Source organism: Salinibacterium sp. NK8237, assembly GCF_015864955.1.
In the GTDB taxonomy this organism is placed as follows: domain Bacteria; phylum Actinomycetota; class Actinomycetes; order Actinomycetales; family Microbacteriaceae; genus Rhodoglobus.
In genome coordinates, this window is sequence record NZ_JADYWE010000001.1 from 282,618 (window position 1) to 340,288 (window position 57,671).

At 59.6% G+C, this 57,671-nt stretch carries 50 protein-coding genes and 1 tRNA gene (2 of these 51 cut by a window edge); 4 read left to right on the forward strand and 47 right to left on the reverse strand.

Features of this window, described 5'->3' with window-relative positions:
- The 9 genes from secG to uvrA all read right to left on the reverse strand — a co-directional run.
- Positions 1-130 carry the 5' portion of a preprotein translocase subunit SecG gene (gene secG / locus I6E56_RS01445; protein ID WP_197135549.1) on the reverse strand. It extends 119 nt beyond the left edge of the window, so the window shows 130 of its 249 coding nt (coding positions 1-130); its start codon is at positions 128-130; its stop codon lies off the left edge, out of view.
- Positions 131-176: 46 nt separating this feature from the next.
- Positions 177-974 (reverse strand): triose-phosphate isomerase, encoded by a 798-nt coding sequence (gene tpiA / locus I6E56_RS01450; RefSeq protein WP_197135550.1) that lies wholly within the window; start codon positions 972-974, stop codon positions 177-179.
- The gene (gene pgk, locus I6E56_RS01455; RefSeq protein ID WP_197135551.1) at positions 962-2,179 is read right to left on the reverse strand and encodes a phosphoglycerate kinase; all 1,218 of its coding nucleotides are present in this window, start codon (positions 2,177-2,179) and stop codon (positions 962-964) included. The genes tpiA and pgk overlap by 13 nt, the downstream gene beginning before the upstream one ends.
- A gap of 12 nt (positions 2,180-2,191) precedes the next feature.
- Complete coding sequence (gene gap, locus I6E56_RS01460; RefSeq protein ID WP_197135552.1) at positions 2,192-3,199, reverse strand: type I glyceraldehyde-3-phosphate dehydrogenase; 1,008 nt, start codon at positions 3,197-3,199, stop codon at positions 2,192-2,194.
- A gap of 108 nt (positions 3,200-3,307) precedes the next feature.
- Positions 3,308-3,934 carry a superoxide dismutase gene (locus tag I6E56_RS01465; protein ID WP_197135553.1) on the reverse strand — a complete coding sequence of 209 codons (627 nt, stop codon included), beginning with the start codon at positions 3,932-3,934 and terminating at the stop codon, positions 3,308-3,310.
- A gap of 110 nt (positions 3,935-4,044) precedes the next feature.
- On the reverse strand, positions 4,045-5,025 hold the full coding sequence (whiA, locus tag I6E56_RS01470) for a DNA-binding protein WhiA (RefSeq protein ID WP_197105653.1): 981 nt from the start codon (positions 5,023-5,025) through the stop codon (positions 4,045-4,047).
- A 45-nt stretch (positions 5,026-5,070) separates the two neighbouring features.
- Positions 5,071-5,946, reverse strand: coding sequence for an RNase adapter RapZ (gene rapZ / locus I6E56_RS01475; protein ID WP_197124682.1), 876 nt, complete (start codon positions 5,944-5,946; stop codon positions 5,071-5,073).
- Positions 5,947-5,967: 21 nt separating this feature from the next.
- Complete coding sequence (gene uvrC, locus I6E56_RS01480; RefSeq protein WP_197135554.1) at positions 5,968-7,917, reverse strand: excinuclease ABC subunit UvrC; 1,950 nt, start codon at positions 7,915-7,917, stop codon at positions 5,968-5,970.
- 17 nt (positions 7,918-7,934) lie between these two features.
- A complete protein-coding gene (uvrA, locus tag I6E56_RS01485; RefSeq protein WP_197135555.1) occupies positions 7,935-10,808 on the reverse strand; it encodes an excinuclease ABC subunit UvrA in 2,874 nt (957 codons plus the stop codon).
- A gap of 80 nt (positions 10,809-10,888) precedes the next feature.
- Between uvrA and I6E56_RS01490 the strand changes: the two genes are divergently transcribed.
- Positions 10,889-12,034, forward strand: a complete 1,146-nt coding sequence (locus tag I6E56_RS01490) for a glycosyltransferase (protein WP_197135556.1) — start codon at positions 10,889-10,891, stop codon at positions 12,032-12,034.
- On the opposite strand, the gene uvrB is transcribed toward I6E56_RS01490, so the two are convergent.
- Both uvrB and coaE read right to left on the reverse strand, forming a co-directional pair.
- Positions 11,988-14,060: an excinuclease ABC subunit UvrB gene (gene uvrB, locus I6E56_RS01495; protein WP_197135557.1), complete on the reverse strand. Its 2,073-nt coding sequence runs from the start codon at positions 14,058-14,060 to the stop codon at positions 11,988-11,990. The two genes, I6E56_RS01490 and uvrB, sit on opposite strands and share 47 nt — an antisense overlap.
- Positions 14,061-14,120: 60 nt before the next feature.
- On the reverse strand, positions 14,121-14,738 hold the full coding sequence (gene coaE / locus I6E56_RS01500; protein ID WP_197135558.1) for a dephospho-CoA kinase: 618 nt from the start codon (positions 14,736-14,738) through the stop codon (positions 14,121-14,123).
- Between the two features lie 39 nt (positions 14,739-14,777).
- Between coaE and I6E56_RS01505 the strand changes: the two genes are divergently transcribed.
- Positions 14,778-15,368, forward strand: coding sequence for a DUF4126 domain-containing protein (locus I6E56_RS01505; RefSeq protein WP_197135559.1), 591 nt, complete (start codon positions 14,778-14,780; stop codon positions 15,366-15,368).
- Positions 15,369-15,536: 168 nt separating this feature from the next.
- Here I6E56_RS01505 and rpsA read toward each other — a convergent pair whose 3' ends face one another.
- The 4 genes from rpsA to polA form a co-directional block, all read right to left on the reverse strand.
- On the reverse strand, positions 15,537-17,003 hold the full coding sequence (rpsA, locus tag I6E56_RS01510; RefSeq protein ID WP_197135560.1) for a 30S ribosomal protein S1: 1,467 nt from the start codon (positions 17,001-17,003) through the stop codon (positions 15,537-15,539).
- A gap of 224 nt (positions 17,004-17,227) precedes the next feature.
- Positions 17,228-18,940, reverse strand: coding sequence for a DUF885 domain-containing protein (locus I6E56_RS01515; protein ID WP_197135561.1), 1,713 nt, complete (start codon positions 18,938-18,940; stop codon positions 17,228-17,230).
- A 68-nt stretch (positions 18,941-19,008) separates the two neighbouring features.
- On the reverse strand, positions 19,009-19,278 hold the full coding sequence (locus tag I6E56_RS01520; RefSeq protein ID WP_197135562.1) for an HPr family phosphocarrier protein: 270 nt from the start codon (positions 19,276-19,278) through the stop codon (positions 19,009-19,011).
- 50 nt (positions 19,279-19,328) lie between these two features.
- Entirely contained in the window at positions 19,329-22,001 is a 2,673-nt protein-coding gene (gene polA / locus I6E56_RS01525; protein WP_307842717.1) for a DNA polymerase I, read from the reverse strand.
- A 60-nt stretch (positions 22,002-22,061) separates the two neighbouring features.
- On the opposite strand from polA, the gene I6E56_RS01530 reads away from it, so the two are divergent.
- Entirely contained in the window at positions 22,062-22,493 is a 432-nt protein-coding gene (locus tag I6E56_RS01530; protein ID WP_197124660.1) for a PaaI family thioesterase, read from the forward strand.
- Positions 22,494-22,580: 87 nt separating this feature from the next.
- Here the strand turns inward: I6E56_RS01530 and I6E56_RS01535 are convergent, their stop codons facing one another.
- Positions 22,581-23,186 (reverse strand): ANTAR domain-containing response regulator, encoded by a 606-nt coding sequence (locus I6E56_RS01535; RefSeq protein ID WP_197105666.1) that lies wholly within the window; start codon positions 23,184-23,186, stop codon positions 22,581-22,583.
- A gap of 39 nt (positions 23,187-23,225) precedes the next feature.
- Between I6E56_RS01535 and I6E56_RS01540 the strand changes: the two genes are divergently transcribed.
- A tRNA-Leu gene (locus I6E56_RS01540) sits at positions 23,226-23,308 on the forward strand.
- Between the two features lie 174 nt (positions 23,309-23,482).
- On the opposite strand, the gene pyk is transcribed toward I6E56_RS01540, so the two are convergent.
- From pyk to I6E56_RS01695, 31 genes are all read right to left on the reverse strand, one after another.
- Complete coding sequence (pyk, locus tag I6E56_RS01545) at positions 23,483-24,928, reverse strand: pyruvate kinase (RefSeq protein WP_197135563.1); 1,446 nt, start codon at positions 24,926-24,928, stop codon at positions 23,483-23,485.
- 46 nt (positions 24,929-24,974) lie between these two features.
- Positions 24,975-26,432, reverse strand: coding sequence for a glutamate synthase subunit beta (locus tag I6E56_RS01550; protein WP_197135564.1), 1,458 nt, complete (start codon positions 26,430-26,432; stop codon positions 24,975-24,977).
- A complete protein-coding gene (gene gltB, locus I6E56_RS01555; protein WP_197135565.1) occupies positions 26,425-30,999 on the reverse strand; it encodes a glutamate synthase large subunit in 4,575 nt (1,524 codons plus the stop codon). Before gltB ends, I6E56_RS01550 begins: the two co-directional genes overlap by 8 nt.
- 104 nt (positions 31,000-31,103) lie before the next feature.
- Entirely contained in the window at positions 31,104-32,162 is a 1,059-nt protein-coding gene (gene lgt, locus I6E56_RS01560; protein WP_374061212.1) for a prolipoprotein diacylglyceryl transferase, read from the reverse strand.
- A gap of 24 nt (positions 32,163-32,186) precedes the next feature.
- The gene (gene trpA / locus I6E56_RS01565) at positions 32,187-32,969 is read right to left on the reverse strand and encodes a tryptophan synthase subunit alpha (RefSeq protein WP_197135566.1); all 783 of its coding nucleotides are present in this window, start codon (positions 32,967-32,969) and stop codon (positions 32,187-32,189) included.
- Positions 32,966-34,225: a tryptophan synthase subunit beta gene (gene trpB / locus I6E56_RS01570; protein ID WP_197135567.1), complete on the reverse strand. Its 1,260-nt coding sequence runs from the start codon at positions 34,223-34,225 to the stop codon at positions 32,966-32,968. Before trpB ends, trpA begins: the two co-directional genes overlap by 4 nt.
- Positions 34,225-34,995, reverse strand: a complete 771-nt coding sequence (trpC, locus tag I6E56_RS01575) for an indole-3-glycerol phosphate synthase TrpC (RefSeq protein ID WP_197135568.1) — start codon at positions 34,993-34,995, stop codon at positions 34,225-34,227. The genes trpB and trpC overlap by 1 nt, the downstream gene beginning before the upstream one ends.
- A 1-nt stretch (position 34,996) precedes the next feature.
- Positions 34,997-35,227: a DUF6704 family protein gene (locus I6E56_RS01580; protein ID WP_197135569.1), complete on the reverse strand. Its 231-nt coding sequence runs from the start codon at positions 35,225-35,227 to the stop codon at positions 34,997-34,999.
- Positions 35,228-35,287: 60 nt separating this feature from the next.
- Positions 35,288-35,854, reverse strand: a complete 567-nt coding sequence (locus I6E56_RS01585; RefSeq protein ID WP_231606208.1) for a Trp biosynthesis-associated membrane protein — start codon at positions 35,852-35,854, stop codon at positions 35,288-35,290.
- On the reverse strand, positions 35,854-37,380 hold the full coding sequence (locus I6E56_RS01590; protein WP_197135571.1) for an anthranilate synthase component I: 1,527 nt from the start codon (positions 37,378-37,380) through the stop codon (positions 35,854-35,856). The genes I6E56_RS01585 and I6E56_RS01590 overlap by 1 nt, the downstream gene beginning before the upstream one ends.
- Positions 37,373-37,750, reverse strand: a complete 378-nt coding sequence (hisI, locus tag I6E56_RS01595) for a phosphoribosyl-AMP cyclohydrolase (RefSeq protein ID WP_197135572.1) — start codon at positions 37,748-37,750, stop codon at positions 37,373-37,375. Before hisI ends, I6E56_RS01590 begins: the two co-directional genes overlap by 8 nt.
- Positions 37,747-38,499: an imidazole glycerol phosphate synthase subunit HisF gene (gene hisF / locus I6E56_RS01600; RefSeq protein ID WP_197135573.1), complete on the reverse strand. Its 753-nt coding sequence runs from the start codon at positions 38,497-38,499 to the stop codon at positions 37,747-37,749. Before hisF ends, hisI begins: the two co-directional genes overlap by 4 nt.
- 1 nt (position 38,500) lies before the next feature.
- Positions 38,501-39,340 carry an ATP phosphoribosyltransferase gene (hisG, locus tag I6E56_RS01605; RefSeq protein ID WP_197124621.1) on the reverse strand — a complete coding sequence of 280 codons (840 nt, stop codon included), beginning with the start codon at positions 39,338-39,340 and terminating at the stop codon, positions 38,501-38,503.
- Between the two features lie 43 nt (positions 39,341-39,383).
- On the reverse strand, positions 39,384-39,647 hold the full coding sequence (locus I6E56_RS01610) for a phosphoribosyl-ATP diphosphatase (protein WP_197124619.1): 264 nt from the start codon (positions 39,645-39,647) through the stop codon (positions 39,384-39,386).
- Positions 39,648-39,707: 60 nt separating this feature from the next.
- On the reverse strand, positions 39,708-40,082 hold the full coding sequence (locus I6E56_RS01615) for an FKBP-type peptidyl-prolyl cis-trans isomerase (RefSeq protein WP_197105681.1): 375 nt from the start codon (positions 40,080-40,082) through the stop codon (positions 39,708-39,710).
- A 98-nt stretch (positions 40,083-40,180) separates the two neighbouring features.
- Positions 40,181-40,843, reverse strand: coding sequence for a ribulose-phosphate 3-epimerase (rpe, locus tag I6E56_RS01620; protein ID WP_197135574.1), 663 nt, complete (start codon positions 40,841-40,843; stop codon positions 40,181-40,183).
- 13 nt (positions 40,844-40,856) lie between these two features.
- The gene (locus I6E56_RS01625; protein WP_197135575.1) at positions 40,857-42,221 is read right to left on the reverse strand and encodes an RsmB/NOP family class I SAM-dependent RNA methyltransferase; all 1,365 of its coding nucleotides are present in this window, start codon (positions 42,219-42,221) and stop codon (positions 40,857-40,859) included.
- Entirely contained in the window at positions 42,218-43,138 is a 921-nt protein-coding gene (fmt, locus tag I6E56_RS01630) for a methionyl-tRNA formyltransferase (RefSeq protein ID WP_197137990.1), read from the reverse strand. The genes I6E56_RS01625 and fmt overlap by 4 nt, the downstream gene beginning before the upstream one ends.
- Positions 43,139-43,192: 54 nt before the next feature.
- A complete protein-coding gene (locus I6E56_RS01635) occupies positions 43,193-45,169 on the reverse strand; it encodes a primosomal protein N' (RefSeq protein ID WP_197135576.1) in 1,977 nt (658 codons plus the stop codon).
- Positions 45,170-45,171: 2 nt separating this feature from the next.
- Positions 45,172-46,368, reverse strand: coding sequence for a methionine adenosyltransferase (metK, locus tag I6E56_RS01640; RefSeq protein WP_197135577.1), 1,197 nt, complete (start codon positions 46,366-46,368; stop codon positions 45,172-45,174).
- A gap of 29 nt (positions 46,369-46,397) precedes the next feature.
- Entirely contained in the window at positions 46,398-47,597 is a 1,200-nt protein-coding gene (coaBC, locus tag I6E56_RS01645; protein ID WP_197135578.1) for a bifunctional phosphopantothenoylcysteine decarboxylase/phosphopantothenate--cysteine ligase CoaBC, read from the reverse strand.
- 9 nt (positions 47,598-47,606) lie between these two features.
- Positions 47,607-47,867, reverse strand: coding sequence for a DNA-directed RNA polymerase subunit omega (rpoZ, locus tag I6E56_RS01650; protein ID WP_197135580.1), 261 nt, complete (start codon positions 47,865-47,867; stop codon positions 47,607-47,609).
- Positions 47,860-48,789, reverse strand: coding sequence for a guanylate kinase (gmk, locus tag I6E56_RS01655; protein WP_197135582.1), 930 nt, complete (start codon positions 48,787-48,789; stop codon positions 47,860-47,862). The genes rpoZ and gmk overlap by 8 nt, the downstream gene beginning before the upstream one ends.
- Positions 48,789-49,631: an orotidine-5'-phosphate decarboxylase gene (gene pyrF, locus I6E56_RS01660; RefSeq protein ID WP_197135584.1), complete on the reverse strand. Its 843-nt coding sequence runs from the start codon at positions 49,629-49,631 to the stop codon at positions 48,789-48,791. The genes gmk and pyrF overlap by 1 nt, the downstream gene beginning before the upstream one ends.
- A complete protein-coding gene (carB, locus tag I6E56_RS01665) occupies positions 49,624-52,938 on the reverse strand; it encodes a carbamoyl-phosphate synthase large subunit (RefSeq protein ID WP_197135586.1) in 3,315 nt (1,104 codons plus the stop codon). The genes pyrF and carB overlap by 8 nt, the downstream gene beginning before the upstream one ends.
- Positions 52,938-54,077: a glutamine-hydrolyzing carbamoyl-phosphate synthase small subunit gene (gene carA, locus I6E56_RS01670; RefSeq protein ID WP_197135588.1), complete on the reverse strand. Its 1,140-nt coding sequence runs from the start codon at positions 54,075-54,077 to the stop codon at positions 52,938-52,940. Before carA ends, carB begins: the two co-directional genes overlap by 1 nt.
- Positions 54,074-54,568 carry a hypothetical protein gene (locus I6E56_RS01675; RefSeq protein WP_197135590.1) on the reverse strand — a complete coding sequence of 165 codons (495 nt, stop codon included), beginning with the start codon at positions 54,566-54,568 and terminating at the stop codon, positions 54,074-54,076. Before I6E56_RS01675 ends, carA begins: the two co-directional genes overlap by 4 nt.
- A complete protein-coding gene (locus I6E56_RS01680) occupies positions 54,561-55,916 on the reverse strand; it encodes a dihydroorotase (protein ID WP_197135592.1) in 1,356 nt (451 codons plus the stop codon). Before I6E56_RS01680 ends, I6E56_RS01675 begins: the two co-directional genes overlap by 8 nt.
- A gap of 28 nt (positions 55,917-55,944) precedes the next feature.
- A complete protein-coding gene (locus I6E56_RS01685) occupies positions 55,945-56,892 on the reverse strand; it encodes an aspartate carbamoyltransferase catalytic subunit (protein WP_197135593.1) in 948 nt (315 codons plus the stop codon).
- Positions 56,889-57,416 carry a bifunctional pyr operon transcriptional regulator/uracil phosphoribosyltransferase PyrR gene (gene pyrR, locus I6E56_RS01690; protein ID WP_197135595.1) on the reverse strand — a complete coding sequence of 176 codons (528 nt, stop codon included), beginning with the start codon at positions 57,414-57,416 and terminating at the stop codon, positions 56,889-56,891. The genes I6E56_RS01685 and pyrR overlap by 4 nt, the downstream gene beginning before the upstream one ends.
- A gap of 78 nt (positions 57,417-57,494) precedes the next feature.
- Positions 57,495-57,671 carry the 3' end of an ABC transporter permease gene (locus I6E56_RS01695; protein WP_307842720.1) on the reverse strand. 654 nt of this gene lie beyond the right edge of the window, so 177 of the gene's 831 nt are visible here — the last part of the coding sequence; the start codon falls outside the window, past its right edge; the stop codon is at positions 57,495-57,497.

Genomic DNA, 57,671 nt, shown 5'->3' on the forward strand with positions numbered 1-57,671 from the left:
TGGACGTGGTTCCCCCACCGAACATGTCGGAGAGACCTCCACCGCGTCCGCGGTGAAGAAGGATGAGAAGTGTGAGCAGCAAGCTCGTAATAGCGAGCAATACCTGCAGCACAACTTGGAGAATTTCCACAAAGAACCTTTCGAACAGGCCGTTCCGGCCTCGAACAGTATAACGGCTAGGTGCCGACGTGCTTGGAGAAGCGCGAGATGCTAGCAAATTCCGCTACATCTAGGCTCGCACCGCCGACCAGGGCGCCATCAATATTGGGTTCGCGCATGAGGCTCGCGATGTTGCTGGACTTAACGGACCCACCGTACAGAATTCGCGTCGCTGCTGCGACATCGTCGCCAAGCACCTCGGCGAGCGTTTCACGCAAGCGGGCGGCAACCTGCTCAGCCTGTTCAGGCGTTGCGGCTTTGCCGGACCCTATTGCCCAGACCGGTTCGTAAGCAACCACGATCTCTGGATTTCCCGAGATGCCCGCAAGACCAGCCCTAAGCTGCGCCACAGGGACAGCACTGGGGCCGTGAGCTTCGAGATCATCCGCGGTCTCGCCAACGCACAGCACTGGCACGAGGCCGTGCTTCAACGCCGCAGAAACTTTGCGGGCGAGCTGTTCATCTGTCTCGCCGTGCATCGTGCGACGTTCAGAGTGACCTACGAGTACGTAGTGGCAGTCAAGCGCTGACAGGAACGCGCCTGAAATCTCTCCTGTGTAGGCACCGGATTCGTGTTCCGAAAGATCTTGGCCGCCGAAACGTACCTCGAGCTTGTCGGCGGCGATGAGGGTCTGCACCGATCGTAGATCCGTAAAGGGCGGGAATACCGCTACCTCTGCCCCTTCAACACCAAAGTCATGGTTCGCGTCTTTCAACGTCCATGCCAGCTTCTGCACGAAAGCGATCGACTGAAGATGGTCAAGATTCATCTTCCAGTTGCCCGCGATAAGCGGGACGCGCTTTACTTTTGCCATCCGAGTACCTCCAGTCCGGGGAGCTGCTTGCCTTCGAGGAACTCGAGGCTCGCGCCGCCACCCGTAGAAATGTGACCAAATTGGTCGTCGTCAAAACCTAATGCGCGAACAGCTGCGGCAGAATCGCCACCACCGACAACGCCAAATCCATCTGTCTCAGTCAGCGCTTGCGCGACTGCCTTCGTTCCTGCTGCAAAAGCTGGGAACTCAAACACACCCATTGGGCCGTTCCAGAACACCGTCTTGGACGCACGAATCACTTCGGCGAAGCGTGCAGCCGTGTCTGGTCCGATGTCTAGTCCAATACCAGCAGCACCGAACTCGGTGTCTTCAATCGCATGAGCCGGCGTTACCGTGTGAGCGGCATCCGGTCCAAACGAAGCGGCGACCGCAATGTCTGTCGGAAGAACAATCTCGACACCCAGCTCTTCAGCCTGGGTGATATATCCCCGCACCGTCTCGAGCTGGTCGCTCTCGAGGAGGCTAGCTCCAACCTTGTAGCCCTGCGCGGCAAGGAAGGTGAAGAGCATTCCACCGCCAACGAGCAGCGTATCGACGCGCGGGAGAAGCGCGCCGATGACGTCGAGCTTGTCGGAAACTTTGGATCCGCCCAAAACGACCGTGTAGGGACGCTCTGGGGTGACAGTAAGGCGTTCGAGAACACCAAGTTCAGTTTCGATAAGCAACCCAGCAGCGCTCGGGAGGGCTTTCGCCAACTCGAACACGCTTGCCTGCTTGCGATGAACTACTCCGAAACCGTCAGAGACGAACGCGTCGCCGAAGCGAGCGAGTTTGGCTGCAAACTCTTCACGTTCCGTCTCTGACTTTGAGGTTTCACCGGAGTTGAACCGCAGATTCTCCAACAGCGCTACGCCGCAATCGTCGAGCTCAGCAACCGCTTGTTCAGCGGCGTGCCCGACAGTGTCCTTAGCAAACACAACGGCTTTGCCCAACAGCTCTGAGAGACGCTGCGCGACTGGCTCAAGGCTGTACTGAGCATCGGGCTCACCACCGGGGCGACCCAAGTGAGACACGATGACGACTCGAGCACCCTCATTGATGAGGGCATTAAGCGTGGGCAACGATGCACGGATGCGGCCGTCATCCGTAATCTGACCGTCCTTGAGCGGTACGTTCAGATCACAACGGACGATGACACGCTTGCCGCGCAAGTCGGGAAGCGTTGAAAGAGTTCTGAGGCTCATAATCGTTGGATGTTAGAGGCGGGCGCCGACGTATTCTGCAACGTCAACGAGACGGTTCGAGTAGCCCCACTCGTTGTCGTACCACGAAGCGACCTTGACCTGGTTGCCGATGACCTTCGTCAGGCCTGCGTCAAAGATCGACGAGTGCGGGTCACCAACAATGTCGGTAGAAACGATTGGGTCCTCGGTGTACTTGAGGATGCCCTTGAGGGGACCCTCAGCCGCTGCCTTGTAAGCCGCGTTGACCTGCTCGACCGTAACTTCTGACGACGTCGTGATTGTGAGGTCCGTGATCGAACCAGTGATGACGGGAACGCGAAGGGCGTAACCGTCGAGCTTGCCTACGAGCTCAGGAATGACCAAGCCAAGTGCCTTTGCTGCACCAGTCGACGTCGGAATCACGTTTTGTGCTGCTGCACGAGCGCGACGCAAGTCCCCGTGCGGACCATCCTGAAGGTTCTGGTCAGCGGTGTACGCGTGAACAGTGGTCATGAACCCGGTGTCGATTCCGAAGTTGTCCATGAACACCTTGGCCAACGGCGCGAGGCAGTTCGTCGTGCACGATGCGTTCGAGATGATGTTGTGAACGGCGGGGTCATAGACGCCCTCGTTGACGCCAAGCACCAGAGTTGCAACGTCGTCGCCCGAAGCCGGAGCCGAAACGATGACCTTCTTGGCGCCAGCAGCGATGTGCTTCGCAGCATCCGCCGACTTCGTGAAGTGACCGGTCGACTCAATGACGATGTCGACGCCGAGCTCGCCCCAAGGAAGGTTCGAGGGATCGCGCTCAGCGAAAACCTTGATTGCTTTGCCGTCAACGACGATTTGCTCGTCATCAAACGTAACCTCAGCGTTTAGACGACCAGTGATGGTGTCGTACTTGAGGAGATGAGCGAGGGTCTTGTTGTCTGTGAGGTCGTTGACCGCAACAATTTCAATGTTGCTGTCCTTGGCCATTGCCGCTCGAAAGAAGTTGCGACCGATGCGACCGAAACCATTAATACCGATTTTTACGCTCACTGTTGCTCCAGAAAATCAGGCGTCTAGGACGCGTCGTGCTGTAGTGGTGGGGGTGTTGCTTTGGTGGAGACTGGGCTAAAGCCGGGGCCTAACCCGGCCACGATGCCGCTACGAGAGTAGCAGCAGACCGTTTGTCTTCGAGCGCGCGGCGCTGAAGCGGTCCTGAACGTTGGCCCAGTCAACGATGTTCCAGAACGCCTTGACGTAGTCAGCACGCACGTTCTTGTAGTCGAGGTAGTAGGCGTGCTCCCACACATCAAGCATGAGGAGAGGAACGATGCCCGCTGGCAAGTTGCCCTGCTGGTCGAAGAACTGAACGATGATGAGGCGCTCTCCGATGGAGTCCCAAGCCAGGACTGCCCAGCCCGAACCCTGCACGCCCATAGCCGTCGCTGTGAAGTGTGCGGTGAACTTGTCGAACGAGCCGAAGTGATCGTCGATAGCGCTCTCAAGGTCGCCTGTGGGCTTGTCGCCGCCGTTTGGCGACATGTTGGTCCAGAAGATCGAGTGGTTGATGTGACCGCCCAAGTTGAACGCGAGGTCCTTCTCAAGCTTGTTCACATTGGCAAGGTTTTCGGAATCGCGAGCCTCAGCAAGCCCTGCGATTGCAGCGTTCGCACCAGTGACATACGCCTGGTGGTGCTTGCTGTGGTGCAACTCCATGATCATTGCGCTGATGCTTGGCTCAAGCGCGGAGTAGTCGTATGAAAGTTCGGGAAGCGTGTAATCAGCCATCGGAAGTCCTCCTAGGATCGTGATTCCTGCGCCGGCTGGCGAGCACGGTCAGGCGAGATACATCCAGTCTAACCACGTCCATCCGACGCACGTGCCGTATGGAGGGAACGCTAAGCCTCGTCCAACTCAGCGGGAAGGTTTGCTTCAGTACCGGCTACACCCAGGTCGCTTGCTCGCTTGTCTGCCATAGCCAGCAGCCGGCGGATGCGGCCAGCAACAGCGTCCTTCGTCATCGGCGGATCCGCATGGTGGCCTAATTCGTCCAGGCTTGAGTCTCGGTGGCTGAGACGAAGCTCGCCGGCGTAGCGCAAGTGCTGCGGCACGTCATCCCCCAAGATTTCAAGAGCGCGTTCGACGCGGGCACACGCGGCAACAGCTGCTTGCGCCGACCGGCGAAGGTTTGCATCGTCGAAGTTCACTAGACGGTTGGCGGTGGCACGAACTTCGCGACGTTGACGCAATTCGTTCCAGCTCACGACAGTCGTCTCAGCGCCCATGATCGTGAGCATGGCGCTAATCGCCTCGCCATCGCGAACAACGACACGGTGAACACCGCGAACCTCGCGTGCCTTTGCGGCGACGCGGAGTCGACCCGCTGCGCCGACCAACGCCATTGCAGCTTCGTTGCCGGGACAGGTTACTTCGAGAGCGGCAGAGCGGCCGGGGTCGGTGAGAGAACCTGCGGCGAGGAAAGCACCACGCCAGACAGCCGCCAACTCGCCGCGACCTCCTGTCGTGACGCGGTTGGGAAGACCTCGGATGGGACGTCGACGTGCATCCAGGAGCCCAGTCTGACGAGCGAGGGTTTCTCCCCCATCAAGCACGCGAACAAGCAGATTGTTTGTGCGGCGGCCGCCGGAAGACGCGACGCGCGAAATCTCCGAACGAACCCCGTAGAGCTCAGCAATGTCGCGACGCACCCGGCGCGCGAGCAGCTCGCTTTCAAGCTCCGACTCGACCGCGATGCGGCCAGAGATCAGATGGAGACCGCCCGAGAATCGCAAAATTGTTGCGAGCTCTGCAGCCCGCTCAGTCGTCTTGCCCAACTGAATTCGTGCCAGTTCGTCTTTGACTTCAGCAGTTAATGCCACTAACTGGCCTTCCTTCCATGATGGCGGTTCTGTTGGATGAGCAATTTACTCTCGTCCGCGGTCCCGATGTTTAATGCTTACGGCGACGCCTGGCAGGCCACTAAGAATAGCTGACAGCTCCTCGGCAATAGCGACTGACCGGTGTTTGCCACCCGTACAGCCGATCGCGATCGTTGCGTGTCGTTTATTCTCGCGCTGGTACCCGGCGAAAACAGGTTCGAGGGCTCGCGCATAGTCTGCAACGAACTCCTGTGCTCCAGGCGCCCCGACCACGTATGCACGAACTCGCTCATCGAGGCCGTCTAACGCTTTGAGCTCGGGAACCCAAAATGGATTAGGCAAGAATCTGCAGTCAGCCACCATGTCGGCGTCTGCTGGGAGACCGTACTTAAATCCGAAGCTCTCAATAGTAATACGTAAACCAGCGTCGCTCTCCGCAGAGAACTTCTCGATGATCGTCATCGCCAATTGGTGAATGTTCAAATCTGTGGTGTCGATGATGATGTCGCTACTGGAGCGAATCTCTGCCATGCGGGTGCGCTCCGCCGCAATGCCATCAAGCGGGGTGCCCTCGTCTTGAAGCGGATGAGGCCTGCGAACCTGCTCGAAGCGGCGAACGAGCGCGGCATCTTCGGCATCAAGAAACAGCACACGCAGCGACGTAGAACCACGGAGCGCCTCAATGGCGTTCTGGGCATCGGAGAAAAGCTTGCCGCCGCGTACATCGATAACCGCTGCAACGCGTGGAAGCGAATCTCCGGCGCGGTGAGCAAGGTCGACTAGAGGCAAAAGCATCTGAGGCGGCAAATTGTCGACGACATACCAGCCCAGATCTTCTAGCGCATTGCCGACGGTCGAACGACCGGCGCCCGACATGCCAGTCACAATAAGAACTTCTTGCTGCTCTGTCACGGGTTTCATGGTGGCTTCAGACTACCCGAGCTAGCGCTGACCCAGCTTCTCGATGATCGCGGTAGCGGTCGATTCCCCCACGCCGGGCACTTCAATGATCTGTTCCGCAGTCGCGGCCTTGAGCCTCGCGACAGAACCGAAGTGCTGCAAGAGCGCTTTGATGCGTGACGGGCCGAGACCGGGGACCGTAGAAAGGATCGATGAAATATCCTTCGAGCGTCGTTGACGCTGGTGGGTGATCGCAAAGCGATGCGCCTCATCCCTGATGCGTTGAATCAAGAACAGGGCATCACTATTGCGCGGAAGGATCACCGGGTACTCGGAGTCCGGCAACCAAATCTCTTCAAGACGCTTAGCAATTCCGGCGAGTTGGATGCCGGAGACGCCAGATTCTTCGAGAGCCCGCTTTGCCGCAGATACCTGGGGTTGCCCACCATCGACAATGAGCAATTGAGGCGGATAGGCAAACTTCTGAGAGGGAACTACGACATCGGCCACCTGTTCTACAGGATTGGTTTCTTCAGCATTCGGATGCTCGGTCTCGAGCGTTTCGATGGCCGTCGCCTGCGCTTCAGCGGCAGTGGGAACGGCGTTTCCCTCGGCAAGGTAGGCAAGGCGGCGCTTGAGTACTTGATAGATCGAGTCCGTGTCATCGGTGGTCTCAGGAATGTTGAAGCGACGGTAGTGCTGCTTTTTGGGCAGACCATCTTCGAAGACGACCATCGACGCCACCACGTTCGTTCCTGACAGGTGCGAGACGTCGAAGCACTCCATTCGAAGCGGAGCTTCTGGCATTCCCAGCGCCTCTTGGATATCGGCGAGAGCCTGAGACCGGGCGACGAAGTCACCACTGCGCTTCGACTTGTAGAGCATGAGCGCGTTCTTAGCGTTCGTCTCCACCGTCTGAGCAAGCGACGCCTTTTCGCCGCGCTGTGCAACCCGTAATCTGACTCGCGCCCCTGGCCCACGCCGTTGCGCTAGCCACTCTTCGAGCGCCGTGCTGTCTTCTGGCAATGCTGGCACGAGAACGTCTCGCGGTGGGACGGTGTCGTCGTAGGCATTCTGCAGCACAGACTCGACTAGTCCACCAAGCTCGACATCGAGTTCTTTGTCGACTACCCACCCCCGCACACCTCTGATTCGGCCACCACGCACGATGAACTGCTGGACTGCAGCAGCAAGCTCATCGTGGGCAATACCGAAGAAGTCAGCATCCACGTCTTCAGAGAGCACGATCTGGTTCTTTGCGAGAGCTGTCTCCATCGCGCCGATTTGATCGCGATAGCGTGCGGCAGCTTCATAATTCTGCGTAGCGGCAGAATCGGCCATCTTGACTCGGATTGAGTCGAGCATCCGGGAGTCATTCCCGGCCATAAAGGACGCGAAATCGAGGGCAATCGATTTATGCTCCTCAAGCGTCACACGCCCTACACAGGGCGCCGCGCACTTGCCGATATCACCGAGCAAGCACGGGCGACCTGTTTGCTGAGCGCGCTTGTAGACCGACGTGGAGCAACTGCGCATCGGGAATGCCTTGAGCATCACATCGACAGTGTCGCGGATGGCCCACGCACGAGAATAGGGACCGAAGTAGCGCGCGTTCGGAAGGTTGCGATTGCGAGTCACTAGCACCCGCGGAACAGGATCTCCCATCGTGATCGCCAGGTAGGGATAGGACTTGTCGTCTTTGTACTGAACGTTAAACGGCGGGTCGAACTCTTTGATCCAGGTGTATTCCAGCTGCAGCGCTTCGAAGTCGTTGCCAACTATCGTCCACTCCACATTGGTTGCGGTGAGCACCATCCGTCGAGTGCGCTCGTGAAGCGTCGTCAACGGTGCGAAATAGTTGCTCAGGCGAGCCCGCAAATTTTTCGCTTTGCCCACGTAGAGCACGCGCCTTTTATCGTCAATAAACCGATAAACGCCGGGCTGGTTTGGAATGTCGCCTGCGCGCGGGCGCCAAGCAACGGTGTTAGCCACGAGTAGCTCCTCGCAGCCTAGACACGATTGCCACTCAGCACTTCAGCCAAGAATTGACCAGTGTGGCTTCCCGCGACCTTGGCGACCTTTTCCGGAGTTCCGACAGACAGCAACTCGCCGCCTCCAGAACCACCCTCGGGGCCCAAGTCGATGAGCCAATCGGCGGACTTGATGACGTCGAGGTTGTGCTCGATGACGATGACCGTGTTGCCCTTATCAACAAGACCGTTGAGCACGAGCAGAAGCTTGCGAACATCTTCGAAGTGCAAGCCTGTAGTCGGCTCGTCGAGCACATACACGCTTCGCCCCATCGAGCGACGCTGAAGCTCGGTAGCAAGCTTCACTCTCTGAGCCTCGCCGCCCGAGAGCGTGGTTGCGCTCTGGCCGAGACGAACATAGCCAAGGCCAACTTCTTCAAGCGTCTTCAAATACCGGTGAATGCTTGTGATGGCCTCGAAGAAGTCAGCGGCTTCGCTGATCGGCATGTCGAGCACTTCTGCGATGTTCTTCGCTTTGTATTTCACCGCGAGAGTGTCGCGGTTGTAGCGCGCTCCCCCACACACCTCGCACGCGACATAGACGTCGGGCAAGAAGTTCATTTCAATCTTGATCGTGCCATCACCGGAACAGTTCTCGCAGCGGCCGCCCTTCACATTGAAACTGAACCGACCGGGAAGGTACCCTCGCGCCTTAGCATCAGCGGTCTCAGAAAACAGCGTGCGAATTTTGTCGAAGACGCCCGTGTACGTGGCAGGGTTCGAGCGTGGAGTGCGCCCGATCGGGTTTTGATCGACGTGCACCACCTTGTCAAGGTTCTCAAGACCGGTGACTCGCGTGTGCTTTCCGGGAATCTGGCGAGCACCGTTCAGTTCGTTGGCGAGAACCTTGTAGAGAATGTCATTGACGAGGCTCGACTTTCCGGAGCCACTGACGCCGGTGACGGCCGTAAACGTTCCCAACGGGAACTTGACGGTGAGGTTCTTGAGGTTGTTCGCCTTCGCGCCCTCAACTACGATCTGGCGCGCTTTGTCGATCGGACGGCGCTTCTTCGGCGTTTCGATGGCTTTGCGACCCGACAAGTAATCAGCGGTAATCGACTTTGTGTTGGTGAGAAGGTCTTCATACGAACCAGAGTGAACAACCTCACCACCGTGCTCGCCGGCGCCCGGCCCGATGTCGACTACCCAGTCGGCCGTGCGAATCGTGTCTTCGTCGTGTTCAACGACGATAAGTGTGTTGCCGAGGTTCTTGAGTTTGACGAGCGTCTCAATCAATCGTCGGTTGTCACGCTGGTGCAGCCCGATGCTGGGCTCATCGAGCACATAGAGCACTCCGGTGAGACCGGAGCCAATCTGGGTTGCCAAACGGATGCGCTGCGCCTCGCCACCGCTCAAGGTCGCGGCAGCGCGGGCCAGGTTGAGATAGCTCAAGCCGACCTCAACCAGAAATTCGAGTCGCAAACGGATCTCACGAAGCACCTGAGCAGCAATCCGGGCATCCCGCTCGGAGAGAACCAACTCGTTCATAAAGCCGTAAGCATCAATGAGACTGAGCTCGCAGATGTCAGAAATGCTGTTGTCAGCAACGGTTACCGCCAAAACCTCCGGCTTCAACCGCTTTCCATCACACACGGGGCAAGGAATCTCGCGAAGATACGCAGCGTAACGCTGACGTTGAACATCCGTCTCAGCTTCGAGGTACTTGCGCTCGATGTAGGGAATCACTCCCTCGAACCCTGTGGAGTACTTCATCTCGCGCCCGTAGCGGTTCTTCCACTTGACCGACACCTTGAAGTCATTGCCGCGCAGCACAGCTTCCCGAACGTCTTCGGGCAGATCGCCCCACGGAGTGTCGAGTGAGAAATCGAGGTCAAGTGCGAGCCCGCCGAGCAACTTCTCGAAATAGTTGTAGAGCCCCTTGCCTGAGTTTGTCCACGGCAAGATGGCGCCTTCGGAGAGGCTTACCGAGTCGTCGGCGATGAGGAGTTCTGCGTCGATCGACATGCGGGTACCGAGACCAGAACATTCCGGACACGCACCGAAGGGTGCGTTGAACGAGAACGTGCGCGGCTCAATTTCAGTGAGCTGGATGGGGTGATTATTGGGGCAGGACAGCTTCTCGGAGAAAGAACGCCACGCGGCATCCCCCTCTTCATCAACGAAGTTAATCGCGACGGTGCCGTCAGTGAGCCGCAAGGCCGTTTCGAGTGAGTCAGTGAGGCGAGTGAGGATGTCATCGCTCGCCACCAAACGGTCGACGACGACTGAGATGTCGTGTTTGTACTGCTTCTTCAGCTTGGGAGGGTCACTGAGCTGAATGACGTCGCCATCCACGATGGCACGGGAGTATCCGCTTGAGGCGAGCTCCGCAAAGAGATCAACGAACTCGCCCTTTTTCTGCGAAACCACCGGACTAACGATCTGATAGCGGGTGCCGCTATCGAGTTTCATCAGCTGGTCGGCGATTTGTTGCACCGATTGGCGTTCGATTTTCTCGCCACAGACAGCGCAGTGCGGGACGCCGATTCGCGCCCACAGCAATCGCATGTAGTCGTAGATCTCAGTGATCGTGCCGACCGTCGACCGCGGGTTCCGGTTGGTGGACTTTTGGTCGATCGAGACTGCGGGACTGAGGCCCTCAATGAAGTCGACGTCTGGCCGATCGACCTGACCCAGGAATTGACGAGCGTAGGCCGACAGCGATTCGACATAGCGTCGCTGGCCTTCTGCGAAAATAGTGTCGAACGCGAGGCTCGATTTGCCTGACCCGGATAGACCAGTGAAGACGACGAGAGAGTCGCGCGGAATCTCTAGGTCAACGTTCTTGAGATTGTGAACCCGAGCGCCACGGACGCTGAGGTGAGAATTAGGGATCGACTGTGCTGTAGTCACTCTTCCTATTCTACGGAGACCACTGACATTGTCTGAACGTACGCCCAGCGCAGAGTGCTCGTCACCCGAGATAATGGCGTATGCACATTGCGCACGTCACCAGCTTCTACTCGGCACCAGCGTTACTGCCCTCCAGCGTCGTGCGTTCTCGAGGCTTGGCCTATCAGGCTGCGGGCCATGAGTTCTCGATCATCATTCCCGGAGCCGAATCGTCAGTAACGTGGACCGAGTACGGAACCGTGGTCACCGTACCGGCGCGCGGACGAGCACTTTCCCGCGGATTCGTTCCGATCGCGAAAGCTGTGCGCCGAGCTTTGGATAACCTCGTTCCTGATCAGATCGAGGTCGCGGACCGTCTCAGTGCTCGCGAACTGGGATCCTGGGCTCACCACAATCGTGTGCCCGCCGTGCTCCTTATAGAAGATGGTGCTGCGGAGTGGGCCACCGGGCGTACACCCCTAGGTTTCGACGAGATAGTTCATACCGGTGTGGCGAACTTAGAGCGCCACGGTTCGTCGGGGGCCGAAGAAGCACGCTCTCCCACGATTGCCTCCGACAGTCTCGGCACTGACGATCGCGTGCTGAGCCTGCCGTCCGGAGTGAACCTCGAAGTCTTTTCTCCTTTGCGGCATAACAGCACGCTCCGTGACTCAAGCGGAGCCGATCTGATTGTCGTGTGCGCGGCACCACTCACCGCCTCCGGCTCGGTCTCCTTAGCGATCGAGGTCGTACGTGAGCGGGTTTCTCAGGGCGAGGACCTTCACTTGGTGGTGTTGGGAGACGGACCGCTGCGTGCGCGGCTCGAACGAAGCGCACTCGGGATGCCGGTGCAGTTTCTCAGCGCCCACGATCTCACCTTGGTCGAGCGAGCAGAAGTCTTTGCAACGGCGGACGTGGCCATTGTGACGACGAGCGGATCGTGGGGACACGCCATCGCATTGGAATCGCTCGCGGCTGGTACTCCCACAATTCTCACTACCGCGTGCAACGAACGCCTGGCGTTTGCGGACGGAGGTGGGCTTACGGTAGCTCCGGATCTCACTCATATCGCTCACGCTCTGCGGGTTCTCACCGACATCCCGGTAGAAGAGCGCAGAAGTGCCGCGAGAAAAACCGCACTCCCCCACGATTCCTTCGCTCAGGAGCGTCGCATGATTTCGCTGCACGAAACCTTGGCGGTTACTTCAAATGGCCAGCCTGCTCCATCTGACGCAGTTCCTTCTTGAGCTCCTGAACTTCGTCCCGTAATCGAGCGGCAAGCTCAAATTTCAACTCGGATGCCGCTTGAAGCATCTGTTCGTTGAGGTCGCCAATGATATTTTCAAGATCATTTCCGCCGGCGGCAGCGATTCCTTCACGCGCGAGTTTGGGCGTCGGAGTGCGTTTTTTGCCATCACGGTTGCGAGTCGCGAGCAACTCAGCAGTATCGGCGCCCTCCCGGAGAAGCGCGTCAGTGATGTCTGCGATCTTCTTACGCAGCGGCTGCGGGTCAATACCGTGCTCGGTGTTGTAAGCGACCTGCTTCTCCCGGCGGCGATCAGTCTCCTCAATGGCGAACGCCATCGATCTGGTGACGACGTCGGCGTACATATGCACCTCGCCTGAGACGTTTCGAGCGGCACGACCGATGGTTTGGATGAGCGATGTCGACGACCGCAAGAAGCCTTCTTTGTCGGCATCCAGAATCGCCACAAGGGATACCTCGGGAAGGTCAAGGCCCTCGCGAAGAAGGTTGATGCCAACTAGCACGTCGTAGACACCCTGGCGAAGTTCCGTAAGCAGCTCGACTCGACGCAGCGTATCGACGTCGGAGTGCAAGTAGCGCACCCGAACGCCATTCTCCGAAAGGAATTCGGTGAGTTCTTCGGCCATCTTCTTCGTGAGCGTAGTGACGAGAACTCGCTCGTTCTTCTCGACGCGAAGCCTGATCTGTTCGAGAAGGTCATCAATCTGACCCTGAGATGGCTTGACGACGATCTGCGGATCGATGAGTCCTGTCGGGCGAATAACCTGCTCAACAACAGAGTCAGTAATACCCATCTCATATTTGCCCGGAGTCGCAGAAAGGTAGACCTTCTGGCCCGCACGCTCAAGAAACTCCTCCCATTTCAATGGGCGATTGTCGAGCGCGCTAGGGAGGCGGAAACCGTGTTCCACGAGAGTGCGCTTTCGTGAGGCGTCACCCTCGTACATTGCGCCGATCTGAGGCACCGTGACGTGCGACTCATCGAGCACCACGAGAAAATCATCCGGAAAATAGTCAAGCAAACAGCTTGGTGGTTCGCCCGGTTGGCGCCCATCCATGTGGAGAGAATAGTTCTCAATGCCGTTGCAAAACCCGATCTGCTCCATCATTTCGATGTCGAAGGTTGTGCGCATGCGCAAGCGTTGAGCTTCGAGAAGCTTTCCTTGACGCTCCAGCACGGCAAGCCGGTCGGCGAGCTCCTCCTGAATGGACACGATTGCGGTTTTGATCGTTTCGGGGCTTGCCGAATAGTGGGTGCCCGGGAATACCGACACCGAATCCATCTTTTTGACGATGTCACCGGTCAACGGATGCAGCGAGTAGAGAGCCTCAATTTCGTCTCCGAACATCTCGATTCGGATCGCCAGTTCTTCATACACCGGAATGATCTCAATGGTGTCGCCACGAACACGGAAATTTCCCCGCGAGAAGTCGTAATCGTTGCGCTGATACTGCATTCCCACAAACTTGCGGATGAGGGTCTCGCGATCGATGCGCATTCCCACCTGCAGAGCGATCATCGCTTCGAGATAGGACTCAGCAGCGCCGAGCCCGTAAATGCTTGAGACTGTGGACACCACCACGGTGTCGCGGCGGCTGAGCAAAGAGTTGGTAGTGGAGTGTCGCAGTCGCTCGACTTCAGCGTTGACCGACGAGTCCTTCTCAATGAAGGTATCTGTCTGAGGGATGTAGGCCTCGGGCTGGTAGTAGTCGTAGTACGAAACGAAATACTCCACCGCGTTGTTGGGCATGAGGTCTCGGAACTCGTTGGCCAGTTGAGCGGCAAGAGTCTTGTTATGGGACATGATCAGCGTTGGACGCTGCACCTGCTCGATAAGCCACGCCGTTGTTGCCGACTTTCCCGTGCCCGTGGCACCGAGCAGTACAACATCTGTTTCGCCGGCATTGATTCGCTGAGCTAGTTCGCGAATAGCCTGAGGCTGATCGCCGGAGGGTGAGTACTCGCTAATTACCTCAAAAGGACGTACTGAGCGAGTTGGTTCCATACCTCAAGTGTAGGCACCGGCACTGACAACGAACCGAAAACGGAGTCGCTAGGCGAACGCTTAGCGCGAACTCACTAACTGGTCGCGAAGCAACTGCCACACGTTGTCAGCGTGACGTTCTGTATCCGCCAACTCAGCTCCAGAATCCACGACAAAATCGGCCACAGCTCGGCGATCGGCGCTCGACGCTTGAGAGGCGACGCGCCCTTCTGCCTCGCCACGCGGCATGTTGCGGTGCTCGATCAAACGCTGAATGCGAGTTTCTGGATCAGCCTCAACCGTCACTACTGCCGAGAACTTATCGACGGGTTGACCCGACTCCACCAGTAAGGGGATGTCGTACACAATCAGCGCCTCAGGGTCACGATCGAAGGCGGCCGCGAAACGTTGCTTGGCAAGCCGACTGATCGCCGGATGGGTGATGCTGTTAAGAGCCTGACGGGCATCCGAGTCGCCGAAAACGATGCTACCGAGGGCCTGACGGTTGAGAGATCCATCATCGTGGAGAACGTCTGCGCCAAAACGATCGACGATCGCGGCAAGCGCCGGAGAGTCTGGCTCCACCACTTCGCGGGCAAGAGCATCCGCGTCGACGACGACAGCCCCGTGTTCGGCCCACCGCTTAGCTACAGTCGACTTTCCCGAAGCAATCCCACCGGTGAGCGCTATCAAGTGCATTCCTCAATGCTAACCTCAGCGTGTCGAAAGGGAGAGCGGATGTTCGAAGTACTCACCGGCAGCGGCCTCGCCGTCGCGGCTGGCCTCAACGCTTATATTCCGCTTCTCATACTGGGCCTTGCCGGTCGCGTTTTCGACTTTGTAGAACTGCCCGCCGTATGGGCGTGGCTCGAAAACCCGTGGGTGATCGCTGTTCTCGGTGTGCTGCTCGTGCTTGAAGTCATCGCCGACAAAGTGCCCGTCGTGGATTCCGTCAACGATTGGATTCAGACCATCGTGCGTCCCGCAGCAGGCGGCATTGCCTTCGGCACGGGCTCCGCTTCTGAGACAGCAGTGGTCACTGATCCCGCATCATTCTTTACGTCAGATGCGTGGGTGCCCGTCGTCATCGGAATCATTCTCGCGTTCGGAACCCACGCCACCAAAATGGCTGCACGCCCTGTGCTGAACGCCGCCACCGCCGGCGCGGCTGCCCCGGTTGTGAGCGCCGCAGAAGACATCAGTAGTGTTCTGCTCAGTCTGATGGCGCTTATTGTTCCTGTCATCGGAGCGCTTGCCCTCATCGGGCTCATCGTGTGGCTCGTCGTGCGAGTTCGACGAGCGCGACGCACCACAAAACGCCCAGCCTAGGCGCCCCCAGCTCCGGCGCCGGCTCGTCAGCTGAGCAGGGATCTGCCCCATCCGCTTGCGGTGCGATGATTCATCCGACGATCGTGGCTTGTTAGACGATCATGGCTTGTTAACTGAGTGTGGCCAGTCTCCCGAAGGAGACTGGCCACACTGTTCAGCTAAGTGTTGCTAGTTGTTGCTCGAGAGCTTCTCACGCAGAGCGGCGAGAGTCTCGTCGTCTGCGAGCGTTCCCGCGCCTGCACTAGCGGCAGCGTCATCGTTGGAGAACGACGATGCTCCGGCGGGTGCACTGCTGATCGACTCTTCCTGAATCGCGGCAGCAGCAACCTGCTTCTTGTGCTGTTCCCAACGCGCCTGGGCTGCAGCGTAGTCCTGCTCCCACTTCTCGCGCTGTGACTCGAAGCCGTCTTTCCACTCGTTGGTCTCGGGGTCGAAACCATCGGGGTACTTGTAGTTGCCCTGGTCGTCGTACTCGGTGAGCATTCCGTAGAGTGCCGGGTCGAACTCGGTACCCTCGGGGTCAACGCCCTCGTTAGCCTGCTTGAGGCTAAGCGAGATGCGACGACGCTCGAGGTCGATGTCGATGACCTTGACGAATACTTCGTCGCCAACCGAAACAACCTGCTCGGCGAGTTCAACGTGCTTACCCGAAAGCTCGGAGATGTGCACGAGACCCTCGATGCCGTCTGCGACGCGAACGAACGCACCGAACGGAACGAGCTTGGTGACCTTACCGGGAGCAACCTGACCGATTGCGTGGGTGCGGGCGAATACCTGCCACGGGTCTTCCTGCGTTGCCTTGAGCGACAGCGACACGCGCTCGCGCTCGAGGTCAACCTCAAGGATCTCAACCGTAACTTCCTGGCCAACTTCAACAACTTCTGAAGCGTGCTCGATGTGCTTCCACGAGAGCTCAGAAACGTGGACGAGGCCGTCTACGCCACCAAGGTCAACGAATGCACCGAAGTTGACGATCGACGACACGACACCCTTGCGAACCTGGCCCTTGGCGAGGTTGTTGAGGAACGAAGTGCGGCTAGCCGACTGCGTCTCTTCAAGGAGTGCGCGGCGCGACAGAACAACGTTGTTGCGGTTCTTGTCGAGCTCGAGGATCTTGGCTTCGATCTCCTGGCCGAGGTACGGCGTGAGGTCACGAACACGGCGAAGCTCGATGAGCGATGCCGGGAGGAATCCACGAAGTCCGATGTCGACGATGAGTCCACCCTTGACAACCTCGATGACCGAACCGGTGACAACGCCATCCGATTCCTTGATCTTCTCGACGTCGCCCCAAGCACGCTCGTACTGTGCGCGCTTCTTGGACAGGATGAGGCGGCCTTCTTTGTCTTCCTTCTGGAGAACGAGAGCCTCAACGGTGTCACCAACGTTGACAACCTCAGTGGGGTCAACGTCGTGCTTGATGGAAAGTTCACGAGAGGGGATAACACCCTCAGTCTTGTAACCGACGTCGAGGAGAACCTCGTCACGGTCGATCTTGACGACGGTACCTTCGATGAGGTCACCATCGTTGAAGAACTTCAGCGTCTTTTCGACTGCGGCGAGGAAATCTTCAGCAGATCCGATGTCATTGATGGCGACCTGCTTGGGTGCCTTGTCAGTCGTTGCGTTTGTCATGTAGTAGTTGCTCCGGTATGGGTCACGCTTCGAAAAGCGCATAATTGGGCCGACGGCGAAATGAATCTGTGTGCTCGCCGCTGGCAGGCGAATAAGAAGTCACAAATGCGACACTCCAGCCTAGCGCTTTGACGCCACTAAAACCAACCACTTATCCGCCGTGTTTCGCGGTATTTCGGCGGGTTGAGGTCTCTCGCCCTCATGAGCGAGAGACCTGTCGAACGTTAGCTCGCGGCGTAGGGAGCCAGGAGAGCCGAGCGCAAGGTATCTAGCCCCACGCCACCCACGTTCAGCGCACGGCGGTGGAATTCGCGAAGCGAGAAGTCAGCGCCCTCGATAGCCTGGCATTCATCACGTAACTGCTCCCAAATGCGCTGTCCCACCTTGTACGACGGTGCCTGTCCTGGCCAACCGAAATAGCGATTCACTTCGAAGCGAACATTGGCGGGATCCAGCGTGACGTTGTTAGTCATGAAGTCGAGAGCGTAGTCCCAATCCCAGACTCCTGAACCAGTGAGTTTCGGCTTGCCCAGATGAACGCCGATGTCGAGAACGACGCGGGCGGCACGCATCCGCTGACCATCGAGCATGCCGAGTCGATTGGCAGGGTCATCAAGGAACCCGAGGTCCGCCATCAGCCGCTCGGCATACAGCGCCCAGCCCTCGGCATGGCCAGACGTACCCGACATTTGCCGACGGTAGGTATTCAACTGATCGCGGTTATAGACAGCTTGGGCGATTTGAAGGTGATGCCCGGGGACGCCCTCGTGGTAAACAGTCGTTGCCTCGCGCCACGTCGTGAACTCCGTGACCGACTCGGGCACAGACCACCACATGCGCCCCGGCCTCGAGAAGTCATCACTCGGGCCCGTGTAGTAGATGATGCCGTCGTGGGTCGGAGCGATCATGCACTCCAGCGCGCGCATGGGTTCCGCAATGTCAAAGTGTGTGCCGGCCAACGCTTCGATGGCTTCATCGCTGAGCTTCTGCATCCACTTCTGCAGCGCATCGGTGCCGTGCAGCGTTCGTGAAGGGTCAGAGTCGAGAAGTTCAATTGCTTCGGCGAGAGATGCTCCCGGCTTGATCTCGTGCGCGATCTCTTTCTGCTCGGCAGTCATGCGCGCCAGTTCTTCAATCCCCCACTCATAGGTTTCATCGAGGTCGATCGTGGCCCCGAGGAAGCGTTGGGACTGCAACGCGTAGAGCTCGCGTCCGAAAGCATCGTGCGGCGTTGCCCGCGGAGCAAGCTCTTCACTCAGAAAACGCTCAAGTTGCTGATAGCTGGATGCCGCAACGGCAGCTCCGTCAGCCAGCGCTGCCTGAAGCGCGCTGTCGCCGCCCACAGCCTCAGCTTGCGCAATGAACGACTCGAAAAAACCTCCGGGTGCCGAGATCTGACGAGCTTGCGCAACGACCTCTGCAACTTGACGCTGCGCGGGAACCACTGCACCATCGATGCCGTGACGGAGCGTCGCTATGTAGCCGTTGATTGCATCAGGAATGTTGTGCAGCCGCTCCGCGATGACCGACCAGTCTTCGCTGGAGGCGGTCGGCATCAGATCAAGAACGCCACGGATCTCTTGTGCAGGACTCGCTAGATTGTTCAGGTCGCGCTTCCACAATTGCGCTGCGTCGGATTCAAGGTCGAGCTTCAGCGTGGAGACCAGATCAGACTTAGTGACGAGATCAACATCGTCCACTACCGGTGCGGCTTCAAGCCGAGCCAGAACGTCGCGCGTCGCCGCGACAACCCGAGCATGACCCTCCGGAGAATAATCGGCAAAGCCTGAATGCCGCCCCGGGGAGCCGATGTAGGTGCCGATTGTCGGGTCGAGCTCAACGAGCGTGGTTACCCACTCCTCAGCTATCGCATCAACCGGAGTGGTTTGCCGACCGGAGGTCGAACCTTCAGCGGCGGGGGGCGTCAAATGGGACATCGTTGTCTGGCTCCTTGATTTACTGTCGGGGATTCGTCGTTGGGGTCGAGTCTGAGACTTGAGGGCGGCTAAGCACTGTCGAGTTCGCGAGCGAGCAACTCTGCGAGGGGCGCCAGCACGGACTCGGCTCCCTCATCGTCCGAGCTGAGCGTGATGACATCCTGATAGCCGATGCCCATCGCGAGCACGCTAAGGATGCTGCCGGCATTGATCGTCGTGCCCGAGGCATCCGTCAGCATCACGCTGATTCCGCACTGAGCGACAGCATGGGCGAACACCGAAGCAGGACGCGCGTGCAGCCCAACCCGTGAACCGATCACTACCGTTGTGCTACTCACCGCTGCTCCTTTGTGGGGTGCTCTGAGATTGGATGCCGAACGGCGCGAGCCTAATGTGCCGCGGAATCCCAGTTGTGGCCGGTACCGATCTGCACATCAAGCGGAACCGACAGGGTTGCAGCCCCTGACATTCGCTCATGAACAATAGTAGTCATTTGCTCGAGCTCGCCTCCAGCGATCTCGAAGACCAATTCGTCGTGAACCTGAAGCAGCATGCGTGACTTCAAACCCTCATCGCGAATGTCGCCATCGATCTGCAGCATCGCCAGCTTAAGAATGTCGGCTGCGGAGCCTTGAATTGGTGAGTTGAGTGCCTGCCGTTCCGCGTTATCCCGCAAAACCCGGTTCTTCGAGGTGAGATCTCCGAATGGCCGCCGACGGCCGAAAATCGTCGTGGTGTACCCATCTACCCGCGCCTGTTCAACAACGTTGCGCAGGTAGTCGCGAACGGCACCGAAACGGGCAAAGTAGTCCGTCATGAGTGCTTTTGCCTCGCTCGTCTCAATGCGAAGTTGCTTGCTGAGGCCGAAAGCACTCAGACCATAGGCCAAGCCATAGGACATCGCCTTGACCTTGGTGCGCATCTCGGGAGTGACATCGGCTGGCTCGACGCCGAAAATGCGCGAACCGACGAACCGGTGAAGGTCCTCCCCCTCCTTGAAGGCTTGGATGAGCCCTTCATCGCCCGAGAGGTGCGCCATGATGCGCATTTCGATCTGCGAATAATCTGCGGTGAGGAGAGTGTCGTACCCTTCTCCGGCCTCGAAAGCCGCCCGAATCTGGCGCCCTGTCGCGGTCTTGACCGGGACGTTTTGCAGGTTGGGATCGTTTGAGGCGATGCGCCCGGTGCTTGAACCCGCCTGCTCATAGGTGGTGTGTACTCGGCCGGAGTCGTCGATCGCTTTCTCGATACCGGTGATGATCTGCACCAGCTTGGTGGCATCGCGGTGCTGCAAGAGCAGGTCGAGGAAGGGATGGGGTGCTTGTTCTTGGAGGTCGGCCAGGCTCGCGGCATCAGTGGAAAAGCCGGTCTTGTTCGCGCGAGTCTTGGGCATCTCAAGCTGCGTGAAGAGCACCTCTTGCAATTGCTTCGGGCTGCCAAGATTGATTTCGCGACCGATAACCTCAAACGCGTTGCGGGCGACCTCTGCTGCGGTTGTACTGAGCGAACTGCTGAGATCGGCCAACAGCTGGCGATTGACCGCAATGCCCGTGCGCTCCATCTGAGCAAACACCGGCACAAGAGGCATTTCAATATCGGTGAGCACTCCTAGCGAGCCCTCATCGAGACGGCCGGCAAGATATGCAGCAAGACGAACGACGTACCACGACTTGGTTGCAGGACTGAGTTCTTCTGTCTCAGGAACAAGCTGATTGGGATCGCCCTGCTCAATCGTTTCGCCCAGGTAGTTGTAGACCTGAGCCTCGAGCTCTTCAGGCTTGCCACCCGGCTTCAGGAGCCACGCTGCGAGCGTGGTATCGAACGCAACGCCCGCAACAGTCAGGCCACTATTGGCAGCAATCTTGAGTTGGACCTTAGCGGAATGCATGTACTTAGGGGCGTCGCTCGCGAGCCACTGCGTGAGCGCGTCGTAATCGGGGCGATCGGCCGCCCACGGCACGAACGCCGTCTCAGTGAGTGTCGCAAGGCCTAGCCCAGTGACAACCCCATCGACGCTGGCGATCGTGAGCCCCAACGGTGTCGTGTTGCCGTTGCTGTTAGTGGAGATCCACTTAGCTAGCTCTTCGTCGACCATCGTGCGCACCGCGGGAATGGCAGCGGCATCGTCAACAACCGCAGCGGTCGTCGACGACGCATCGCTGCTCGCTTCGGCCCCAGAAATCTTCATCACGCGCTGCAAGAGCGTCTTGAACTGAAGGCGATCGAACACCTCACGCACAGCAGCCTCGTCAATTGCACGGCGATCGAGATCGCCGACATTGACTGGAAGCTCCACGTCGGTCAGCAAATGATTGAGTTTGCGGTTGCGAACGGGACGATCGATCTGATCACGAAGGTTCTGGCCTACAACGCCCTTGATCTCCTCGGCGTGAGCCAACACCTCGTCGAGAGAGCCGTAGAGGTTGATCCACTTGACTGCAGTCTTCTCCCCCACCTTGTCGACGCCAATGAGGTTGTCGCTGGTTTCCCCGACAAGAGCGGCGACATCCGGATACTGGTGAGGCTCAATGCCATACCGCTCGAAAACGGCGTCACGGTCATAGCGCTTGAGTTCGGAGACGCCCCGAGCATTCGGATACAGCAGGGTGACGTTGTCGTTGACCATCTGAATGGCATCGCGGTCACCGGAGACCACGAGAACGCGGAAGCCGTTCTCTGAGCCTTCGTGCGCCAGCGTGGCGAGGATGTCGTCAGCCTCGTAGTCCTCTTTGCTCAGAGTTTGGATTCCCATGGCTTTGAGCGCTTCTTCAAGCAGCGGGATCTGCCCCACGAATTCCACAGGAGTCTCGCCGCGGGTTCCCTTGTACTCGGGATACTCCCGGGTGCGGAATGAATACCGCGAAATATCGAAGGCAACGGCCAGATGCGTAGGTTTCTCGTTCTGCAACAGAGAAATCAGCATCGACAAGAAACCGTGGATGGCATTGGTGTGCTGCCCATCGCGGTTCTGAAAACTGTCGACAGGGAGCGCATAAAAGGCTCGGAAGGCCAACGAGTGGCCGTCAATGATCATAAGAGTAGGCTTTTGGGAATCCGACACGCAGCCAGCCTAGCCGGGGCTGCCGACAGCGGAAACGGCCTAACGCGAAGGACACTCTCTGTGAAGTACCCCGACGACCTCGATCCCGAACTATTTGCACGACTTGTCGAGTCGGGAGGCGGTTCGCTCACACGCAAAATGGGTATTGAGTTTCTCGAACTTGGCGCTGAGCGATCCGTGGCAACGATGCCCGTTGAAGGCAATACGCAAGTAATCGGCATCCTGCACGGAGGTGCACACGTTGTGCTCGGGGAATCCCTCGGATCAATCTCGTCGGCCATTCATGCCGGCCCTGGCCGAGTAGCCATGGGGATCGAAATCAACGCGACTCACAGCCGCTCGGTACGCTCCGGCATCGTGACGGCAACCTGCACGGCGATTGCTCTAGGGCGCACGCTGGCCACCCACGAAATCGTGATCCGCGACGAACAAGAGCGTCGGCTCTCCACAATCCGGATTACGAACATCCTGAAAGATCGCCCGGCCACGTAGCCGCGGGCGTGTCGCGGTGCTGTCTAGGCAGCATCGCGACGCGCAGAGCCCGCAATCGAGTCCATGCGGAGTCGACGCTGGCGAGTGCTATTTTTTGGCGCTGAGCTGATCGATGATGGCCTGCGACACATCGTGCATCGTCAAGCGGCGGTCCATGGATGCCTTCTGAATCCAACGGAAAGCGTCAGGCTCGCTGAGCCCCATTTTCTCGTTCAGGAGTCCCTTAGCGCGGTCGACGAGCTTGCGGGTCTCAAAACGCTCAACCAGGTCGCTCACTTCGGCCTCGAGGGTGAGGATCTGCGTGTACCGGCTGAGCGCGATCTCGATGGCGGGCAGAAGGTCGTTCGGAGTGAAGGGCTTGACCACGTAGGCCAGCGCTCCGGCCTCAGAAGCCCGCTCTACGAGCTCTTTCTGGCTAAAGGCAGTCAGCAGTACGACAGGAGCAATGTGGTTGGCGCTGAGGCGCTCCGCAGCAGAGATTCCGTCGAGCTGAGGCATCTTGACATCCATGATGACCAGATCGGGGCGAAGCTCGGTAGCGAGCGCAACAGCAGTTTCGCCGTCACCCGCTTCTCCGACAACCTCGTAGCCGGCATCCCGCAGGATCTCGACAATGTCCATGCGGATGAGCGACTCATCTTCGGCAACGACAACGCGGCGGGGAGCAGTTTGATTGGTGTTTTGGTCAGTCACAAGTGCAAGCCTACGGTATTCTATTCAGCGTTGTAGTCAGCCGAATTGGCGGAATGGTAGACGCGGAGCACTCAAAATGCTTTGTTCGAAAGGACGTGTGGGTTCGAGTCCCACATTCGGCACAACAAATTGCTAGAAAAACCGGGCGCAACTCAGTTGCTCCCGGTTTTTTTAGTTAAGCACCCAAGGCCGCCACTGAGCATGACGCGGGACTTGAAACTTCTGAGCGTTAACGACAACACCGGTGACGCCCGCAAAGGTCCGTCACCGGTGTTGTCGTTCGAGCGTGTTGAAAGCTACTTAGCTGCCCATACAGGAGCCTTAGCGTTGATCGCATCACCAAGGATGTGCACGCGCAAATCATTGGTCGATCCCGAGATTCCGGGAGGGGATCCTGAAATCACTACGACCTTGTCGCCGACCTCTGCCAGTTCTTGGCCCAGCAGAATCTCGTCAACCTGGCGGTACATCTCATCGGTGTGAGTAACCCGGTCAACGATGAAGGACTCGATGCCCCAAATCAGCGACATACGACGCTGAATCTCTGGACTCGGGGTAAACGCCTTCATCGGTATGCGGAAGCGCAAACGCGACATACGACGCGCAGAGTCTCCAGACTCTGTGAATACGCAGACGAACTTCGCTTCAACGAATGTCGCAACCTCTGCTGCGGCAAGCGTGATCGCCCCACCCTGTGTCTTCGGCTTCGTGCCGAGTTCAGGGATGCGGTCGAGACCGTGCTCTTCTGTTGAAGCGACAATCTTTGCCATGGTCTGAACGGTGATGACGGGATACTCTCCCACGCTGGTCTCACCGCTCAACATGACGGCGTCAGCACCATCGAGGATCGCGTTCGCGACATCCGAGGTCTCAGCGCGAGTAGGCACAGGGCTCGAAATCATGGACTCAAGCATCTGAGTAGCAACGATGACGGGCTTCGCCATACGACGAGCAAGTTCGACAGTGCGCTTCTGAACGATCGGAACAGCCTCAAGAGGAAGTTCTACGCCCAGGTCACCACGGGCGACCATGATGGCGTCAAACGCATCGATGATGGCTTCGAGGTGGTCGACAGCCTGCGGCTTCTCGATCTTCGCAATGACGGGAACCCGACGGCCCTCTTCATCCATGATCTCGTGGACGCGCACGATGTCTTCAGCGTTACGCACGAACGAGAGTGCAATGAGGTCTGCACCAAGCTTGAGACCCCAACGCAGGTCATCTTCATCCTTCTCTGAGAGAGCAGGAACATTGACCGCAACTCCGGGAAGGTTGATGCCCTTGTTGTTGGACACTGCACCGGCAACGACAACCTCAGTCGTGACGACGGTATCCGTAGCGCTAACGACCTTGACCTTGACCTTGCCATCATCGATCAGCAGGAAATCGCCCGGGGCGACGTCCTGAGGAAGACCCTTGAACGTCGTGCCGCAGATCTCGCGGTTACCCACGATGTCGTCGATCGTGATCTTGAAAATATCGCCGACCGCGAGGTCATAAGGGCCGTCCTCGAACTTGCCGAGACGGATCTTGGGACCCTGAAGGTCAACCATCACCGCTACCGGCTTGCCGGCATCCTCAGCGGCGCGACGAACGTTCGCATACACCTCTTCGTGGACGGCATAGCTTCCATGGCTGAGGTTCATCCGGGCAACATCGACACCTGCATCGATGATTGCCCTGATGTTCTCGTAGCTCGACGTAGCCGGGCCGAGTGTCGCGACGATTTTTGCGCGTCTCATAACTTCCTTTGACGGGTTAGTGGTGGTGGTAGTGGTGGTGAAACTTCTAGAGGGTCATACCGCGATCATCCGGACGGACGGGGAACGGCAATAGCGTCTCCCCTTCAAGGTAGCGATCCACGGCGGATGCCGCAGCCCTGCCTTCAGCGATCGCCCAGACGATGAGCGACTGGCCGCGGCCAGCATCTCCGACAACGTACACGCCGGGGGTTGCAGTCTCGTAGCTTTCGTCGCGAGTCAAGTTGCCCCGAGCATCCGCCTCTAGAGGGAGCTGCTGAGAAAGTGTGTCTGTTTCCGGACCGGTGAAACCCAGTGCAAGAAGAACCAAGTCGGCAGGAATTTCCCGCTCGGTGCCAGCCTTGGGAACACGACGACCGTCGAGGAACTCGGTCTCAGCGACACGAATCGCGCGGACTTCGCCGACCGAGTTCGTCAAGAACTCCACCGTCGAGGCAAGGTATTCGCGCTCGCCGCCCTCTTCGTGGGCACTCGACACCTCGAACAAGGTCGGAGTCAACGGCCACGGCTGGTGCTCAGGACGCTCAGCCGGAGGCTGAACGCCGATGGCGAGGTTGGTCACAGACAGCGCGCCCTGACGGTGTGCGGTGCCGATGCAGTCAGCACCGGTGTCTCCGCCGCCGAGTACGACGACGTGCTTGCCTTCTGCAGTGACCTGTTCACTCACAGTGTCTCCGGCAACGGCACGGTTCGACTGAACGAGGTATTCCATGGCGAAATGAACGCCAAGCGCATCACGGCCAGGAATGGGAAGGTCGCGCGGAACGGTGGAGCCAGTAGCGACGACGACAGCGTCGTAGCGCCTACGAAGATCACTCCACGAAATATCGACGCCGATGTTGACGCCGGCACGGAAACGAGTACCCTCTGCCTGCATCTGACCCAACCGCAACTCAATGTGGCGCTTTTCCATCTTGAAGTCGGGGATGCCATAGCGCAGCAATCCACCGATGCGGTCTTCACGTTCGAAGACAGCGACGGTGTGACCGGCGCGGGTCAGCTGCTGAGCAGCGGCAAGACCAGCAGGGCCTGAACCAACAACGGCAACCGTCTTACCTGTCAAGCGTCCAGGAGGGTGCGGCGTTACATTGCCATCAGCAAACGCCTGATCGATGATCGAGACCTCGATCTGCTTGATCGTGACAGCAGGCTGGTTGATTCCCAGCACACACGAGCTCTCACACGGTGCTGGACACAAACGGCCCGTGAACTCCGGGAAGTTGTTCGTCGCGTGAAGACGCTCGATTGCTTCAGCGCTCTCACCACGACGCATCAGGTCGTTCCACTCAGGAATCAAGTTGCCGAGCGGGCAACCCTGATGACAGAACGGCACACCACAGTCCATACAACGACCGGCCTGACGAGCCAATTGGCCCGACTCTTGCTGCTCGTAGACCTCTTTGTAATCCATCAGCCGCAAGCTGACGGGGCGCCGCTTCGGCAATTCACGCTCTTGAACCTTGAGGAATCCCTTGGGATCAGCCACCGGTTACCTCCCTAATTCGCGCCCAGGTAACGTCCCCATCGGGGTCGAGTCCCTCGGCTAATGCAGTTTCTCGAGTTTGGATGACGGCGGCGTAGTCACGAGGGGTGACCTTCGTGAACTGGGCTGCCGTGGCATCCATATCGGCCAGCATGCCTTCGGCAACAACTGACCCCGTCTCTTCGAGATGACGCTCGAGGAGATCCTTCACGATCTCAACGTCGGCGCCACCCAATCCGCTCAGCAGCAGTTCACCCGAGCTCAAGGAATCACTGTTGACGCGCTCCTCGCGCAGCTGGTGGATGTAGGCGGTGCCGCCCGACATTCCAGCGCCGAGGTTGCGACCTGTGGCGCCCAAAATGAGCACGAGGCCACCGGTCATGTACTCCAGAGCATGGTCGCCAACGCCCTCCGCTACCGCGGTAGCTCCCGAGTTGCGCACCATGAATCGTTCGCCGACCTTGCCGCGAATGAAGATACTGCCGCTCGTGGCGCCATAGCCAATAACATTTCCGGCGATCACGTTGGTTTCAGCAGCAAACGTGCTCGTCAGGTCGGGGCGTACGACGACAGAACCGCCAGACAGCCCCTTTCCGACGTAGTCGTTGCTGTCGCCGTAAAGCTTGATCGAAATACCGGCAGGGACAAAAGCGGCCAAAGACTGACCGGCGGAACCGTGCAGAGTGATCGAAATCGTGTCGGCAGGCAAACCGTGCTCGCCATGGCGCAGAGTTACGCTGTGGCCGAGCATCGTGCCGACCGCGCGGTCCGTATTGCGCACGGGCAGATCAATCGAGACGGGCTCTTTGCGTTCAAGAGCTGCCTCGCTGAGGGCGATCAGCTGCTGGTCAAAGTGCTCCGCAAGCTCGTGATCCTGTTCGACACCGTGGGTTCGAGGCTCTGAAGCACTGAACTCCGGGCCGTCGAACACAGGCGATAGGTCAAGACCATCCGTCTTCCAGTGCGAGATTGCACGGTTAACATCGAGAAGTTCGCTGTGCCCAATGGCTTCTTCGAGGCTGCGGAAACCGAGCTCAGCGAGGTATTCCCGAACTTCTTGAGCCAAAAACTCGAAGAAGTTGACGACGAACTCAGGCTTGCCAGTGAAACGCTCCCGAAGCTCCGGGTTCTGCGTAGCGACACCGACAGGGCATGTATCGAGGTGACACACGCGCATCAGGATGCAGCCAGAAACGACGAGAGGCGCGGTTGCGAAACCATATTCCTCGGCGCCAAGAAGCGCACCAATGATGACATCGCGACCAGTCTTCATCTGACCGTCTACCTGCACGACAACGCGGTCGCGCATGCCATTGAGCATGAGCGTCTGCTGCGTCTCAGCGAGACCGATTTCCCACGGGGTGCCGGCATGCTTGAGCGAGTTGAGCGGGCTAGCGCCCGTGCCACCATCATGGCCAGACACCAGCACGACATCCGCCTTTGCCTTGGTGACACCGGCAGCAACCGCGCCAATGCCCTTCTGGCTTACGAGCTTCACGTGAACACGCGCCGAGGGGTTGGAGCGCTTCAAATCGAAGATCAATTGCTTGAGGTCTTCGATCGAATAGATGTCGTGGTGCGGGGGCGGCGAAATGAGACCAACGCCGGGAGTGCCGTATCGAGTGCGGGCGATCCAGGGGTAAACCTTGCCCGCAGGAAGTTGACCACCCTCACCGGGCTTTGCTCCCTGAGCCATCTTGATCTGAATATCGTCAGCGTGCGTCAGGTACATGCTCGTGACGCCAAAGCGACCGGATGCCACCTGCTTGATCGCGCTGCGGCGAGTGGGGTCGAGAAGTCGATCGACATCCTCGCCACCCTCACCAGTGTTCGAGCGCGCGCCGAGCTGGTTCATCGCAATAGCAAGCGTTTCGTGCGCTTCCTTGCTAATCGATCCGTAGCTCATCGCACCGGTGCTGAACCGCTTGACAATGCTCGAGATAGGTTCAACCTCATCAATCGGAACCGGCGTGCGATCCGTCATATTGAACTTGAAGAGCCCGCGCAGCGTCATCAGTGCTTCGGCCTGTTCATCCACTTTCGAGGTGTACTCGCGGAAGATGTCGTAGCGGCGCGTGCGAGTAGAGTGCTGCAGTTTGAAAACAGTCTCCGGGTTGAAAAGATGCGGCGGACCTTCACGGCGCCACTGGTACTCACCACCCGTGTTGAGTCGCTCGTGAACAGTGGGAGCGCGGTCTTCCGGGTACGCCGCGACGTGGCGGGCTGCGTTCTCGCGCGCGATCGCGTCGAGACCGACTCCACCCAAAATGCTCGTGGTGCCAGTGAAGTACTGGTCTACGAACGCCTGCGACAAGCCAACGGCTTCGAAAGCCTGAGCGCCTGCGTAAGAACTAACAACCGAGATGCCCATCTTGGACATGATCTTGAGAACACCCTTGCCCAGAGCAGTGATCAGGTTGCGCACTGCCTTTTCAGGGGTGACGTCGGTGATTGTGCCGTTACGAACGAGTTCTTCGGCCGTCTCCATGGCGAGATAGGGGTTGATCGCTGACGCGCCGTAGCCCACGAGCAGGGCGACATGGTGAACCTCACGCACGTCACCAGCTTCGACGATCATGCCGACCTTCATGCGCTCTTCTTGGCGGATGAGGTGGTGATGAACCGTGGCAAGCATCAGCAGCGATGGAATCGGAGCCAAATCCTTGTTGGAGTCACGGTCTGAGAGCACGATGAACTCTGCTCCATCGGCAATTGCCGCATCAGCTTCGGCGCACATCTCATCAAGACGCTTTTGCATCGCGGACGGACCAGCATCCACGCGATAGAGACCCTTAATCGTGGTCGCCAGGCGGCTTCCTGGGTGAGGCTCGATGTGCTGGATCTTCGCGAGCTCATCGTTATCAATTACGGGGAAAGCTAGCGCTACTTGTCTGGCATGGTCCTGAGTTGCGCTGAGCAAGTTACGCTGCGGGCCAACCCCGAGGGCCATCGACGTGACGACGGCCTCACGGATCGAGTCGAGAGGCGGATTCGTGACCTGAGCGAACTGCTGAGTGAAGTAGTCAAACAACAAGCGTGGTCGCTGAGACAGCACGGCAATAGGGGTGTCTGAACCCATCGCACCCAGGGGCTCTGCACCGAGGCGCGACATCGGCTCGATGAGGATGCGGACTTCCTCTTCTGTGTAGCCGAAGGTGCGCTGACGGCGGGTAACCGAGGCCGGAGTGTGAACGATATGTTCGCGCTCCGGAAGTTCTTCTAGCGCAATGCGGCCACTTTCGAGCCATTCGGCCCACGGCTGAGATGCAGCAAGTTCAGCCTTGATCTCGTCATCTTCAATGAGACGGCCAGCAGCGGTGTCAACGAGGAACATTTTGCCCGGGCGTAGACGGCCCTTGCGAACCACCTTCGTCGGTTCAACATCGAACACGCCGATCTCACTCGCCAAAACGACGAGACCGTCGTCGGTCACCAAGTAACGACCGGGACGAAGGCCGTTGCGGTCGAGAGTTGCACCCACAAGTGAACCGTCAGTGAAGACGAGGGCGGCCGGGCCGTCCCACGGTTCCATGAGCATCGAGTGGTACTCGTAGAAAGCGCGGCGACGAGGATCAGTGTCGGTCTGGTTCTCATACGCTTCCGGGACCATCATCATCATGGCGTGCGGCAGCGGACGGCCAGCAAGGTTGAGAAGTTCGACAACCTCATCGAACGACGCAGAGTCACTAGCGCCGGGAGTGTTAACCGGAAGGATGTCCTTGATATCTCCGAAGACGGCGGACTCGAGCTGAGACTGCCGGGCGCGCATCCAGTTGCGGTTTCCCTGAACAGTATTGATCTCACCGTTGTGAGCCACCATGCGGAACGGCTGTGCGAGCGGCCAAGACGGGAATGTGTTGGTGGAGTACCGCGAGTGCACCAGAGCGAGCTTCGAAGCGAAGCGCTCGTCTGAGAGGTCAGGGTAGAACGGCTCAAGCTGCAGAGTCGTGACCATTCCCTTGTAGGTAATGGTTCGGCACGACAGCGACGGGAAATAGACATGCAGATCGCGCTCGGCGCGCTTGCGCAAACGATAAGTCTGGCGATCGAGGTGGATGCCCCGAAGCGTGCCCTTGAGGTCGACGCGCTTCGACTGCAGGAACAGCTGCTCGAATGCCGGCATAGCACCACGCGCGAGAGAACCGAGCTCCCCCGGCTGGGTCGGCACAGTGCGCCATCCCAGAACGGTGAGGTCTTCTTCTTCAGCCAGCTTCTCGATACCGCGCTTGACGTCATCACGGGCGACGCTGTCGAGCGGCAAGAATGCAATACCTACGGCGTAGCGGCCAACAGAGGGCAACTCAAAATCAACAACGTCGCGGAAGAAAGCATCCGGGATCTGCGTCATGATGCCAGCACCGTCACCGGTGCCCGCGTCGGACCCTACGGCCCCGCGGTGCTCAAGGTTGCGCAACGCTTCGAGAGCGGTCGCAATAATGTCATGGCCAGGCGTGCCGCGAAGCGTCGCCACCATGGCAAGGCCACAGGCATCTTTCTCATTGGACGGGTCATACATTCCCTGTGCTGCAGGAATGGAGCCGAAGCGTTCAAAGGGTGGGGTAACAGCCATGCCGTACCGTCCTCACGTATTACTGGTGCGGAGAGGGACTTCTATGGCCCAAAGAAAATCAGTGCCTGATTCAGGCCTGAGGGGGTGTGGCCGCTTGTGGCGGACTATTTCGAATCTACGACAGGAGCGGACTCCTCCGCAGCGCTGACGACAATGTCATGCTCGGAATATCTCTCATCGGAGTTTACAACACCATCCGCGCTCCAGGCGTGACCGTCCACGTAGGCGGTCTTTTCGCGGCCGACATGACGACGCGACTGAACGATGTACAGCACGATGCCGAGGGCGACGGTGAGGATGGCTCCCCAGACGTTGACGCGCAGACCGAAGTAGACCTCGCTCGGATCGATGCGGATGGATTCGAACCACGAGCGACCGACGCCGTACCAAATCATGTACAACGCCCAGACCTTGCCCCACTGCAGGCGGACGGGGCCGACGGCGGTGAATACCGGAACGGTGAGCCCAAGTACGTGCTTCTTCACGAAACCATATTGGCGTTCCATGGTGAGCAGGAACACGATTCCTACAACGTTCCAGATCATTTCGTAGAGGAACGTCGGGTGGAATAGCGTGTCGACGGGCAAGCCAACAGGTATCGCTGAGTTGCCGGCATCGATCTCAAGGCCCCACGGCAATGCCGTTGGCTGCCCGAACAGTTCTTGATTGAAGTAGTTGCCGAGGCGGCCGATTGCCTGCGCGAGCAGAATCGCGGGGGCGAGAGCATCCGCGAAGCTCCAGAATCGGATGCCTGTCAGGCGCGTACCGATGTAAGCACCAACGGCGCCACCGATCAGGGAACCGAAGATCGCGTTGCCACCATTCCAAATGCGAATGATTTCCCACGGGTCTGCGCCCTCGTAGAAGTAATCGCCCGGGTGGGTGAACACGTGGTACAGACGCGCGCCAACAAGACCGAGCGGAACCGCCCAGATGATGATGTCGATGACGATGCCTGGCTCGGCACCGTGGCGCGTCAATCGACGCGACGTGAGCCAAGTCGCCGCAATGATGCCAATCAAAATGCAGATCGCGTACGTGTGAATCACGACCGTGCTGCCGAAGTTGAGGCCTAAGTTGCTCAACCACTGACCAAAGGGAAGGGTAACGAGCGTCGCCCATGAATCAGGCGGACTGGGAATGCTCAATGGCACTAGTGACAAAACGGTGACCTTTCTGAACTGCGACTAAGCAAGAGTACCGGTCGAAAGCGACGCAGCCGTTTTCGCGACCGCATCCACCCCACCGGAAGACAGTGCACTAACAAAAACGGACCCCACAATGGCGCCATCCGCGTAAGTAAGAACTTCGCGCACCTGTTCGGGAGTAGAGATACCAAGGCCGACACAAGCGCTCGTGGAACCCGCTGCCCGCAGGCGTGAAACGAGCGTTTTGGCAGCGGTATCAACGTCGGAACGAGCTCCAGTGATGCCCATGGTTGAAACCGCATAGACAAAGCCGGTGCTGGCCTCAACAGCTCGAACGAGTCGCTCATCGCTGGAGGACGGAGCGGCCAAGAAGATGCGGTCAAGACCGGTGCGCTCGGAGGCGGCAATCCACTCGGTGGCTTCATCGCTCACAAGGTCAGGCGTAATGATTCCCGCCCCTCCAGCAGCCTTGAGTTCGTCAGCAAAGCGATCCACGCCGTACTGCATGATCGGGTTCCAGTAGCTCATCAGGACCACCGGAGTCGAGACTCGAGAAGTAATCTCCGCAACCGCGTCAAACCCGTCTTGCAGCCGGAAGCCGTTGGAGAGCGCAAGCTGCGTGGCCTTCTGAATAGCCGGGCCATCCATAACGGGGTCTGAGTACGGCAGGCCGAGCTCGATTACATCAACACCGTTCTCTGCGAGGGCGACTGCCGCTTCAATACTCTCAGCAACAGTGGGAAAACCGACGGGCAAATAGCCAATGAGCGCTCCCGCACGGTCACGATTGGCTTGGGTGATCGCTTCTTCTACCGCGCTCATGCCTTCTCCCCCGTTGGGTTTTGAACATCGGCAGCCTTCTTATCGTCTGCTACCGCTTTCTCAGCGGAATCAAGCAGATCGAAATATTCGGCGGCAGTTTCCATGTCTTTGTCGCCGCGACCGCTGAGATTCACGAGGATGACTGAATCTGGGCCAAGTTTCTTGCCAAGCTTGATCGCTCCAGCGAGGGCGTGAGCAGACTCGATCGCGGGGATGATGCCCTCGGTGCGGCTCAGGAGGCGCAGTGCCTCCATCGCTTCAGCATCGGTAATTGGCTCATAAGTAACTCGACCAATGTCTTTTAGCCAAGAATGTTCTGGGCCCACTCCGGGGTAATCAAGGCCTGCCGAAATCGAATGAGACTCAATCGTTTGGCCCTCCGCGTCTTGAAGCATGTAGCTGCGCGCACCGTGGAGAACACCTGGACGGCCGCGAGTGAGCGTCGCCGCGTGACGTTCTGTCAGATGCCCCTCCCCCGCAGCTTCGTAGCCATAGAGCGCAACATCGGGGTCGTCGAGGAACGCGTGGAAGATGCCCATGGCATTGCTGCCACCACCGACGCACGCCACGACGGCATCCGGCAGTGCGCCCGTCAGCTTGATGACTTGCTCACGAGCTTCGTCACCGATGACACGGTGGAAGTCGCGAACCATGACGGGGAAGGGATGCGGGCCAGCAACAGTGCCCATGAGGTAGTGGCTGTCATCGACATTGGCAACCCAATCGCGCAGACCCTCGTTGATCGCATCCTTGAGTGTGCGAGACCCTGCGGTAACCGGAACAACCTCGGCACCGAGCAGGCGCATGCGGGCAACATTGAGCGCTTGGCGCTCGGTGTCGACCTCGCCCATGTACACAATGCACGACATCCCGAACAGCGCAGCAGCCGTCGCTGTCGCCACGCCGTGTTGACCGGCGCCGGTCTCCGCAATAAGGCGAGTCTTGCCTAGGCGACGGGCAAGCAAGGCCTGACCGAGCACATTATTGATCTTGTGTGAGCCTGTGTGGTTAAGGTCTTCACGCTTGAGGATGATGCGGGCCCCGCCCGCGTGCTCCGCGAATCGAGGGACCTCGGTGATGATCGACGGGCGACCGGTGTAGCTTGCGTGAAGTTCAGCAAGCTCAGCAGCAAACTCAGGGTCGTTCTTGGCGTCGTTATAGGCGGCATCCAACTCGTCGAGAGCAGCGATGAGCGACTCAGGAACGAATCGTCCACCGAACTCACCGAAGTAGGGGCCTAGTTCATCTTTCAGCATTAGCAGTCCAAAAAGTCTTGCAACGTGGCGATCGGGTCGCCTGTGACGAGAGCCTCGCCGACAAGAACGACATCTGCGCCCGCGTTGCGATAGTGCGCGACATCAGCAGCAGTCTTGACTGCTGACTCAGCGATACGGATGACTCCGCTTGGGATCTGATCGGCAAGCTCACCGAACAGATTCTGATCGAGTTCGAAGGTGCTCAAATTGCGCGCATTGACGCCGACAAGGCTGGCGCCAACATCGAGAGCACGAGAGACCTCGTCTGCGGAGTGTGTTTCGACGAGGGGCGTCATGCCCAGTTCGACGATGAGGTCGTAAAGAGTGCGAAGTTTCTCTTGCTCAAGAGCGGCCACGATCAGCAACACGAGGTCGGCACCTGCGGCACGCGCCTCAAACACTTGATAAGGCTCCGCGATGAAGTCTTTGCGAAGCACCGGAAGCCGCACGATCGACTTGACCGTCATGAGGTCTTCAAGAGAACCGCCAAAGCGGCGCTGTTCAGTCAGCACGCTGATCGCGCTCGCCCCACCGGTTTGATAGGACGTCGCGAGCGATGCGGGATCACTGATCTCGGCCAAAGCTCCACGAGAGGGGCTAGACCTTTTGATTTCAGCGATGATGTGCACCTGCTCGCGAGGAGACAATGCCTCCAGCGCATCTAGCGCAGGAAGCGCATCAGCAGCGGCACGCTCTACATCAGCAAGACTGACGGATTCACGACGGACGGCGGCATCTTCGAGCGCGCCGTCAACTAAGTCGGAGAGCACTCTAGCTGTGAGGCTTGGGGGTGAGCTTGTCGCCACCCACGCCATAGCCAAGCTTCTTCAGCACCTGACCGACAATGAGGCCAACGACGACTAGTCCAGCCGACGCGTACACCAGCCACTCGATGGTGAACCAAAAAGCGAGCGTTCCGATCGTGAACGCGACCAACATGATCACTACAGCGGTCCATGCCGCCGGGGAATTTCCGTGGCCGGGGTCAGTATCAGTACTCATCAGGCTCCATTCTTTGCTGATCCTAAATTGTAGCGGGAGTAACCCGCTTAGCGTTGCCAATCAGCTCTCAGTTGGGTCTATTCCTCGACTTTGAGCGTCCCACTGCGATGCAGGATCATCGGCAACAACAGCGGTAGCTCGGTCGTACTTCTTGGTCGCGGTCGGCCAGTGACGCGCAGAAACAGCCGCTGCGACACCGACCAGGATCACTAACGCCCCGGACGCAAGCGCTGTGTACGACCACGCTGTGCCCTGAACAGCGACAACGAGCGATCGAATCGAATCTGTGCCGCTGATTCCCGTCGCCTCAGTAATCAACTCGGATGCCGCCAGAACCGGGTCAGCTAGTGTGGCTTGACTTACCGCCACGATGATCACTCCCACGATTGCGGCGATGATCCCGAGCACGCGGCGCAGGAGTACAGAAGCAATGCCGAGCGCTGCGACGAGAGCGAAAACTGACAGCGCTAGAGCGGCGAGTGCGCCAGCGGCGTCGCTACCCAAAACCTCGATGCTTACGTCATCCTGAAGCGTGATCGTGAACCACCGCTGGGTCCATGTCAGCATCACGATGGCGCCGAGCAGCACAAGGCCACCAAGCACAATCGAACGTGAGCGCTTCAACATCATGAGCTGAGGTGAGTCATCGCATTGGCAACCGCAACAGCCCGAAGCGGGGCTGCAGCCTTGTTCTGGGCCTCTTGGTGCTCGGCGTCGGGGTCAGAATCGGCCACAAGACCAGCTCCGGCTTGAACGCGAGCCATGCCATCCACGATCGTGACCGTGCGAATTGCGATGGCAAGATCGGCGTCACCGGCGAAGTCGAAGTAACCGACGACTCCCCCATATACCCCGCGCTGTGCGGGCTCGAGCTCGTCGATGATCTCCAGCGCGCGCGGCTTGGGTGCGCCCGAGAGGGTGCCTGCAGGAAAAGTTGCTCGGAACACATCGACCGCGGATGCACCGGGCCTCAGGTCGCCTTCTACTGACGACACGAGGTGCATGATGTGACTAAAGCGTTCGACCTGCATGAACTCAGTAACAGCGACGGTGCCGGGGGTGCAGACCTTGAGGAGATCATTGCGCGCCAGGTCTACGAGCATCAGATGTTCAGCGCGCTCTTTGGTGTCTGCGAGTAGATCCTCGGCAAGCTGAAGATCGTGTTCTGTGTCCGCGCCACGTGGTCGAGAGCCAGCAATCGGATGCATGTGCACCCGCTGCTGCGAGACTTTGACGAGTGCCTCTGGGCTTGCACCCACAATCGAGTACGGCCGACCATCGGTGTCAACCAGCGACAGCAGATACATGTACGGCGACGGATTGAGCGTTCGCAAGACACGGTAAACATCGAGCGGCGTTGCCGAGACCTCATGATCAAAGCGTTGCGAAATCACGACCTGGAAGACATCGCCGTCGCGGATAAACTCCTTCGACTTCTCGATCGCCAAGGCGTATTCTGCCGGCGTGGAGCGCGAAGTCGGATCCGGATCGATCTCGATATCTACATCAGCGAGGAAGGCATCCGTGGGTTGAGCGAGGCCAGACTGAATCAGGTCGAGGCGGGACTGGGTCTCAGCCCACATCTCCTCGAGATCTTGATGCCCATCGTTCAGTGCGGTCGAGATGAGCATGACGGTGCCGAACCGGTGATCGAGCACCACGAGGTCAGAGACAAAACTCAGTGCCTGACTCGGGACATCGAAGTCGGCGGGCGGCGCATCAGGAAGACTTTCCAGCTCGCGAACAGCCTCCCAGCCGATGAACCCCACCAGACCACCGGTCAGAGGAGGGTGGCCCTCAACGCGCGGCGTTTTCCAGCGCTCGTTCAGATGCGCGAGTGCTTCGAGCGGAGCCGTCGGGCAATCGTCGCCAAGGATACGCTCGCGCGGCATCCCGTAGTCAATCCACTCAACACCGTGCTCGTGCTCAGTGAGAACGCCGAAACTGGCGACCCCCACGAAAGAAAAACGGGACCAAATTCCGCCCTGCCCTGCTGACTCAAGCAAGAACGTTCCGGGGTTTGCTTTCGCGAGCTTGCGATAGACACCGACCGGAGTTTCACCGTCGGCAAAAAGCTGACGGATAACGGGCACAACCCGATGACCACCAGCAACCAGCGACTCAAATTCATCGCGACTCGTCGTGCTATTCATCGGAGAACCCTTGGTGCGGCAGGAGCGGATCTACTTCGAAGCACGAGTGCGCGCCGGTGTGGCAGGCCGGACCGACCTGCTCGACACCGACCAAGAGTGCGTCGCGGTCGCAGTCGAGGGCTGCGGTACGGACGTATTGGCGGTTTCCGCTCGTGTCGCCCTTGCGCCACAGCTCTTGACGGCTACGGCTATAAAACGTCACGCGACCCCCGGTGAGCGTGCGGGTCAGCGCCTCCGCGTTCATGTAACCGAGCATGAGCACCTCTTTGGTGTCCCACTGCTGAATGATCGCTGGCAACAAACCATCGGCGGCGAATTGTGCGCGTTCAAGCACATCGCTGACGGTCTCCAGAGTGAGTTCATCGCTCATCGTGTAACCAATCCATGACTGTTGAGTGAAGCTTTAACATCTGCCACCGTCAACTGGCGACTGTGAAAAACGGATGCTGCGAGCACAGCATCAGCGCCGGCATCGATCGCCGGCGCGAAGTGTTCGACTCTGCCCGCTCCGCCACTGGCGATGACCGGGACTGTCGCAAACTCGCTGATCGCGGAGACGAGTTCGAGGTCAAAGCCCTCTTTCGTGCCATCTGCGTCGATGGAATTGACGAGCAACTCGCCCGCTCCGCGCTCCATGGCCTCGCGAGCCCATTCGAGCGCATCACGGTCTGTCTCGGTGCGACCACCGTGCGTGGTTACGATCCAGCCGTCACCACGGCGTTTGATGTCGAGACTCAGCACGAGGACCTGCGCACCGAAACGGTGGGCAATGTCGTCAATCAACTGCGGCCGGGCAAGAGCTGCGCTGTTAACTCCGACCTTGTCTGCGCCGTGGGCAAGGAGTTTGGAGACATCGTCTGGCTCACGCACTCCCCCGCCGACAGTCAGAGGGATAAAGATTTGCTCGGCGGCGGAGCGCACGACTTCGTACATCGTCGCGCGACCTTCAACCGTGGCTGTCACGTCGAGAAACGTCACTTCATCGGCGCCCTGCTCGTAGTACAGCCGAGCGAGAGAAACTGGATCGCCCGCGTCTCGCAAGTCTTTGAAGTTGACGCCTTTGACGACGCGACCGTCGGCGACATCGAGGCAGGGAATGACCCGAACTGCGACCGCCACTTTAGATCCTCGCTGCGTGAATCGCGCTGACCAAGATCGCGCGCGCCCCAACCGCGTGAAGCTCGTCCATGACCTGATTGGTATCGACGCGACGCACCATTGAGCGCACCGCAACCCACGCAGGGTCTTGGAGCGGCGAAACGGTTGGACTCTCGATACCGGGCGTTACCTTTGTTGCGGCCTCGAGGAGCGCAACCGGAACGTCATAGTCGATGAGTACGTATTGGCGAGCGACAAGCACGCCCTGGAGGCGACGCTGGAGTGTCGCGCTGCCGTCAACTTCGTTGCCTGAACTAATCAATACAGCGGTTGAATCGAGGATGACGGGGCCGAAGATTTCGAGACCCTGTGCCCGCAGCGTCGAACCTGTCGACACAACGTCGGCCACAGCATCCGCAACTCCGAGTCGGATGGCTGACTCAACAGCGCCATCAAGACTGACGAGCTCGGCTGTCACGCCGTGACGCTCAAGGAAGGCTCCCACGAGGCCGGCATAGCTGGTGGCAACGCGAACTCCGTTGAGGTCGGAAAGCTCGGTGAAGCGACCAGGCTCACCCGCGAAACGGAAGGTGGAATCGCCAAAGTTGAGGCTGGCGATCTCTGTCGCGGTGGATCCGGAATCCAACAGGAGGTCTCGGCCGGTAATTCCTACGTCTAGGGCTCCAGAGCCCACGTAGGTCGCGATATCGCGTGGGCGAAGGTAGAAAAATTCGACGCCGTTGCGTTCATCGCGCACATTGAGTGCACGCGGGTCGCGACGGCCAACGTAGCCCGCTTCGTAGAGCATTTCGGATGCGGTCTCGCTCAGTGAACCCTTATTGGGCACTGCAACTCTTAACATGTCAGCTCTCAGTCAATTGGTGCGAAAAGGGGGCGTCGAGGCGTTAGAGATGTCGCCAGACGTCCTCAGGGCTGAGCCCCTTGGCAACCATCAGAACCTGAAGGTGATAAATCAGTTGGGAGATTTCGTCCGCGGTTTCTTCGTCAGACTGGTACTCGGCTGCCATCCACACTTCGGCAGCTTCTTCTACGACCTTCTTGCCGATCGCATGCACGCCAGCATCCCAGAGGGCAACCGAACCAGAGTCGGCGGGGCGTTCCACCGCTTTGCGGCTGAGTTCAGCAAAAAGTGCATCAAAGTCTTTCACACGTCAAGGGTACCGCCCCGGAGGGCGGTCCCTTGCCGCATGACGACTAACGCGTCGTGACTAGTTCGTGCCAAGCAGGTCGATGACGAAGGTCAACGTGCGGCCGGAAAGCTGATGCCCTCCGCCAGCAGGCCCGTACGCGAGGTGTGGCGGGCAGATGAGCTGGCGACGGCCGCCCACCTTCATGCCGGGAATTCCTTCTTGCCACCCGCTGATGAGCGCCATCAGCGGGAAGTTAATGGACTCGCCACGGCTCCACGAGGAGTCGAACTCTTCGAGGGTCTCAAAGTCAACGCCCAGATAGTGCACGTCAACGGTAGAACCAGCAGTTGCTTCTGCGCCGGTTCCCTCTTCAATGTCAATAATGACGAGTTCGGTGGGGGCATCGCCCGCGTAGAACTCGACCTCTGGCTTAGTTTTTCCTGAATCGGTCATGCGACCAGTCAACCAGAAGAGCAGACAGAATCAGCGCTAGCGGATGCCCTGTATGCCGATGTTCGCTCTCGGCGGTGTGGACGAGAGCGCGCGGCTGGTTAGTGGCGGTGCGCGCTGGCGCGCTCACGGAGCTCAGAGACGCGCAACGAAGGATCATCTCCGCGATAGACCGAAGAACCCGCGACGAAAGTGTCAGCGCCGGCGGCGGCAGCAATCTCAATCGTGCGCTCATCAACACCGCCATCAACTTCGAGCCACACGTCGAGACCACGCTTGTCGACCAGCTCACGAAGCTGTCGCAGTTTCGGCATCGTCTCTTCCATAAAGCTTTGGCCACCAAAACCCGGTTCGACCGTCATCACGAGAACCTGGTCGAACTCCTCGAGCAGTTCGAGATACGGCTCGATTGCGGTGCCCGGCTTGACCGCGATGCCCGCTCGCGCACCCTTCGCGCGCAGCGTGCGGGCGAGAGCCACCGCATCCGCCGCCGCTTCGGCGTGGAAAGTAACGCCATACGCACCGAGATCGGCGTAGTCGGGGGCCCAGCGGTCGGGATCGGTGATCATCAAGTGCACATCGAGCGGAATCGGCGAGACCTGTTGAATACGCTCCGTCATCTGGAGACCGAATGTGAGGTTGGGCACGAAATGGTTGTCCATGATGTCGACGTGGACGAAATCCGCATTCGAAATCTTCGCGATGTCGCGCTCAAGGTTGACGAAATCGGCGGCGAGAATACTGGGGCTAATGCGCACTGACATACCGAGAGCCTATCTAGGAGTCTGCTTTGACAAGGAGTTGGATGAACATGGCATCTGTGCCGTGACGGTGCGGCCACAGCTGAACATGGGTTGCCTCTGGCAGGTCGAGTTCTGCTTTCGAGAAACTCTGAACAACAGAGGGCGTATCCATTTTGGTGATGCCCTCGGCCTTGCGCAGCACAGAACCGACAATCGCCTTGGTCTCGGCGGCATGCGGCGAACACGTGACGTAGGCCAAAACTCCACCCGGCTTGAGTGCTTTCAACGCTGACTGCAGCAGCGCGGTCTGAATCGCGCCCAATTGCGCGACATCGCCGGGCTGTTTGCGCCAGCGAGCTTCAGGGCGACGGCGAAGCGCGCCGAGACCAGTACACGGCGCATCAAGCAGGATGCGGTCGAACTGCTCGGGATGATCCTCGCCGATATCGATGCCGTCTTTCTCCCAGACCTCAGGCGGAGCGTCGAAGACCGCGAGGGCATTGCGAACGAGCTTGGCACGAGCCGGAATCAGTTCGTTGGCGGTGAGCACGGCACCACCCTCCAGCGCTTCCGCGGCTAACAGCGCGGCTTTGCCACCCGGGCCGGCACACATATCGAGCCACGACTCCCCCGCCACAATGGGCCGAACGCGGCTAAGCGCGAGTGCCGCAATCTGGGAGCCTTCGTCTTGCACGCGAGCGCGCCCCGCGGCGATGGCCGAGTTCTTCGACGGGTCTCCTTCACGCAAAGTTCCACCCACGGGCGAGTATTCTGCCGGCGTGATGTCGATGTTGGCGACCTCCGAGAATCCAGGAAGCGCCGCGACCGATACCCGGGCCGGAACATTGTCTGCTGCGAGCAAACCTTCGAGCTCAGCTTCGCGACCCTCAGCGACCAACACCTGTCGGAAGGCCCGGGTCACCCACAACGGATGCGAATACGCCACCGCAAGGGCTTGCTCCCCCGAGCCTGCAGCACCGATCACTCGCTCGCGCCAGGTATCAGCGTCGTGCTTAGTGATCGCGCGCAGCACCGCGTTGACGAACCCGACCGCGGAACGCGATCCGATCATCTTTGCGAGGCGCACCGACTCATCCACTGCCGCGTGTGAGGGAACGCGCATCGACAGCAACTGATGCGTGGCGAGGCGCAACACGTCGAGCACGGGCGGGTCAATCTTGGAGACATCGCGGCCAGCCGCCTGAGCGATCACCGCGTCGTAGTAACCCTGCATGCGCAAGGTGCCGTAGGTCAGTTCGGTGGCAAGCCCGGCATCCGCGCTCGACAGTTTCGCGCGCTCCAAGTGCACGGGAAGCAGGAGGTTCGCGTACGCATCCGACTCGCGCACCGCCATAATGACGTCGAGCGCGACCCGACGGGCTGACTGTGCGTAGCTCACGAAGCCACCACCTCTGATTCTGAGTTCAGGCCGCGCCACCAGGCTGCGGCATCCATTGCTTTGCGTCCCTCGGGATGAACCCGGAGAAGTTCGAGTGGTTCGGTTGCGGTACCGACCAAAACCTTCTTGCCGACGAAATCGAAGTGCCCCGGCGCGAGAGTCGGGACGTCGCGAGCGATCGCGGCCTCGAGAAGCTTGAGTCGTGCTCCGTCGATTGTCGTTGAGGCACCGGGTTCGGGAGTCACGCCACGAATGCGGTTGTGCACTGTCTGCGCGGGCGCTGTCCAGTCAATGCGTCCGTCTTCGAGCGACAGCTTGGGCGCAAGAGTCACGTCGCCGGTCTGCGGAACCGCGGTGGCAGTGCCTGCGCCAATGGAGTCGACCACGCGACTGAGTAGCTCAGCGCCGGAGAAGGACAACTGCTGCAGGAGCGAACCTGCTGTTTGCTGCGCGCCAATCGGTTCCGTCATCGTCGCGAAAACGTCGCCAGCATCAAGCTGCTCGACGAGTTGAAAGACGGCTGCGCCCGAAACGGTATCGCCGGCCATGATCGCGCGCTGCACGGGTGCAGCCCCGCGCCATTGCGGCAAGAGAGAGAAATGCAGGTTGATCCAGCCGAGCCGGGGAATGGTGAGAACTGAGGCCGGAACAAGCCCGCCATAGGCCACAATCACGCCCAAATCGACATTCAGATCCGAAATTGCGGATGCCGCAGCGACGTCGAGCCGATTGGCGCGAATCACGCTGATCCCGGCTTCTTCAGCGCGCGCGGCCACTGGCGTCGGTGTCATGACCCGGCGGCGGCCCTGCGGCGAGTCGGTGCGCGTGAGCACGCCGGCCACCTCGTGCTCGGAGTTCAGAAGCGCGTCAAGACTGGGAACAGCAACCTCGGGGCTACCGGCAAAAAGAAGTCGCAACGAAGTCATCCCCCAATTGTCTCGTGAAATAGCCCACACGGGTGCACGCTGGGGCTACAGGTCAACAAACGGCTCCAGATCGTCGAGATGAACGCGAAGCCCGGGCGTCGGCTGGCTGGAGCGTGGAGCCCCCGGTTTGCGGCTGCTGCGGGACACCGTCGTGGCCGCAACCACGAGTGCTTTGAGTTGCTCTGCGACGGCCGCTCCGTCTTTGTAGTCGAAACGGATGATGGTGCGAACCAGGCCATCGGGCAGATCGACGGGGCCGAGCACATCGAGAGGCGCGACCGGCAGCTGGCTGATCGCATCCGAAACGAGCGGAATCTTTCCCGTGAGAGTCGCGACTCGCACTGCCGGCGGAAACCGCAACTCACGGCGATCGGCGAGTTCAGCTTGAGCGAAATCTTCTTGGCGCCACGTGACAAGTGCTGTCGCGAGTGAGCCGCCAACACCAACAACGACCGAGGGGGCGCCGTCCGCGCCGAGAGCAATCGCGTTTGACCACGCTCGAAGACAGTCCTCAGCAACACGCAAACTCTCTCGCGCCAACATTCCGGCGCCGTCAAGCAAAATGACGGCGCGGTAGCCGCCCTCTGCGATCGGCTCAGCACCTCGGGTAGCAATGATGAGCGATGGCTCGTTGGCCACCGTGAGAATCTGATGCTCGCCATCCGCGACGATCACACGATAGCCAGGGAAGGCGCGTCCTAGTTCGTCAGCGGTACGGCCGGTGCCCGATCCAACCATGCGCAGTCGAGTGCCGTCACACTCACGACAGCGCCACTTGACGGCAAGCGCGCCGCACCAGACACAGCTGGGAGTAGCGGATGCCGACCGTTGCGCAAGCGGCCCGGCGCACGTGGTGCAGCGGGCAGTCTGCGAGCACTCGGCGCAGGCCAAGCGGGGTGCGTAGCCGGGGCGCGCCACCTGCACGAGCACAGGACCTTCGTCGAGCCCGGCACGCGCCGCCTTCCATGCTGAGGAGGGAATACGAGCAAGGGCCGCGAGCCGGTCTTGGCTCTCTTGGTTTGCGGTAGGGATCACTTTCGGTGGCCGGATGCCGCCAGGGCTGATGGCCGCTATCCACCCCACTTCAACGAGTCTTTGCACTTCGGTGCTGCGCGAATGGCTCATGAACACCAGCGAACAGTGCTGCTGTTCTTGGCGGAGCAGTGCGGCATCCCGCGTATGGATATACGGCGTGAGATTTTCGCTGTAGAGCGGATCGCCGTCATCCCACACCACGATCAGCCCGAGATTAGATGCGGGCGCGTACACCGCGGAACGGTTGCCAATGATGACGAACGGGGTGTCTTCGTGGGTGCGTAGAAAGTTGCCGTAGCGCTTCTGAACGCTCTGGCGAGCATCCAATCTCAACACGCGCTCAGCGGGCAGCAGAGCCGCGACGGCTGCCTCAAGTTGTTCCTGATCACGAAAGTCGGGGGTCGCCAGAATCGCGGTCGTGCCGCGAGCAAGAGCCTGCGAGGCGAGTTCGGCCATCGTGACAGCCCAACGGCCAACCCACACGCCAGGAGCGACCTCCGCTACGCCAGTCGGTGCTGCCAGCGCGGCCCGCTTGTGCTCGGCGATAAGAGTGCCGATGGCACCCGCGTCGAAGTACGACACTGCACGCGCTTCAGGGAGCGGGTCGTACGTGACCGTCGCGGGCTCGGGGAGTGATTTCTCCGCCCGAGCGTGACGTTTCGGGATGCCCAACCGCAGCACATCGGCTGCATTGCCGGCCGCCCGATCCGCCGCCGTGCGCGCCAGAGTCCACACCTCTGGCGACAACACGGGAAACGGGGAGATTACTGCGTCGAGCTCGCTGAGCTTGCCTGCGTAGGCGACAGTATCGGTGAGCTCAACAATCCAGCCCTCCACGAGCCGGCCGAGCGTGCGCAGCGGAACCTTGACACGAACGCCAGCGCGCGCCTCGGCACGAAACTTCTCGGGAACCGCGTAGTCAAAGAGTCTGTCGAGTTGGGGCAGCGGCGAATCAATGAGCACCCGAGCGATGGATGCCTCACTCATCTCTACAGCCCGGCGGCCCCGCGAAGAGCCTCAACGCGGTCAAGTCGCTCCCACGTGAACTCAGGAAGCTCACGACCGAAGTGACCGTAGGTTGCAGTCTTCGCGTAAATGGGACGCAAGAGATCGAGATCGCGGATGATCGCGCCCGGTCGCAGATCGAATACCTCATGGATCGCGCCCAAAATGGCCTCGTCAGAAACATGGCCGGTGCCAAAGGTTTCGACAAACAGGCTGACGGGTGCTGCTCGGCCAATCGCATAGGCGATTTGGACTTCGAGACGATCAGCAAGACCTGCGGCAACCGCATTCTTCGCCACCCAGCGCATGGCATAGGTCGCTGAACGGTCAACTTTGGAGGGGTCTTTGCCACTGAATGCTCCCCCACCGTGACGGGATGCCCCACCGTAGGTATCAACGATGACCTTGCGCCCTGTGACACCGGCATCACCCTGAGGGCCGCCAATTTCGAAGCGACCGCTTGGGTTCACAATGGACTGCAGATTCGACAGGTCGAGGCCGGCGCTTTCTGCAATCGGTCGCACGACGAGTTCTTCGATCTCACGGCGCAACTGGGCGGTCGAAACAGACGGCGAATGCTGCGTCGACAACACGACAGTCTCAATGCTGCGCGGCACCGATCCCTCGTAGCCCACGGTGACCTGAGTCTTGCCGTCGGGACGCAAATAGTCGACCAGGCCCTCCTTGCGCACCGCCGCAAGACGCTCGGCCATGCGATGAGCGAACCAGACAGGAGCAGGCATGAACTGCGGAGTCTCGTTAGTGGCGTATCCGAACATGACCCCCTGGTCGCCGGCGCCCAAGAGATCCAACGAGTCTGTTGAATTGCCTTCACGCGCTTCGAGCGCACGATCAACGCCCTGAGCGATGTCGGGAGACTGCGCACCAATCGAGACAGAGACACCACACGAACGACCATCAAAGCCAACATCAGACGAGTTATAACCGATGGAGGAAATGCGATCGCGCACGATGGCAGGGATGTCGGCGTAGCCGGTTGTCGTCACTTCGCCGGCGACGTGAACGAGCCCCGTTGTCACGAGAGTCTCGACAGCGACCCGAGCATTCGGGTCTTCTTCGAGCAAAGCGTCAAGAATGCTGTCGCTGATCTGATCACAGATCTTGTCGGGGTGTCCCTCGGTAACAGACTCCGAGGTGAAGGTGCGCAGGGGCGAAGTCATAAGCCGTCTCCGGTAGTGATGAATGGATGTCAGCGGGCTGCGAACACAAGATCCAGAATGCGGTGAGCCACCGACAACTTGCTTCCGCTTGCCTCACCCACTCTATCGCCGACCTTGTCGATGACGATCACGGTGTTACGGTCTGAGGCAAAACCTTCAGTCCACCCGACGCGGTTGATCACCAAGAAGTCGCAGCCCTTACGCGCGATCTTTGCGCGGCCCAGCTCAAGTAGCGCAGCGTCGTGCGGCTCAGTCTCGGCAGCGAAGCCAACGACGATCTGGCTCTCGGGGCTCTCTGCCGCGAGACCACGCAAAATGTCAGGGTTCTCCTCAAGACGCAACTCGAGGGTGCTCGAATCGCTGCGCTTCTTAATCTTCGATTGAGCAGTCTCGGCCGGACGGTAGTCAGCAACCGCCGCCGCCATAACGATGGCATCGGCCGACTTCGCTTCAGCCTGCACCGCTGCCTGAAGTTCCAACGTCGTGGACACCTGAATGCAGCGAACTCCAGCCGGAAGCGGCACTTCAAGATTGGCGGCAATGAGGGTGACGTCAGCACCGCGCGCCGCGGCGGCCACAGCCAGAGCAACGCCCTGTTTGCCGCTCGAACGATTGCCAATGAAGCGCACCGGATCGAGGGGTTCCCGAGTGCCACCCGCCGTAACCAGCACCGAGCGACCGACGAGATCGCGCGACGAGACCACCGTCTCAAGAACCGCGGCGACAATGTCGCTGGGCTCAGACATCCGTCCGGGTCCGCTATCGGAACCAGTCAACTGGCCGGATTCTGGACCAACAATGCGGATGCCACGCGAACGCAAAGTCTCGATGTTGGCGACCGTCGCCGGGTTCTGCCACATCTCGGTGTGCATCGCCGGCGCCACAAGAATGGGTGCGCGGGTCGCGAGGATGGTGTTGCCGAGGAAGTCACTCGCTTGACCGGTCGCGATCTTAGCGATCGTGTTCGCCGTAGCGGGAGCGACGACGATGACGTCTGCGGCTTGGCCGACAGAGACGTGCCGCACCTCATCCACGCCTTCATAGAGGTCAGTGTGGACGGGATTGCGGCTAATCGCCTCAAGGGTAGGTAGGCCTACGAACTTGAGGGCGTTGCTCGTGGCCACGACATGAACGTCGTGGCCAGCGAGCACCAGCTCACGCACAACCGAAACCGCCTTATAAGCAGCTATCCCGCCGGAGATCCCGACGACAATGTTGAGCGCGGCCACCGAAGGGTTCTATTCGTTGCTGAGGCGCTTGAGCTCGAGCTTGTTCTCGTTGATCTCGTGGAGAGCAACCGAGAGCGGCTTGTCGTCAATCGTGGAGTCTACGAGGGGCCCGACGTTGTCGAACAGGCTGCCCTCGTGGAGGTCAGCGTAGTAGTCGTTGATCTGACGAGCGCGCTTCGAAGCGAAGATGACGAGCTGGTACTTGGAGTCAACCTTCGACAGCAGTTCGTCAATGGGGGGATCAATGATGCCCGAGTTCTTGTCAACCATGAGGGTGCTCCTTGGAGTCGGAAGTGGTCGCGCCAGCGGGCGCATCCATCAATTCTACGACTTCTTGAGCCGCTTGGCTTACTTCTGTGTTCACGACTTTCACATCGAACTCTTCTTGAGCCGCCAATTCGACCTTTGCGGTCTCTAAACGGCGGGCCTGTTCGGCGGCATCTTCGGTGCCACGACCGATTAGGCGGCGCACCAATTCTTCCCACGTTGGCGGGAGAAGAAAGACCAAAAGGGCCTCGGGCATGACGCTTCGAACCGAACGCGCGCCTTGCAAATCAATCTCAAGCAACACCCGCTTTCCTTCAGAAAGAGCGGCATCGATCGGCGGGCGTGGAGTGCCATAGCGGTACGAATTATGCACGACCGCCCACTCAAGCAACTCAGCGTTTGCGATCATCGAGTCGAATTCGTCATCGGTCACGAAATAATAGTGAACACCGTCGACCTCGCCAGGCCGGGGCTTGCGGGTAGTTGCGGACACGCTCAGCAACACATCCGGGTGGTTGTCACGGATGAAGCTCGACACGGTTCCCTTGCCGACGGCGGTCGGGCCCGCCAAGACCACGAGCCGCGTTGGCTCTGGCCCTTGGCGCTCCGAAAGGTAGGCCGCGAGCCGTTCGCGCTGCTTCGGACCGAGGCCACCGACGCGCTTGCGATCGGCGATCGCCAGATCGGCCATGATCGATTCGACACGGGTTGGACCGAGAGACGGAACACTCATCATCAGTTCGCGCACGAGCAGGCGGGCCTCTGCGCTGTCAGGTTGAGCCCATGCCGTTCGGGCGACGCTGAGGGCAGTCCGAGCGCGCTCAGCAACTTCGCGTTTAACGGATGCCCGGGCGCGTCGCGCCGCAATTGCCGCGCGGGAAGCCGCTGCGCGGTCAACGGCGGGTGGCTCCGGGCGAGGTCCCATTAGCGAACCTGCTCACGAAGTTGCGACCGTAGCGATCGAAGCTCGGCCGGAATCTGACTCGCACCCTCTTGCAGAACGCTGCGGGAAACGGTCACGATCGTATTCGCCACGGCATCACCGTAGAGCTCGCGCGCCTGCTCGACCTGAGCACCTTGGGCTCCGAAACCCGGTGCCAGAATCGGCAGATCAACCAGCTCACCATTGCGGATGCCATAGTCGGCAACCTCGACGGTGGCACCGATCACGACACCAAACGACCCAAGCCCGCTTTCGGTATTGAGAGCCGCCACGTCGCGCACAACGCTAGCGGCGACGGTCGCCCCCTCGTGTTCACCTTCAGTGATGCGAGCCGACTGGATGGTGTGAGCCGAAGCGTTAGAGGTCGCCGCCAGCACGAAAATACCTTTACCTGCTGAGCGAGCAAGCTCGAATGGCCCAGACAGCTCCGACACTCCTTGATACGCCACAGCAGTCATTGCGTCGGCCTCGAGGGGCGAGCCCGGGGTCAGCCACGCTTGCCCGTAGGCATCGACGGACGACGACAGGTCGCCACGCTTCACATCGGCAATCACGAGCAATCCGGCGGAGCGCGCCAGGGCGAAAGACTCCTCGAGAATCGCGTAGCCCGCGGACCCGAAGCGTTCGAAGAAAGCGACTTGGGGCTTGATCATGCCTACGTTGCCGGCGGCGGAATCCACCGCACGAAGCGCGAACTCACGCACGCCGTGCGCGTCGTTGGAGAGTCCCCAGCTTTCGAGAAGGAACGGATGCGGGTCCACTCCCATGCACACTCCCCCAAATTCTTCGAAGGTCTGCGCAAGCCGTGAGGAGAAACTAGGCATTGTTGGCTACCTTCTCGAGCTCGGCGGCACGATCCAGAGCGTAATCCTGAAGCGATCGCACATCAAAGCCGTCGCGAATAGCCTCAAACGACGCGACAGCGGCCGCAAGCTGGGCCATGGTCGTGAAGATCGGCTTGTCGGCGGCGACTGTCGCGGTGCGGATCTCGTAGCCATCGGCACGCGCACTGCGTCCGCTTGGCGTATTGATCACGACATCCACCTTGCCGTCGTTGATCATTTCAACGATCGACGGTTCAGCAGCATTTGCTTCTTGGCCCATGAAGTACTTGCGCACCACTTGAGCTTCGATGCCGTTGCGCGCGAGAATCTCGGCGGTGCCTTCGGTAGCCAGAATCGTGAAGCCAAGCTGGCTAAGGCGCAGAACCGGCAGGATGACGGCACGCTTGTCACGGTCAGCAACCGACACAAACACCGACCCGCTATCGGGCAACCCGCCGTACGCGGCTTCTTGGCTCTTGGCGAATGCCTTGGGGAAGTTCGAGTCGATACCCATAACCTCACCGGTGGAACGCATCTCCGGGCCGAGAACCGAGTCAACGACGTGGCCCTCAACAGTGCGGAAGCGTCGGAACGGCAGAACCGCTTCTTTCACCGAAACCGGCGACGTCGATGGCACTTGCGAACCATCGAGAACCGGCAGCAGCCCGCTCTCAACGAGTTGGCGGATGCTTGAACCAGCCATGACCAGAGCAGCAGCCTTCGCCAGCGGAATCCCGAGTGCCTTCGAGACGAAGGGAACCGTACGGCTGGCACGAGGGTTGGCTTCGAGCACATAGAGGATGCCCTGGCCGATCGCGAACTGCACGTTCAACAAACCGCGCACGCCGACGCCCTCAGCGATGGCGAGGGTAGCCTCGCGCACTCGATTGAGCACGTCGCGGCCAAGAGTGACCGACGGAAGGGTGCACGCCGAGTCGCCGGAGTGAATACCGGCTTCTTCGATGTGCTCCATGATGCCGCCGACGTATAGCTCAGTTCCATCATAAATTGCGTCGATGTCGATCTCGATGGCGTCATCGAGGAAGCGGTCAACGAGCAGCGGTGAGCTCGGCGAGATGATCACGACGTCGCGCACCCGGTCGAAGTAGTCGGCGAGAGCTTCGGAGTCATAAATGATTTCCATGCCACGGCCACCGAGCACGTGCGAGGGGCGAACGAGAACCGGGAACCCGATGTGTTCGGCAATCTCGATCGCTTCTTCTTGGTTGGTGGCGGTGCCATTCTTCGGCGCGAGCAGTCCAGCGTTGTCGAGAATCTCCGAGAACAAACCGCGTTCTTCGGCAAGGTCGATCGCCTCTGGCGTTGTTCCGAGGATGGGGATGCCGGCATCCTTGAGGCCCTGAGCGAGTCCCAGAGCCGTCTGGCCACCGAGCTGAACGATCACTCCGAGGAGTTCACCGCTCTGGCTCTCTGCATGGATGATCTCGAGCACATCTTCGAGCGTGAGGGGCTCGAAGTAGAGGCGGTCACTCGTGTCGTAGTCCGTCGAGACCGTCTCGGGGTTGCAGTTGATCATGATGGTCTCGTAACCCGCATCAGAGAGGGCAAACGAGGCATGAACGCACGAGTAGTCAAACTCAATGCCCTGACCAATACGGTTCGGACCGGAACCAAGAATGATGACCTTCGTCTTGTCGCTCGGGGCAACTTCAGTCTCGGAGTCATAGCTTGAGTAGTGGTACGGGGTGAGAGCCGGGAATTCCCCAGCACACGTGTCGACCGTCTTGAAGACGGGGCGCACATCGAGTCCCCACCGCAGGTCGCGGACCTCTGCCTCAGTGGTCCCCCGAAGCTCAGCGATTTGCACGTCACTGAAACCATGGTTCTTGGCGTGCGTGAGCAATGCAGCAGACAGCTCAGCGGCATCCGCAATGTCGACCGCAACCTCGTTGATGAGAGCAATCTGATCAACAAACCACGGGTCAATCTTGGTGGCTTCGAAGACCTCTTCGGTCGTGGCGCCGGCGCGCATCGCCTGCTGCACCGTGACGATACGACCGTCGGTGGCAATGGACGACAGAGCCAACAGCTCCGCCTTGTCGCCGACTTCGCCCTTCCAATGGAAGCTCGAGTCGCGCTTTTCGAGTGAACGAAGCGCTTTCTGCAAAGCGGTCGAATAGTTGCGACCGATTGCCATGGCCTCACCGACCGATTTCATCGTGGTCGTGAGACGCGTGTCTGCCGCCGGGAACTTCTCGAACGCAAACCGCGGAACCTTGACCACGACGTAGTCGAGGGTCGGCTCAAAGCTCGCCGGTGTGACCTTCGTGATGTCATTGGGGATCTCGTCGAGGCGGTACCCGATGGCGAGCTTGGCAGCGATCTTAGCGATCGGGAAGCCTGTCGCCTTCGACGCCAGAGCACTCGACCGCGAAACGCGCGGGTTCATCTCGATGACGATTACACGCCCAGTGGCGGGATCGATCGCGAACTGAACATTGCAGCCGCCGGTGTCGACGCCAACGGCGCGGATGATGTCGATGCCGATGTCGCGGAGATTCTGGTACTCACGGTCGGTGAGCGTGAGCGCCGGGGCAACAGTGATCGAGTCACCGGTGTGAACACCGACCGGGTCAACATTCTCAATCGAACACACGACAACGGTGTTGTCTGACGTGTCGCGCATGAGCTCGAGCTCGTACTCTTTCCAGCCCAGGATGCTCTCTTCGAGCAGCACCTCGGTCGTGGGGCTCTGGTGCAAGCCGTCAGTGACCATCCGGATCAGTTCCTCGCGTGAATACGCGAAGCCAGAGCCGAGGCCGCCCATCGTGAAAGAGGGGCGGATCACAAGTGGATATCCGAGATCCTCGGCAAACTCAACCGCCTCAGGAACCGTGCGCGCGATGTACGACTTCGCGACCTCGGCACCACAATCGATCACGAGCTGCTTGAAGATCTGGCGGTCTTCACCACGGTTGATCGCTTCGAGGTTCGCGCCGATCAGTTCGACGTTGTACTTCTCGAGGATGCCGTGAGCGTCGAGCTCGATGGCAGCGTTGAGAGCGGTCTGGCCACCCAATGTCGGCAGCAGCGCATCCGGACGCTCCTTGGCAATGATCGACTCGATGACTTCCCACGTGATCGGTTCGATGTAGGTTGCATCGGCGAAATCGGGGTCAGTCATGATTGTGGCCGGGTTCGAGTTCACCAGGATGACTCGGATGCCCTCCTCACGCAGTACGCGGCAGGCTTGCGTTCCGGAGTAGTCGAACTCTGCGGCCTGACCGATAACGATCGGGCCGGAGCCGATGACCAGTACCGAGGAAATGTCTTCTCTCTTGGGCATTACTTGCTGTCCTTTGCGTTCTCGAGAACAAGGTCGCGGAACCTGTCGAAAAGATAGTTGGCATCGTGGGGGCCTGAGGCCGCCTCGGGGTGGTACTGCACTGAAAAAGCGGGGATGTCGAGGGCGCGGAGACCCTCAACAACGTTGTCGTTGAGGTTGACGTGGCTGACCTCGACGCGGCCAAAGCCCGCCGGTGACTGGCTGATTTCGCCGATGGGGGCGTCAACCGCAAAACCGTGGTTGTGCGCGGTTATTTCGGTGCGCTGTGTCTGCACATCGATGACGGGCTGGTTGATTCCGCGGTGGCCGAAGGGCAACTTGTAGGTGCCGTAGCCGAGTGCGCGACCGAGCAGCTGGTTGCCGAAACAGATACCGAAGAACGGCAGCCCCTTCGTGAGCACCTCAGTGAGGAGCGCAACGTGAGCGTCGGAGGCCGACGGGTCGCCTGGACCATTGGAGTAGAAGACGGCGACCGGCTCGATCGCCATCAGCTCGTCGAAGGTGATGGTCTGGGGCAGCACGTGAACGTCGAAACCGCGCTCGGCGAGGTAGTTGAGCGTTGACGTCTTCACTCCGAGGTCGAGAACGGCCAAACGACCGATGCTCTCCCCCACCGCGGCGACAACATAGGTCTCGGATGTCGATACTTCTGATGACAGGCTCTGGCCGCTCATCTGGGCTGCGGCCGTGACAGCGGCAAGCTGCTCGTCGTCGCTGAGTTCGGCATCCGCTCCAGAGAAAATTCCCCCACGCATTGAGCCGGAGTCGCGCAGGCGACGCGTAATTGCGCGAGTATCGACCCCGCTGATTCCCACGATGTCCTGTTTGACGAGCTCGTCGTCCAGCGATCCATCGGCGCGGTAGTTCGAGACGACGCGGCTAGCATCACGCACAACGAAGCCAGAGACCCAGATTCGCGAGGATTCAGGGTCCTCATCGTTAACCCCGGTGTTGCCGATGTGCGGTGCCGTCATGACGACGATCTGGCCCGCATAGCTGGGATCGGTGATCGTCTCTTGGTAGCCCGTCATACCGGTGGCGAAGACTACTTCGCCAAGGCGCTGGCCTCGGGCGCCGTAAGCCTGACCGAGATAGCGCGTGCCATCTTCAAGGACGAGCACTGCAGGTTCAAAAGTCACAGGGACTGCCTTTCATTGCCGACGACTGTTTCGAGGGCGCGTTCACACGTCTCGGGGTCGTCCATTCGGAAATAGCTATCGACTGCAGTGCCATCGAGCGTCCACTCGATCACCTGCAGTCCGTTGTTTTCGACCACGCGGTCGATGGTCCAGGTGGCGCGGGAAATGCCGCGCACGGTGTCACGAGCAAGCCAGAGGTCGTCTGATCCCGCACGCGAAACGACGATTCCTTCGGGATGGACCTCGAGCAAGCAATTCGCCCGGAATCCAAGGCCATGCACGTTCACGCGGTTCAGCTGATCGCCGGCAACCGTGGTCGAGACGTACTTGCCGCTAAACCGCAGGTCGCTATCGTCGAGGTCGGCCGGCGGTGCAACTGGAAGACCGATGTGTGCCTGTCGTCGCTTTCGCGCGTACCAGCCAGTGACCATGAGTGCGAGGATTACGGCCACGAAGCCGATCACTATCAGCGTTGAAATGTCTTTAGACATGAGCAGCCTCGCTTTCAGCCAGTCTGGCCTGCTGAGCGACCTCAGTCGCGTCGACCACGTCGCCATCTCGAACGGTTTCGTAACCGTTATGGATGGTGGTCATCACGCGACCAGGAAGTTCGCGTCCAAGATACGGCGAGTTCGTGCTCTTGCCCCGAAGTGACTCGGTAGAGAACGTTGACCGTGCGCTCGGGTCGAGCAGCACGAGGTTCGCGGCTGAACCGAGAGCGAACGGTGTCGCGTAGCCATCAAGACGACCGATTTCGGCCGGCTTCTGCGATAGGACGCGTGCGACATCCGTCCAGTTCAACTGACCAGTATCGACGACAGCCTGCTGAACGACGTTGAGGGCGGATTCAAGACCGACCATGCCAAACGCAGCTTCTGCCCACGAGCATTCTTTCGCCTCGGGCGGGTGCGGCGCGTGGTCGGTAGCGACAATGTCAATGGTGCCGTCGGCGAGAGCGGCACGAAGCGCGTGAACGTCTTCGTCACGACGCAGAGGCGGGTTCACTTTGAAGCGAGCGTCGTAGCCGCGCACAAGCTCTTCGGTGAGCAGCAGGTGGTGAGGCGTCACTTCGGCAGTAACCGCAATTCCGCGCGCCTTAGCCCAACGGATGACGTCAACAGAACCAGCGGTGGACAGGTGACAGATATGGAGGCGTGCCCCCACGTGTTCGGCGAGCAACACATCGCGGGCGATGATCGATTCTTCTGCGACGGCAGGCCAGCCCGCGAGGCCAAGCTCACTCGACACCGCGCCCTCATTCATTTGAGCGTCGACGGTGAGCGTCGGCTCCTGAGCATGCTGGGCGACCACACCATCAAAAGTTTTCACGTATTCGAGCGCGCGACGCATGAGCAACGCGTTGTGAACGCACTTGCCATCGTCGGAGAAGACGCGCACGCCGGCTCGCGAATTCGCCATTGCGCCAATCTCGGAAAGCTTGACGCCCTCGAGCCCTTCGGTGACAGCGCCGATGGGGCGCACTGTCGCGTACCCGTGGTCGATGCCGAGCGACTGAACCTGCTCAACAACTCCAGCGGTGTCTTGAACCGGCATGGTGTTAGCCATCGCGAAGACAGCGGTGAAGCCGCCCATCGCAGCAGCACGACTGCCCGAGAGCACCGTTTCGCTCTGCTCAAAGCCGGGTTCCCGCAAGTGAGTGTGGAGATCGACAAGTCCGGGCAGAGCCTGCAGGCCTGAGGCATCAATCGTGCGATCAGCGGATGTCGCGTCGGTGAAAACCCCGCGCTCAATCGTGAAGTCGGCGCGCTCACCGTTGGGCAGCGTGGCGTTGACGATTCTGATACTCACGAGAGTCCTCTTCTCTGGGTTAGTACGCATTCAGGGGCGGCGGGCATAATTCCCGCGCTCACCGCTCCACAGCTCCGGACAGCAAGTGATACAGCACCGACATTCTGACGGAGACGCCATTCGCCACTTGCTCAAGCACTGTCGATTGTGGTGAATCCGCGGCTCCCGCCGAGATTTCCAGACCGCGGTTCATCGGCCCGGGGTGCATGACCATGCTACTTGTTGGCAGAGCGGTCATCCGTTCGTCATTGAGCCCCCACTGGCGTGAATACTCACGCGCGTTGGGGAAAAATGCGGCCGTCATACGCTCGGCCTGCACTCGCAGCATCATGATGACGTCTGGACCTTGCGCGATCGCGTCGTCAAGGTCGTAGGAGACCTCGACTGGCCACCCACTGAGGTTCACGGGAAGAAGAGTCGCCGGGGCAACCAGCGTCACCTGGGCGCCGAGCGTCGTCAGCAGCCAGACGTTCGAGCGCGCCACTCGAGAGTGAACGATGTCTCCCACGATCGTGACGGTCACACCGTCCAACCCTTTGCCCCGCGCAGCAGCCCCGTGAAGACGACGACGAATCGTGAAAGCATCGAGCAGCGCTTGAGTCGGATGCTCATGCGTGCCGTCACCGGCATTCACAATTCCGGCATCGATCCAGCCTGCATCGGCCAAAGTCTTCGGGGCGCCGGATGCCCAGTGTCGAACGACGACCGCGTCGGCTCCCATGGCAGCGAGAGTCTGAGCGGTGTCCTTGAGGTTCTCCCCCTTGGATACGCTCGATCCCTTGGCTGCAAAGTTGATGACATCAGCGCTCAGTCGCTTCGCCGCTGCTTCGAATGAGATACGCGTGCGCGTTGAGTCTTCGAAGAAGAGGTTGATCACGGTTTTACCGCGCAGCGTCGGAAGCTTCTTCACTTCGCGCTCGGAGACTGCCGCCATATCTTCGGCGACATCAAGAATCGCGATAGCTTCGTCGCGGGGCAGGCCCTGGGTGCTGAGTAGGTGCCTCATCCGATCGTCACCTCATCCGATCCGTCGATCTCTTCAAGGCGCACGTTAATACGTTCCTCCATCGAGCTGGGAAGATTCTTACCCACGAAGTCGGCCCGGATCGGAAACTCCCGGTGACCGCGGTCGACCAGAACCGCCAGCCGTACGGCGCGAGGGCGACCGAGATCGCCGAGAGCGTCGAGTGCGGCACGGATGGTGCGCCCGGAATACAACACGTCGTCGACCAGCACGACGGTCTTGCCGTCAATACCACCGGCCGGGATATCGGTCGGGCCAGTTGCTCGAGTGGGATTCTGTGCCAGATCATCGCGGTACATCGTGACGTCGAGCACCCCTGATGTCACGGGCGTCGGGTCGACCGATTGGATGATGGCCGCGATACGCCTAGCGAGAGTGACCCCACGCGTAGGAATACCGAGAATGACGAGATCGTCTGAACCGCGATTGGACTCAAGGATTTCATGGGAAATCCGAGTCAACGCTCGGGTGATATCAGCATGCTGCAAGACAGTGCGTACAGACATTCTGACCTCCTTCCCCGCCTCTCTGGACGGAATTTAAAGGAAATCTGTTTCACCGACTATACCGCGCTCGCGGCAGCGCTACGACCCCCAGCGTTTCAGTAAGAAACGTTCGAGTAGGCCGACCGCGCTATCCGTGCCCTTGCCCAGAATTCCGAGCAGGATGATCGTGAGAAACAGTCGATCTATTCGGCCGTTCTGTTGCGAATCGACGAGCAGGAAGCCGAGACCGAGCGAGGCTCCGAGCAACTCCCCGGC

Coding starts and splice junctions, on each gene's coding strand:
- rpe (WP_197135574.1), bottom strand. CDS start 40,843: ATGTCAGTGCGCATTAGCCCCAGTATTCTCGCCGCCGATTTCGTCAAC.
- I6E56_RS01635 (WP_197135576.1), bottom strand. CDS start 45,169: ATGAGTGAGGCATCCATCGCTCGGGTGCTCATTGATTCGCCGCTGCCC.
- I6E56_RS01675 (WP_197135590.1), bottom strand. CDS start 54,568: ATGTCTAAAGACATTTCAACGCTGATAGTGATCGGCTTCGTGGCCGTA.
- rpoZ (WP_197135580.1), bottom strand. CDS start 47,867: ATGGTTGACAAGAACTCGGGCATCATTGATCCCCCCATTGACGAACTG.
- I6E56_RS01580 (WP_197135569.1), bottom strand. CDS start 35,227: ATGAGTACTGATACTGACCCCGGCCACGGAAATTCCCCGGCGGCATGG.
- I6E56_RS01465 (WP_197135553.1), bottom strand. CDS start 3,934: ATGGCTGATTACACGCTTCCCGAACTTTCATACGACTACTCCGCGCTT.
- rapZ (WP_197124682.1), bottom strand. CDS start 5,946: ATGAAACCCGTGACAGAGCAGCAAGAAGTTCTTATTGTGACTGGCATG.
- hisI (WP_197135572.1), bottom strand. CDS start 37,750: ATGAGCGATGAACTCACTCTGGAGACCGTCAGCGATGTGCTTGAACGC.
- gmk (WP_197135582.1), bottom strand. CDS start 48,789: ATGGGACCTCGCCCGGAGCCACCCGCCGTTGACCGCGCAGCGGCTTCC.
- trpA (WP_197135566.1), bottom strand. CDS start 32,969: ATGAGCGCGGTAGAAGAAGCGATCACCCAAGCCAATCGTGACCGTGCG.
- rpsA (WP_197135560.1), bottom strand. CDS start 17,003: ATGACAAACGCAACGACTGACAAGGCACCCAAGCAGGTCGCCATCAAT.
- I6E56_RS01685 (WP_197135593.1), bottom strand. CDS start 56,892: ATGAGGCACCTACTCAGCACCCAGGGCCTGCCCCGCGACGAAGCTATC.
- coaE (WP_197135558.1), bottom strand. CDS start 14,738: ATGCACTTGATAGCGCTCACCGGTGGGATTGCTTCGGGAAAGTCGACT.
- pyrF (WP_197135584.1), bottom strand. CDS start 49,631: ATGCCTAGTTTCTCCTCACGGCTTGCGCAGACCTTCGAAGAATTTGGG.
- I6E56_RS01615 (WP_197105681.1), bottom strand. CDS start 40,082: ATGACCGATTCAGGAAAAACTAAGCCAGAGGTCGAGTTCTACGCGGGC.
- carB (WP_197135586.1), bottom strand. CDS start 52,938: ATGCCCAAGAGAGAAGACATTTCCTCGGTACTGGTCATCGGCTCCGGC.
- uvrB (WP_197135557.1), bottom strand. CDS start 14,060: ATGGAACCAACTCGCTCAGTACGTCCTTTTGAGGTAATTAGCGAGTAC.
- I6E56_RS01490 (WP_197135556.1), top strand. CDS start 10,889: ATGCACATTGCGCACGTCACCAGCTTCTACTCGGCACCAGCGTTACTG.
- pyrR (WP_197135595.1), bottom strand. CDS start 57,416: ATGTCTGTACGCACTGTCTTGCAGCATGCTGATATCACCCGAGCGTTG.
- I6E56_RS01585 (WP_231606208.1), bottom strand. CDS start 35,854: ATGTTGAAGCGCTCACGTTCGATTGTGCTTGGTGGCCTTGTGCTGCTC.
- hisG (WP_197124621.1), bottom strand. CDS start 39,340: ATGTTAAGAGTTGCAGTGCCCAATAAGGGTTCACTGAGCGAGACCGCA.
- I6E56_RS01590 (WP_197135571.1), bottom strand. CDS start 37,380: ATGAATAGCACGACGAGTCGCGATGAATTTGAGTCGCTGGTTGCTGGT.
- pyk (WP_197135563.1), bottom strand. CDS start 24,928: ATGAGACGCGCAAAAATCGTCGCGACACTCGGCCCGGCTACGTCGAGC.
- pgk (WP_197135551.1), bottom strand. CDS start 2,179: ATGAGCCTCAGAACTCTTTCAACGCTTCCCGACTTGCGCGGCAAGCGT.
- I6E56_RS01515 (WP_197135561.1), bottom strand. CDS start 18,940: ATGTCCCATTTGACGCCCCCCGCCGCTGAAGGTTCGACCTCCGGTCGG.
- I6E56_RS01505 (WP_197135559.1), top strand. CDS start 14,778: ATGTTCGAAGTACTCACCGGCAGCGGCCTCGCCGTCGCGGCTGGCCTC.
- gltB (WP_197135565.1), bottom strand. CDS start 30,999: ATGGCTGTTACCCCACCCTTTGAACGCTTCGGCTCCATTCCTGCAGCA.
- trpB (WP_197135567.1), bottom strand. CDS start 34,225: ATGCTGAAAGATGAACTAGGCCCCTACTTCGGTGAGTTCGGTGGACGA.
- metK (WP_197135577.1), bottom strand. CDS start 46,368: ATGACTTCGCCCCTGCGCACCTTCACCTCGGAGTCTGTTACCGAGGGA.
- I6E56_RS01680 (WP_197135592.1), bottom strand. CDS start 55,916: ATGCGTACTAACCCAGAGAAGAGGACTCTCGTGAGTATCAGAATCGTC.
- tpiA (WP_197135550.1), bottom strand. CDS start 974: ATGGCAAAAGTAAAGCGCGTCCCGCTTATCGCGGGCAACTGGAAGATG.